The sequence below is a fragment of the Flavobacterium fryxellicola genome (assembly GCF_900143245.1).
In the GTDB taxonomy this organism is placed as follows: Bacteria; Bacteroidota; Bacteroidia; order Flavobacteriales; family Flavobacteriaceae; genus Flavobacterium; species Flavobacterium fryxellicola.
Window position 1 is genome coordinate 1 of record NZ_FRDK01000007.1, and the last position, 57,671, is coordinate 57,671.

Sequence of the window (57,671 nt, forward strand, 5' to 3'; positions counted from 1 at the left end):
CTCTTCTTGTTCTTGACATAATTCTGCTAATTTAAGGTTTTTAATCCTATCTTAATTTAAAGCAAAAAATTGTACGTTTTTTGGGGAGCAGCATAGAACATAATGCAGATAGCCTTTATAATTTCTAGAATAAATAAAAAAGATAACCAAGACTACTTTGAGCCTTCCCTACTCTGTCTTTAATTTTTTTAATATTAAATGGTAATTTTAATTAAACTACTGCATAAAAATTTAAACGCTACAAAAGCAGTCTCTATTAAGATCAATACAAATGTTGACGATAATGTATATCAAAGAAAAAACAGTTTTGCTAAGAAAGAAAGTCAACTTCCATTTTGCATTATAAGATTTTATTTGAGAAAAATTTTGTGTCTCTTTACTTGTTAAATAAATTTATTTTAAGTTTACTTTACTTTCTTTTGTTTTCCTTTTAGATACGCTTCAACTTTTCTTACATTTACAGCTCAACATAAGAATGCTAAATGAAGTTCAACGAAGATTCAAGAGTTAAAATCCCTGCTTTATTGCATTTAATGCGTTTAGGGTACCAATATATTCCGTTAAAGGAACAAACTCGGATAGAAGAAAACAACATATTTTCTTCTATTTTCGTTTCTAAAATTTGTGAAATCAATTCTATATCTGAGCACGAGGCCTTAAGAGTATTAGATGAAATTAATCTCGAATTGGATTATGAGGATCTAGGAAAAAAATTCTATGAACGGCTTACTGCAACCTCTGGAATTAAATTAATTGATTTTGAAAAATTTGAAAATAATAGTTTTCATGTAACTACTGAATTGACTTGTAAATCTGGGGATGAAGAGTTTCGACCTGATATTACGGTTTTAATCAACGGTATGCCTTTGGCTTTTATTGAAGTTAAAAAACCGCATAACAAGCAGGGTGTTATAGACGAACGTAACAGAATCAATACCCGATTCAAAAATAAACATTTCAGACGATTTGCAAATATTTCTCAGTTGTTAGTTTTCTCTAATAATATGGAATATGAAGACGGTATCGTAGAACCTATTTTTGGTGCTTTTTACGCTAGTCCATCTTATGGTCAGGTTTCATTCAATTATTTTAGAGAAGATGCCGATTATCCAGTAAAACAGTCATTGGTAAATCTAAGTGAAAGTATTGAAAATGCACTATTAAAAGATAATAATTTAATGGTTATCAAACATTCACCTGAATACATAACCAATAAACAAGACAATACACCGACCAATCGTATCCTGACTTCATTATTTAGTAAAGAGCGCTTAAAATTCATTTTAAAATATGCCATTGCGTATGTGGAAGAGGAAAACCTGGGTAAGATTTCTTATCAGAAACACATTATGCGCTACCCTCAATTGTTTGCAACGCAAGCAATAGCTACCAAATTAGATCAAGGACAGCATAAAGGGATTATCTGGCACACCCAAGGATCTGGAAAAACGGCTCTAGCCTATTACAACGTAAAGCATTTAACAAACTATTATTCCAAAAAGCAAATTATTCCTAAGTTTTACTTTATTGTAGATCGTATCGATTTATTAATTCAGGCTTCTAGTGAATTTACCAATAGAGGTTTGAAAGTGAAGCAAGTTAATTCGAAGCAAGATTTTATAAATGATCTAAAGGTTATTGGGGCAATTCACAATGATAGTGGAATACCGGAAATTACAGTAGTCAATATTCAAAAATTTTCTGAAGATGCTACTGCATTGATAAACGTAGCTTATGATATTAATATTCAACGTGTTTACTTTTTAGATGAAGCGCACCGAAGTTATAACCCAAAAGGTAATTACTTGGCTAACTTGATTAATTCAGATCGTTCTGCGGTAATCATTGCGTTGACTGGAACTCCATTATTAAAGGAAGTAGCCAAAGATTACGATTCAAAAATGTTGTTTGGCAATTATTTTCATAAATATTACTACAACATGTCTATAGCAGACGGTTATACTTTACGCTTGATTCGAGAGCAAATTGAAGGTAATTTCAAAATGCAGATGAAAGAGGTTATGGATAAAATTAAAGTCTTGAAGGGTGATGTCACCGCAAGAGCTATTTATGCTGATCCAAAATTTGCAGAGCCTTTATTGGATTATATTACAACAGACTTAATCAAGTTTAGAAAAGACAATCAAGATACTACCCTTGGTGGGATGGTTGTTTGTGATTCTGCCATTCAAGCCAAAGAACTATTCAATTTATTCCAAGAGAGATATGGCTTTCAAGAGACAGATGCCAGCATTTTGATGGCAGCAGAGCCTCCTGCTAAATACGGAAGCAAAGAAGAACCAAAATTAACCGCTGCATTAATTTTACATGATGAGAATGATACATCAATTCGAAAAGAATTAATTACTGCTTACAAAAAATCAAAAGTGGACATTTTGTTTGTTTACAATATGTTACTTACAGGTTTTGATGCCAAACGATTAAAAAAATTGTATTTGGCTCGTGTGATTCAAGATCATAATTTATTACAAACCTTAACTCGTGTCAACCGCCCGTATAAGAAATACCATTACGGCTATGTAGTCGATTTTGCCGATATTTCGAAAGCTTTTGACCGTACTAATAAAATGTATTTTGATGAGTTGCAAGAAGAGCTAGGTGATGAAATGGAAATGTATTCGTATTTATTCAAAACCGAAGAAGAAATCCAGCAGGAGATCAAAGAAATAAAAGAAACTTTATTTCATTATGATACCCAAAATAGAGAATTGTTTTCTCAACAAATCGAACAAATTACAGATAAATTTGAATTAATTCGATTAATAAAAGCGTTACGGACTGCCAAAGAATTAAAAAACATTATTGCCGTCAACGGTTATGATGCTTTGGATGGCATTGCTGATTTTGAAGTTTGGAATCGTTTATTATCAGAAGCGCAAAACCGTCTCAACAATCTAAATTTTGTTGATAGTATTGGTAATGAAGAGACTTCGAAAAACTTAATTAATGTTGCTCTTGAGGATATTATTTTTGAATTTATAAAAGTTGACGAGAGCGAATTAGTATTAGCAGATGAATTCAAAAACATATTACGCAAAACTAGAGAATCATTACAAAATAACTTTGATCAACACGATCCACAATTCGTAAGTTTGCGTGAAGAATTAGAACGCATTTTTAAAAAGAAGAATTTAAGCGAAGTTACTCAGGCGGATATGATTGAAAACATGCACTTGCTTCAAAAAATATACGATCAAGCCAAAGAACTCAACCGAAAAAATGCGTTATTGCGAGCCAAATATGAAAATGACGAAAAATACAGTCGTATTCATAAACGCCTGAGCGAAAAGGGAACGTTAAATGCCAAAGAAATTCAGCTGCACAATGCCCTAATGCAAGTAAAACAACAAGTAGATGATAAGCTCGAAGGACAAGAAGATATGATCAAGAACGAAGCTTATTTCAAACGCTATTTGCTACAACTTGTAGTGCAAGAGTTTAAAAAGAAAGAACAGATCGAAATGGATCAAGACATGAAAAATAAGGTGAGCAATTTGATCGCCAACGAATATTTACAACAATTTCAATACAGATAAGAGAACATGACGCAGGATATTAATTTTATGACCAAAACCAAATTACTCATTGACAACCTAAAAAGTGTTTGTGCTAATTATGGTTTGGGTAATGATGGAAACGAATTTAAAATTATAACACAAGTATTTTTATACAAATTCTTAAATGACAAATTTAGATATGCCGTAAAACAAGAATGCCCTGATTTAGTTAAATCAGAAGCATTTTCGGCTGTTTTGATGGAATTGTCAGATGATGATTACTCTGATCTTATTGATTCTCTTGACCCAAATATTCCGAGGTTACAACCGGAACATTTAATTTCGCATTTGTTTACGAAGCAAAACGACGATGATTTTGCTAAATTATTTGATGATACCTTGCGTCAAATTAGTATTGAAAATGCCGAGGTTTTCTCTGTAAAATCATTTACAGGAGCAAAAGACACCTTGTTTGATGAGTTAAGTCAGTATATCTCTGATTCTTCGCAACGAGATGCTTTCTGCAAAGCTTTAATCAATAAGTTGTTTGAGTTTTCTTTTGAAGAAATGTTCGAACAGAAATATGATTTCTTTGCTACTATTTTTGAATATTTAATTAAAGATTACAATACCGACTCTGGAGGAAAATATGCCGAGTATTACACCCCTCATGCAGTGGCACGTATCATGGCGCAAATATTGGTACCTGAACCTGTAAAAGGCGTAAAATGCTATGACCCAAGTGCAGGATCTGGAACGCTATTAATGAGTATTGCCCACCAAATTGGCGAAGAAAATTGCACGATATACTCGGAAGATATTTCTCAAAAATCGAGTAATATGTTGCGTTTGAATTTGGTTTTGAATAACTTAACACACTCGATCCCGAATATCATTAAAACCAATACGATTGCCTTACCTCATTACTTAGAGAATAAGTTTGATTACATCGTTTCGAACCCGCCATTTAAACTAGATTTTTCTGATTTTCATGCCAGTTTGGACAAAGACGCTTTCAAAAAAAGGTTTTTTGCAGGAATACCCAAAATTGCAAAAACCAAGAAAGAGTCTATGGCTATTTACCTATTGTTCATTCAGCATATCATCCACAGTTTGAGCGATACGGGTAAAGCTGCTATTGTAGTACCTACAGGATTTATTACCGCTCAATCAGGAATCGAAAAAAAGATACGTGAGCGATTAATAGAAAACAATTGGTTGAGGGGTGTAGTGAGTATGCCCTCTAATATTTTTGCGAGTACAGGTACCAATGTCTCGGTTTTATTTTTGGACAAAAATGCAGATAGTCATAATATTGTTTTGATGGATGCTTCTAAATTGGGGGAAACCATAAAAGAGGGCAAAAACCAACGTACGGTTTTAACGCAAACCGAAGAAAACAGAATTATTGAAACCTTTAATAATAAAACAGCTGTTGAAGATTTATCAGTAGTAGTTACCAAAGAAGAAATTGCAACTAAGAATTTTTCTTTCTCTGCAGGGCAATATTTTGAAGTTAAGATTGAATATACTGATATTACAGCAGATGAATTTGCTGAAAAAATGAATGCTTTTGAAGCCAATTTATCCAAATTTTTTAAGGAAGGAAATACTTTAGATCTTGAAATTCAGCAACACTTAAAAGGATTGAAGTATGAATAAATGGAAACAAACTTCAATAGGTGAATTTATAGATTTCAACCCGTCAGAATCAATTAAAAAGGATAAAATCGCAAGAAAAATTCCTATGGATAAATTAGGAACGTTCCAACGAAAAATTAATGGATCTGAACATTCAAAATATAGTGCAGGACCAAAATTTAGAAATGAAGATACACTTGTAGCTAAAATTACTCCCTGTTTAGAAAATGGGAAAACAGCTTATGTTGACATTCTTGAAGAGAATGAAGTTGCTTTTGGATCATCAGAATTCATAGTGTTACGAGAGAACCAAAATTCTGATTCTAAATTTATTTATTATTTAGCAAGAAGTCCTCTTTTTAGAGATAAAGCTATCAGCTGTATGGAAGGAACTTCTGGACGAAAGAGAGTAAATGAAGGAGCATTAAAACGTCAGGAGATTTTAGTACCTAAATTAAAATCAGACCAACAAAAAATCGCATCCGTTCTTTCTGCTTTAGATGATAAAATAGAACTCAACAATAAAATCAATATTGAGTTAGAGCAAATGGCAAAAACGCTTTATGATTATTGGTTTGTACAGTTTGATTATCCTAATACAAATGGTAAGCCTTATAAATCTTCGGATGGAGAAATGGTTTATAATACTGTTTTGAAAATGGAGATTCCTAAGAGGTGGGAAGTGAAAAAATTAAGAAAAATTTCATATATAATTAATGGGTATGCTTTTAAGAGCGAATGGTATAGTAAAGTAGGTAAGAAGATAATAAGAACAAAAAATTTTGATAATGGATACATTGTTCTTGACGATGTAGTTTATTTACCAGTATTAAAAGCAGAAGAATTTCGTAAATATGAATTAGAAAATTTTGATTTTTTAATGGTTATGGTAGGGGCTTCTACAGGTAAACATTGTATTGTAAACTCAAATGTTTTACCAGCTTTACAAAATCAAAATATGTGGAGATTTAAGTCACTTGAGGGAAATCAATTTTTTTTAAATATGTTGTTGAAAAATGTAATAATAGAACTTGAAAACACCACTAATGGAAGTGCAAGAGGTTTTTTTCAAAAAGACACCTTTTTAGAAAAAGATATTTTACATCCGTCCAAAAATGAACTTAAAAAATATAAAGAAATTGCATCTCCAATATTCTCAAAAATTGATGTAAACCTCAAACAAAACCAAGAACTCGCACAATTAAGGGATTGGCTTTTACCAATGTTAATGAATGGTCAGGTTACTGTGGGTGATGCGGAGGAAATGGTGAATGAGCAGTTGGATAGGGTTGCTGAGGGTGGTGTTGATTATAAAAAGGATTAAGAATGAAAAGTAGTTTGTTTACCAAAGAAGAAATTTTATATACCTATCGTAAAGTTAAACGAGAACTTTATAATGAAAAGGAATATATAATACTTGAAGATATTGTACAATTTGAAGAAAATCTATTTGAAAACATAGATTATCTATTTGATTTATTGAATGGGGGTTCTGATGAATTATTAAATATTTTTTTAGATAATATTAATCACATAGGTACTTCCAATTTTATATTTAAAAAGGTCAAGTTTGCTTCAACAGGTAATTTTAAGGTTAAGAAAACTATTGAAAATTTAAATAGAAAGCTTTTTAATTTTGATTCAAATGAAAAAGCGGACAGCATTGAATTTAGATATATTAGTCATATCTCTATTTTTTTTCAGATTATAGGTGGGTTATGGATTAACAGAATAGGGTATAAACTAGATAAGTGTTTTCCAGAGAATGTCTATGGCTGCAGACTGAAAAAGTTTGATGACGAGTTAGACTTACCATATTATAAACAAAACCATTCCCTGTATAAACCATACTTTAATGATTATAGAAAGTGGCAAAATGATTTATTCGATAAAATTGAATCTCTTGAAAATAAAGATATAGTAGTCATAACATCTGATTTAAAAAAATACTACCATTTAATTGAAATTGAATATTTACAAAAGAAAGTTGAAACTCTAATTGAGCTAAATATAAAAGACTTAACGAAGCAAGACAAATTTTTGAACGATTTGGTATTCACAATGCTAAAGAAATTCAATGAAGCTAATAATGCTGACTATAAGGATTTTTATGATGGCGAAAATATTAATTTTAAAAATTTTGGATTACCTCTTACTCTTAACGTATCAAGAGTTTTAGCTAATATTTATTTATTAGATTTTGATAAAGATGTAATACAAAACGTAAGACCAATTTATTACGGACGTTATGTTGATGATATGATCATTGCTGTTGAGTATAACAGTGAGAAAGATAATCTTGAATTTGAAAAAGTAATAAGTTCTTTAAAAGAATTTAAACTCGATAAAAAAGGCGAATTAAAAAATTTAAAAGGTAAAAGTTTTAAACTTTCTTTTAATTCAGATAAAGAGAATATTTTCCTGTTTAACAATACTAAAGATAAGGTAGAACTTAATAATTTAAGAAAATCGATTAACAAGAGTTCAAGTGAGTGGAAGTTCTTACCAGACACTTCTGAATATGATGAAAATAGTGATTTAGATCTGTTTCAAAGTATAAATAAACAATGTGATGAAGTAAATAGTTTAAGAAAATCTGAGGGTTTAATTTTAAAAAGAAATAAATTTATAAAAGAAATTTTAAGTTTTGAAAGTGATATTAAGAATTATGAAAAACCAGTTTGGCAAATTAGACTTAATAATTTTCTAAATATCACATATGATTTTATATACGATATTCAAAACTTTATTGATTTAAATAAATATGTACCTAGAATATTTGGGTTAATCATACATTCAAGTAATGATGAATTAATTAAAAAATATTTTGCTGAATTGAATCTTGTTTTTGGAGTTTTAGAAAAGAATACAAAAAAGGAGAACAATAATAAATTCAAAAAAGCAAAAGATTTTGTTTACCGGAAGATTTACGAGAATTTGATTTGTTCAAATTGTTTATATAAAGTTGATTCAAAATATGCATTAGAATTATTGAGTTATGAAATTCACTATAATGAAAATTTTGAATACAATGTAAAAAGGTATTTCAACACAGACTTACATAGTATACCATTTAAAAATTGCTATTTCAAGTATGAGGAATATGCTAAATACATATCAAGTAATTTACAAGAAGCAGGTTTTGAAGATTTAACAAATATATTTTTTAATGAAAATTTAAAGAATTTTATTAGTAGTAACATCCAATCTACGAATTGTGGTTGCGAAGAAGGAAATTGCGATGATTATTGTCATAAAATTTTTGAATCAACAGGTTTTTACTTCTTTACCAGAAGAATCACATTGTTGGAATTATCAGTTGCTTTTAAAAATAAAGTAATATTTGATCAGGATAATTTTTCAAGACTTGCAAAACAATATTACCACAGGTTTTTTATTAATACTAATCCTAAAGGTGATCAGTACAACCGTATTGATTTTATTGAAGCTAAAAGTCAAAACAATCCGAAAGTTTGTAATACTCATTTTTTGACGAGGAACGAGTCATTTGATGCGAGAATTCGTCAATTAATTGAACCGGATAAAAGTAGATTTGATAGACTCAAAAAAATTGTCAATAATTTAATTCGTAATAGTAACGACATTGATTATGTAGTTTTTCATGAATTAGCTCTTCCGAGACACTTATATGTCCAAATAGCTGAAAAGTTAGGTTTTGTTGGCATAAATTTAATCAGTGGACTTGAATATAAAATTAATGAAAGTAGAAAAGAAGTAGATAATCAATTAGTATATGTATTAAACACGGGCAATAAGACACGAGGTAGTATTGCCCTGTATCAGTCTAAAATGATTGGTGCAGTTCATGAAAACACTGAGATTTTTAATCTAGCTAATTTCAAAATTGAAAGTTTGTACAAAGAAAAACTAATTATTAAGCACAACGGTTTTATTTTCAGTGGTCTAGTTTGTAATGATTTACTGGATATAAACAATAGATGCTCTTTGAGAGGTAATATAGATGCATTATTTGTTATTGCATGGAATCAAGATTTAGAAACTTATCAGCACCTAGTGAAATCTGCTTCATTAGATATACATTGTTTTGTATCATTATGCAACAATAAAAGTTACGGAGATACTAGAATCCGTGCGCCCTACAAGGATGAGTGGAAGAGGGATATGCAAAAAATTCATGGCGGTATACTTGATAATTTTATGATTTCGGAGTTGCCAATTTATGAACTTAGAGATTATCAATCTAATAATGTTCCTCCCAATAAACCTTTTAAACCCTTCCCAACTGGATTTATAATTTCACTAGAAAGAAAGAGAAAGTAAGTTATGGAGGTATTATAATTGTTGAAATAAGTAATAAAAAATAATATAAAGAGAGTAAGTAAGTACAATATGACAATCGAAATTGCAGATATCTATTTGTATCAATCACTTATTCTCTAAAAAGAGAATTTTATAATTATAAAGCATAAACTACATGAATTATTTAAATGATTTTAAAATTTTCTATTTAAACATTGTGTTAACAAATACAACAAGTTATTTTGCGTCTTTTAATGAAGAAAATTTCGATAAAAATATAATTGAATTAATCGAAAATTTTGAAAAAAGTTATGGATTGAATCCCTTTGAAATAGATTCTCCTGTTGAAATTAAGGAATTGATTTCTCAGAAAAAAGAGCCGTTTTTTACTTATTCATTTCGTAAAGGTTCTGATGTACCACAATCAATTCTGAATAAACATTTTGCCTTATTTCTTGAATATAATAGATTAATTAAGTTTTCTAATTTACAAGAACTAGTAGATAATTTACATAAACTTCTTGGAAATAATTTTATAAATAAATTTCAAAGAGATAGAATAAATCTAAACGGAAATACAAAAATAGCTTCATCAACTCAGATTTTTGGGACAGTCCGTGATGATTATTGGACAATAAATAAAGGTAGTGAGCGTGAATTACAATACCATATATACAAAGGCAAAAATGAAATTGGTTATGGTTTAGGATTTAATGCACAAAAATCTCAAAACAATTTAACACCAATTGAAAATGTTAGTCCGTTTGTAAAATCATTTTTACTTAATAAAAATGAAATCGAAAAAAATTTACAGGATTATAGTTTTATTAATCAAACCATTGAAGGCTTAAAGAATATAAAGGAAGGAGATTTCATTATTTTTGGTAAAAAAAATAATATTGAAGTTGTTGATGATGGTTTTCAAATTAACGGTTTGTTTTTTTTAGAAATGCTATATAATCTTAAAAATAAACAATTTAAAATTTACAAATTAATTTATGAGAACTCAAAAAAAGCTAATATTAATTCATCTCAATTATTTAGTATGTTGGAATCAAAAAATATTTTAGATTATAAAAAACAAATAATCTTACAAGGTCCTCCTGGAACTGGAAAAACTAAACTCGCTAAAGACATAGCAGTGCAAATGCTAGGTTTAGGAAATGTACAAGATTTAAATGATAACGAGCAATTCAAACTGATACAATTTCATCCATCATATACCTACGAGGATTTCGTACGTGGAATAGTAGCGGTACCAAATGAAGATGGTAGTTCAATTGTTTATGAGGCTGAGAATAAAGTCTTAGGTAAATTTGCAAAGGAAGCGTTAGAAAATTACTTAAATAGTAAAAAAGATAACCAAACGATTTCAATAGAAATTCAGATCGAAAATTATTTTGAGGAATTTAAAGATTATATTTTTGATGAAATCGAAGAATCAAATGGGTTCTATGAATTAACCGAAAGCGTAGGTTTGATTTCGGTAAATGATGAACATGCATTCAGATACAAAGGTAAAAATGATGGCTGGTTAAAAAACGGTAACCGCATGCTTTTTAGAGATATTTTACAAGCCTATGCTGATAAGAACAAAGTACGTCAAGATATTAAAAAAAACACGAGACTTTCAGGTTTAGCAAGACAACACGCCAGTTATTTTATTCGGGTTTTAAATAAATTTCAAGAGTTCATAATCAATAAGAAATATACTTTTAACGAAACTAATATTACTACAGTACAACTGAAAAACTATGTTCTTATCGTTGATGAAATTAATCGTGCTAATTTATCCTCTGTTTTAGGTGAATTGATTTATGCACTTGAATACCGAGGGAAAACAGTAGATTCAATATACACGATTGGAGAAAGTAATGAGCTAATATTACCTTCTAATCTTTACATCATTGGAACAATGAATACTGCCGATCGATCAGTGGGTCATATTGATTATGCCATTAGAAGGCGTTTTGCTTTTGTTGATGTATTACCTAAAGATTTATCAAACGAAAAAGAGACAATATTTGATTCCACATTGTTTAATTCCGTGAAAAATTTATTCACGATCGATGATTACAAAACCCGATCTAGTTTTTTGTCAACAGATTTTGAACCCAAGGAGGTAGCATTAGGACATTCTTATTTTATTGATAAAACAGAAGACGGCGGTACTATGTCTGTACGACTGGAATATGAAATTAAACCAATTTTAAGAGAATATGTGAAAGACGGAATATTAAAAGAACTTGCAAAAGATGAAATAGAACTATTAAAAGCTACTATCTAATTCATGCTAAGAATATCTGAACATTTCGAATATTATAATAAAAGTCATTTTTCTACTTTTCAAGAAGTAGTCAATTTGGGGCATTATTATGATTCAACAATTCAAGCAGATCGCATTGATTTTTTTGATGAAGCAGAAGATACTTGTGTTAGTATTGGTTTACATAAGAATGATGAGGATAAGCTTATTTCTTGTAATATAAAGTCCTCATACTACATTGGATTAGATCAGTTTCCTAAACTAAAACTTAATGTATATGTAGAACCAAAACTTAATAATGGTACTCTGCAACTGGATTATATTACAATGCTTTTGGAAGCCTTAAAAGCTCCTGACAATTTTGATCATCTAGATGGACTGATTGAAACAAAATTAAATGAAGAATGGATAGAGATTAAAAGTGATCTAAAACCTATTTTGACGCCTTTTTTAATAGCACAGTTTCTTTCTGTTGTTCAAAACTTGGTGAAAAAAGGTTTGAAGAAATCGTACTATACCGTTCAAGAAAACTTGAATTCTAGAGTAAAGGGAAAAATACTAGTTGGTGATCAAATCAAACATAATCTATTAAAAAATAGACTAACGAAAACTATCTGTCAATTTCAAGAATTTGGTTTTGACACAGAGGTAAATCAATTTTTGAAATACGTTCTTTCAGTAATTCCAGAATTGTTAGCAGATTTTAATCAAGATAATCAGTTTAATCAATTACAAGAGGTCTTGAACTATTGTAAAGGAGGATTTTATCAGGTAAATAACAAGATCTTTAAAAAAATAAAACACCACGAAAATAATCCGTTTTATAGAAATTATAATCAGGCCGTACAACTTGGAAATCAAATTTTAGCATTACAAGATTATAATATTTCAAGTCAGAATCAACAAAAAACTACCAAACATCCAAGGTTTTGGATAGATATGAGTAAGTTATTTGAATTGTACGTTTTTCAACAACTTAAAGAAAAATATCCAAAAAATGGTGAAGTACAGTACCATAAAAAATTTAATAAACAAGAACCTGATTTTATCCTTAATATAAAAGACGGAATAAAAGCCGTAGTTGATGCTAAATACAAACCAAGGTATGCTAATGGGAATCCATCTATGGAGGATGCAAGACAATTATCTGGCTATACGAGATTAAATAGCGTTTATAGAGAATTAGGATTGATAGATGATAATCGTGTAATTCCTGCCTATTTTATTTATCCTGCTAATCTTTCTTTAATTAAAGAACAAGAGAATAATTTTGGAAACCCTTTTGAAGATGATTTCATACTATCTGAAAATGCTATTTTAAAAACGGATTGTCGAAAATCTACTTCTTATAAGGAAATGTATTTACAGGAAGTTAAATTGCCTTTTTTGGTTGCTATTACTGATAATAAGGTTCTTTCTGAAAAACAGGTTTAAGCTTTGTAAGGTTCCCAGGTAAAGAATATATGAAACCGATCTTACTACTTATTACATAGAACTTGTAAAATTCAATTTGTCACAAATTTTTACTATATTTGTGACAAAATAAATCCTATTATCAAATGCAAAGTATTGAATTACAAATAGAAAACGAGATTGAATCTCAAGCAAAGGGTACTTTGCTTTTCGGGGATAGTTTTACTAATTTCGGTTCATCAGAAGCGATACGTAAAGCATTGCAACGTTTGGAAGAAAAAGGATTTATTACACGTATAGCACAAGGAATCTATGTAAGACCAATCATAAGCAACTATATTGGCGAAGTATTACCTTCAGCAGAAGAAGTAGCTACGTGCATTGCCAAAAGAGATAGGGCAAAAATTGTACCTACTGGTGTTTATGCGTTGAATGCTTTGGGCTTGAGTACTCAAGTCCCTATGAATTTGGTCTATCTTACTGATGGCGCACCGAGAGTCATTAAAATAGGGAAACGAACTATTAATTTCAAAAGAACAACACCTAAAAACTTACTAGCTAAAGGAGACATTAGTAGTTTGGCAATCCAAGCATTAAGAGAAATTGGCAGCGACCAAATTACTGATGATGAAGAAAGTAAAATAATTGAACTTTTAAAAAAAGAAGATCGATCTAACTTACTACATGATATACAATTAGCCCCCGTTTGGATTAAAAAAATAATGCAAAAAGCACTGTAATGACAAAAATAAGTTTTCATACGCTACCTACCTCCGAAAAGGCAACTATACTGCAGGAAGTCAGTAATAAACAAGGATTAGCTCCATTTGCAGTAGAAAAAGACTGGTGGGTTGTACAAACTCTTAGTATTATTTTTGATTTAAATGTTGGAAATCATTTGGTTTTCAAAGGTGGAACGTCTTTGAGTAAAGCGTGGAATCTTATTGATCGCTTCTCTGAAGACGTAGATTTAGCCATAGACAGACAATTTCTAGGATTTGAAGGTCGAACTAGGTAAAAAACAAATTACCGCTTTAAGAAAGGCTGCAAACAATTATATATCAGAAACATTCTTTGTAGAGCTACAGAGCGCATTTGTCAAAAAGGGCTTTCAAGATTTAAAATGGGAAATCGTCAAAACAACTGCGTCTGATCAAGATCCAGTAATCATCAATCTTTATTACCCAAATAGTATTACTACTCCTGGTTATATTAAGCCAAGAGTTCAAATAGAAATAGGTTGCCGTTCACTAAGAGAGCCATTTAGCCCTCAAGAAATAGTTTCGTTAATAGATATTGAATTTCCAAATACAATTTTCGCACAACCCGTAAGCACAATACCTACAGTAAATCCTGAGCGGACTTTTTTGGAAAAAATATTTTTGCTCCATGAAGAATTTAGTAAACCTAAAGAAAAAATCAGGGTAAAACGTTTAAGCCGTCATTTGTACGACGTATATCAACTATCACAAACTAAATTTGCTAATGCTGCATTACAAAATAAAGAACTCTATGAGACGATTGTACAGCACCGTTTCAAATTCACAAAAGTCGGTGATATTGATTATAATTTACACCAACCACAAACAATAAATCCTATTCCTTCAGCTGATATCATCGAAGCTTGGAAAGCAGATTATAAAATAATGCTAGAGCAGATGATTTATGGAGATGCACCATCATTTGAAACCATTATTTTCACATTAAACGAACTAAAAACCAAAATGAACAGCTTGGATTGGCAAATTGAAATTAAAAAATAAGTGTAAAAGTTTATTTTTCTTTCCTTTAGTACTACTAAATTCACAAATAGTATACACCTAATGTACACCTCTCCCCTGCTAAAGCCTTATAAATAAAGGCAAATTACTTATTGTATTGGCAAATAATAGCACTCCGAAATAACGATCGTAGTATTTTAAAGCCATTAAGAGAATTAAGGTGCATTGCGTTAAATTAAATGTTTTAATAGTTGTGATAAATACCTTTTTTTTAGATTTGCTTATAAAAAAATGGTCAAGTTGCTCAGACTTTTATTTCAGACTGCTCTTAAAGCGTGCGGTTTTTAACAGCAAAATGTCATTAGTGAATAAATCCTCTCTGTTTGCGATTGTGGGTTTAATCTCTAACTTCCATTTCTGTATGTGGGTTTTCCATTATTATTATAAACCACTACAGGATTTAAAGATCAAAAAACTGCTCTTCCAAAACATATTTAAATACAAGAAAAAAGGCTATCTTTAAAATATGAAAAAGCATCATACCATAATTATTGCTGGAGCCGGCGGAATTGCAGAAGCTGTAGGTTTGTTATTAATCGAATGGAGTGACGTGGCTCCTACGCTATTTATTGGTGATAAAAATCACACCAAAGCAAAAAAAGTAGCGCATTGGATTCAAGAAGGAACAACGAAAAAGGAATCCATTCACGACTTTCATCTTGATGAAAAAGAACTTACGAATGAAATGAAGGCAATTTTTAGTCGAGGCGATATCATTCTCGACTGCCTTCCTGGTAGCCAAGCACCACGTATGGCGAAATTTGCCAAAGATTTTAACATGCATTACGCCAATCTCACAGAATATGTTACCGAAACTTCCCAAATAATAGCTTTGGCAAAAAATGCCAAAACGGGTTTTGTTCTTCAAACAGGATTGGCTCCAGGTTACATCGATTTACTAGCAAATGGACTTTTTCAACAATTCTGCATTGACTTTGAAGTGGATAAAGTAGATAAATTAGAATTTAAAGTTGGCGCCTTGACCAATCATGCCGTTGCTCCACATTACTACGGATTTACTTGGAGTCCAGTGGGTGTGGCTACGGAATATTTGAAAGATACGATAGTGCTCCGAGATTTCATAAAAACAACGCTCCCTCCATTGTCAGAAAGAGCCTCTATTATTATTGACGGTATACCCTATGAAGAAGATCTTACCTCCGGCGGAGCAGCAGATTTACCGGAAGCACTGTCTGGAAGAGTGCGTTCACTCGATTACAAAACCTTACGCCATCCCGGTCATTATGCATGGATTCAACAGCAACTCTCTACTTTGGAAAATACTGAGGAAGCTATAAAATTATTACAGCAAGTAATGGAGGCGGTAATTCCGCATGTCGAAGACGATCAAATTATCCTATATGCTGCAGTTGAAGGCAAAGATGCCTCTGGAATTTTGCGAAAACGTGAAATTGCAAAGCGCATTACACCACAAATAGTAGGAAAATATAAATTGAGAGCAATCCAAACAACCACTGCGGCGCCATTAGCCCAAGCAGCGCAATTGTTGCTAGAAACATCGTTAAACGGTGTTGTTCTTCAAAGCCAAATTGACCCCGAATCCTTTTTAAACGGAAATTATATCCTCCAGGTATATGGAAAAGTAACTTCTTAATCCAATTAATTACCCATTTATTTTATAATTTCGACAGGTAGCTATCTGTTTAAATACATTGCTAAAAAAAGCAAATTGTTTTGTACTTTTGAAACTTCAAAAATCAATCAACACGTAAATAAATAAGCAGCATAAAATGAATTCCTATTACGTACACAACGGCACTGAAAGTAGCGGTCCATTTAATTTAACTGAATTGAAAGCCAAATCAATTTTAAAGACAACGCCTGTTTGGTGTGAAGGAATGCAAGATTGGAAAACTGCAGGGGAAATAACCGAATTACAGTCTGTTTTTAGAGTGACGCCTCCCTCAATTAACACTATTCCACCCATTCCCAAAAAAAGTTCCGAAGAGGCAAATACTAAAATAATAGGGATCGAAAAATCTTTTTTTTACATGCTCTCCGGAATTTTAGTTTTAGTTGTTGGAACTCTTATTTTTAATTTTTTTGAAGAAGGCAGAAGTGCTGAACTACAACAGAAAAACAACATCACAGAAAGAAATAATCTGCAATTTCAATTACAGGAAAAAGAAATTGAAGAACAAAAGAATCGCATAATTGAGCAAGAAAAACAGGAATTTGAGAGAGTTTTAAAAGAGAGAAAACAAACACTAAACGATAGGCTTTTTGAAATTAAACAAAAACTTGCTGCTGATTTCAGTGATCTAGATCAGGCAAAAGATAAGCTAGCTAAAGCTACAGACTTTCAGTTTTTAAGAACAAACAGTGAGAGAAATGAGGACATCAGTTTAATTGAAAGTGAAATTGAAAATTTAAAGAATGAGATTGAAAATTTAAAGAATGAGATGGATCAGCTCTACTTAGAATTAGAAAAAATTAAAGCTTAAAAAATGAAGCTAAATGGCAATCGTAACGAGTTGCGATTCTCGATAGTTCCATTATTTGACTTCAAAAAAACATATTTTCCTTTTCTATTTTGTTTGTGAAAATACAATTAAAACAATCGCTACCAAAGCCATAAAAAGACCCGCGTAATTTGTTTTCGTGAGCTTTTCTTTGAAGACAAAAATACCTACAAGACTCCCTATTATGATGACACCCATGTTCATCCCAGCAAAAACTGTTGATGGATTTTTAGCAAATACTTGATGTGCCTTCAGATAAAAAAGAATGTTACCAAAATTAAAAATACCAACTAACCCACCAAAAATGATGTTTTTAGTCTCTATTCGAACCTTATTAGCTAGCAATTCATAACCTACAACTGCAAGCATGATTACCAGTGCAATGCTAAAAACTATAAATAGAGAGGTGGTATAAGGCAGCGTTGTAAACAGAGCGATTTGTTTAAAAAGGATGTCTATGATCCCAAAACCCAGCAAAACTACAGTAGGATAAATCCATTTGTTTTTGGTGTTTTTTGAAGGTTTAGACAGAATTAGTAGTAGCGCTGGAAACCCAACTACAAGTGCTGTAACTTTAAATACATTGAAATCCTCTTTGAAGATTAACCAAGCGGCCAAGATCGGAATGAATAATGAAAGTCGTTGAGCGGCATCCGTTTTTACAATTCCCATGTGCTTAATGGAAATAGCCAAAAATAGAAATACTGATGGCAATAAAATACCCAACGACATGTAGATACCCCATGGCGACGAAGTGTTCACTTCCTTCAAATTTGGACTGAAGAACAAATAGCATAAAATAAGAGCAAACAGATAATTAGCAGCAACAATTTGTGCATTATTAACGTTATAATTGCGAGAAAATTTAAATAGCACCCCCACAGTCACACTGCAAATAATACTCAAAACCAGAAATAGCATAGCAAATTTTTAGAGTGCAAAACTACCATTTATTGTCTCCCTATTTACTTTTTTCGAAAATTAAAAAACTCATAAAAAAAGTTCAAAAACGGACCGAAAAGAGCTAATTGAGAAAAATCCTTGTCCTAAAAGTGTTTTAAAAGACTTGTTGCAACACTAATTTTTACTATCCATCACTATTAAGAATCTGTAATTAAAGAACAAACATTTACACTAGTACTATCCAGATATTATTTGATTTCAGCTACTTTTGTGTCATGGATTCTTTTACTCAAATCGCTTTAGGAATTGCAATAGCTGAAGTATGCGCTGGCAAAAAATTAAAAAACAAGACTTTTTTGTATGGCGCTATTCTTGGCAGCATTCCCGATTTAGATGTTGTAGTTGGACTGTTTTTAAATCCTGTAGATGCCATTCTTATGCACCGCGGTATCAGCCATTCAATTTTTCTTTTTTTGATTTTATCCCCTATTTTAGGCTGGTTTATTTCAAAAATTGAAAGAGCGAAAATTAACTTTATACTGGCCACCAATATGGTTTTTTGGTGCCTTTTAACTCATGTAGTGTTAGACATGTTTACTTCATGGGGCACACAAATTTTGTGGCCGCTGGATCATCGCTTTGCATTCAAAACTATTTTTGTAGTTGATCCGTTGTACACCATTCCGCTGCTGATTGCATTGCTATGGGTATGGAGAACCAAAGATCCCTTGCTTCGTAAAAAGTACAATTTTAAAGGATTGTTTTTTAGTACTGCCTATCTGATTTTGTCCTGCTTTTTAAAATTGTATACCTTACACCAATTTGAAAAAGCATTAATAAACCAAGGAATTCATTATTCTGAAATTATCGTAAAGCCTACGCCTTTCAATCTGATTTTATGGAATGCCAATGTAGCGACGACCGATTCTTATTTATTGTCCGACTATTCTTTATTCGACACCCAACCGATTTCATTTGTGGCTTACAGCAAAAATAACGTTTTAGAATCAAAGCTTACAGGAAATACAGATTTTAAAAAACTAAAAAAGGCCAGCGAAGGTTGGTACATTGTTTCTCAAAAAAAAGAAACTTTATACTTTAATGATTTACGCTTTGGATTATTGAATGATAACCCTGCTCATCCGCAATTTGCTTTCAGTTATCAATTTATTGTCAATAATTCGAAATTAAATGCCATAGAAGTCCCTAAAAGCAAAAGGGATGGAAAAAGACTACTACAGAAAATATTTAATCGCCTAAAAGGAAATTAACACTCCCCTTATTTCCCACATTGATACCCAACAAAGAAACAGAGTAGAAAAGACGTGTGTCGATTATTATTTTTTAATTGATAAAACCCTTTCGATTAATGGCGATAAAAATAAAATTAAACTATTCATCAGTAGTTTAATAAAGCAAATCACTTAATGTAATAATTTAATTATATACGGAAGTAAATCCTACTCTTAAATTTTAACATCAATCGCTCTTCAACCAGCCCGTAATACTCATTCTGGTATTTTGAGTCACCAAAACTTCATGAACCAATTCGTCGCTTTTGAAGAAAACAGTTTTACCTTGTGTAGGTGAAATTTTCTGATTGTTATTTGCTTGATGAATCAGCAGTTCGCCACCGTCACTTTCTTGCCAATTACTATTGAGGTAAGTGATCATGGAGTATTTTCGGCTAGGATTGTTTTTGAATTGGTCTAAATGCTTGAGATAAAAATCACCCGATTCATAAAGTGAATAGTGGAATTCATAACCTGTTATTCCGGCATAACAACTTTGGTTCAAATAAACAATAAAGGCTTCTATTTGGGCAAAGAATTCATTTTCGAATGCATTATTGTGTTTTTTATCAAGCCAATAAATAGAATCGCTTCGAATCGCTCCGTCATAAGAAACCTTCTCTGAGTTCCCAACTCCTGCTTCCAACAATAAACTTTGCTTATTTAAAGCAATTAAGTTCTGCTTTAAATTATTGGCTAAAGTAGTACTCAAAAAATGTTCCGATATCCCTACTTTATTTTCAATATAGGAGGCAATTAAATCCTCAAAGCTATTTTCCATGTCTTTTATATTGACTGAATATACCGCCAACGGGCCAAGATAGACTAATAAAATTCGTTAGAGACTGAATCTGAAATAAATAAGATTATTTACTTATAATTCCTCTTTTTATTGCTATGACGGACATGTAATTTTTAATTTGGCTCCTCTTTAGAAAAAGAAAAACACTTTATTCTTAAAGTATAAAAGGTATAATTCAAGCTATTATTTTACACCAGTAAAACCTTAAAATAATAAAAAACTAAATTTAACCAATAAAATATAATAATTTACTTACAAATATATCATTTCATTTTCTAAAACATTGCAATAGAATCATCAATAACTATATAAGGCTATTTATAATCCTTGATGGTAATGGAAAAAAATATTATCCTGCTATAATTTTTTTCCACCAGTTTGTTTTTGAAATAGATTTCCCATACCCATAACTTTGTCCATAACCGTAGCCTCGTTTTAAATCAACCCCGTTAATTAGAATCGCCATATTAGGCAATCGCTTTTCATTGAACATCTTTTTTGGAATTTCTAAAAGCCTTTTGTCTAAATTATTAAATCTAATTATATACAAGCATAAATCAGCATGGTGACTTAACAACAACGCGTCTGTAACCATCTTTACAGGAGCTGTATCTACAACAACATAATCATAGTTATCTTTAGCGTAATCGAAAATTTCATCAAAACGACCATTCATTAGTAACTCAGATGGATTGGGTGGTACTGTCCCTGAATTTAAGATATCATAGTTTCCTTCTACAGATGGTTCAATTACATCCGAAACTTTTAAAGAATTATCCATTAAAAAATCGGACAATCCATTTCCTATATTTTGATTAATATATTCATTCCTATTTGATTTTCTAATATCTCCACCTATTAATAATACTTTTTTATTAGATAGGGCAATTACCGATGCGAGATTTAATGTGGTAAAGGTTTTACCTTCTCCAACTGTTGTAGACATAATAAATATTATTTTTGCCCGACCTTTTATTTTAGAAAGCATAAAATTAATATTTGTTCGCAACATCCTGAAAGATTCAGAGATTCCCTCATTATTATTGTCATGAATTCCAATTTTATTACCTGTGACCATTTTTGGAATTTCTCCAATAATAGGTGCTTTTATAACGCTTTCAATATCTTTAATAGATTGGACTTTATTATCGAAAAAAAATTTAATATACAAGGCTATGAATGGTAATAGTAAACCTAAAGATAGCGCTGTAATAATTACAAGAATTAATTTTGGACTTGCAGGTCTACTGCTTCCATCAGCAAAATCAATTATCTTTGCATTAGGTGTAGTAACTGCCAAGGAGATAGCATTTTCTTCCCGTTTTTGTAATAGAAACAAATATAATGTTTCAATGATTTGTTGTTGACGTTGAAATTCTTTAAATTGACGTTCTTGTTTTGGCGCTGAGTAAATTCTTGAAAACACTTTGTCTTCCTCCCTTTTAGTATTATTTAAAGCGATATTTAGAGATGCTTTTAAATTTTGTAAACCATGTGATATACTTGTTCTCAGTTGCTGCAGTTGCTCATCTAAATTAATAATAACTGGATTTTTTTTGCTTGAACTTTTTAAAATCCGGTTACGTTCCATTAATAATTCATTATATCTGGCACTATTTGTACTAACTGCATCATCTGATAAGCCTAAATTTGAAGGTATGATTTGCTCATTGTTTTTGTTTACATAATCCGTAACATATTCAGCAACTCTTACCTGAGTATTTAAATCAACAATTTTCTTTTCTAATTCTGCATTGCTCGCTAATATTAATGAAGATTCAGAATCAATGTCGGTCAATTGATTGTTCTTTTTGAAATTTTCGACTCCCTGATCTACATTTGATAATTCATTTTTAATAAGTTCCAAACGTTCATTGATAAATATATTATTTCTTTTACCGATAAATTCTTTATCCGCAACGACATCCTTATTATATTGCTGCACTAGATTATTTAAAATATCTTGTGACTTTACCTTAATGGGTGCTTTTAAAGTTAATTGAATTAAGCTAGACTTTTTATACAGTACCTTAACTTCAATATCTTTTCTTAAATCTTCAACAATATTTTCTAATGGAACCACCTTAACTACTATTTCTTCATCTTTTCTTACGTTTTTTAATACAGTGGGCGTTACAGTAATATTCCCAAAATCTGTTTGCACATTTTCACCAAACAAATATACTTTGCTGGCAGTACCCCTACCATTTTTTAAAACAAATTGTGTGGGAGATAAAGCCTGAATTGAAAAAATAGTGTCTTTACTGTACACTAAGGAATCCTTTAATGAAAAATTGATTTTAAATGGAACATCATTCTTGTACAGTTCTCTATTTACAAATATTCCCTTTTCATAAAAAGTAATGTTTGTTCCTAATTTTTTCACCACACTTTCCATCAAACTAAACGATTTTAGCATACCAATTTCATTATCGACAGTTGTTATGCCAAAAGTGGTCAATCCTAAATCTTCAGAAGCTGAAAGCACTGAAGGCAACCCTTTACTGTTTTCATCGTTAACTAAAATGGTAGTTGTAACAGTATATTGTTTAGGTATAAATTTTAAATATGCAGATGCGCCTATAGCAGAAATAATTATACCAATAAAAAACCATTTCCAATTATAGGCATATTTTTCAAATTTTTCACGATAATTAACGGCTTCATCGTCTTCAAACATATAATTGTATGGGTTCTCATTTTGCATAATCTTGATTTTAAAGTTTTAGCGATTAAGAATTAATATTATTGAAATTAATGATGAAATTGATGAAAGTATAATACCTGCATTAGCGCCAACAGCTGATGAATTGAGTTTTGTTTTATTAGGTTCTACATAGATTACATCATTTTGTGCCATATAAAAATAAGGAGAATTAAAGATTTTTTTATCAGTTAGATCGAGTGTAATAAAAGCTCTTTTTCCTCCCTGTTCTCGTATTAACATTACGGTTTTTCGCTTGCCGTGTATAGTTAGATCCCCTGCTAAACTAATGGCTTCTATTACACTAATTCGCTCGTTTGGTATAAGATAAGTGCCGGGAGTTTTTACTTCACCTAAAACAGCTACTTTAAAATTTACTAATCGAATATTTACAATAGGTTTTGCAAGATATTCTGCCAAAGTCTTAGTTAATTGCTGTTTTAATATTTTGGTGGTAATTCCTTCCACTTTAAGAATCCCAACAACCGGAAAAGTAATTTCACCATCATTATCCACAATATAAGTTATGGGTATGGGTTCCGTTGTACTAGTCGATTCATATAAATTAAAAGGAACTGCTGCTCCTTTATCAATTGCTGAAACATTAATGCTTAAAATATCTCCTTTTTGAATTTTTGGTTCATAAATCTCATAATCTTCATGAGAGAGATTATCCTGATTGCCTTGAAAATATACCATTTTTTCAGAAGAAACACAGCTGGTTAAAATTACAGTTAACCACACTATTAATAAATATTTAATGTTTTTATTTTTCATATAATTGTTGTTGTTTATAATTTAATTTAAACTGAGATACTAGCATTCATAATTCACTTTTTTCATTTTTCTTTAAAAGAAAATAATTGAATTTACTTGTAAAAATTCTACCTACATTAAACACTGTCAGTTCTTTTAATAAACTAAAGAAAAGTAACATTACAACATTTAAAAACATTAGAAAAAAAGACATTTGAAAACTATCGAGGAATGATGAAAGCCAGAGAGAAATTATAATAATTACATAATTTAGAAATCCTAAAGTCATTGCAACTTTAAAGTGTGAAAGTCCTGAATCGATTAAAATATGATGAATGTGATTTCTATCTGCTTTAAACGGACTTTTACCTGATACCAATCTTATCCCAATTACTCGACACATATCAAATAATGGCATGAACAGTATAGCAAAAATAATTATCAATTTATTTTCAGCTTTAAATGTGAAATTGCTTAGTAATGTTGCATCCATAGATAGGAATTTCAAAGTACAAAATCCTATAAAAAATCCTATAAGCAATGAGCCTGTATCTCCCATAAATATTTTTTGTCTTGTTGAAAAATTATAATAGAGATAGGCCAGCAGCATTGCTATGATACTCAAACTAACTAAAAAGTAAAAGTGTAAATCACAAGCATAAAAAATTAAAGAAAACACACTAAATATTACAATTGCTATTGTGGAAGCTAAACCATCTATTCCATCAATAAAATTAAATGCATTAATAATGGTTAATAAAATAAAAATAATTCCAAAATACTCTAATAATTCAGGTAATTTATATATTCCTAAAAATCCATTCAGCGTTGTGAAATTCATAGAATTAGAAACTAGCAAAAAAATGATAGCAATGGTTTCCATCGTTAATTTGGCTACTGGAGAGGTGACTACCAAATCATCTTTTAAACCTATTATAAATACAACTGTTATCGCAGCTATTAGATTTAGACCAATATTTTCTACATCAAAATTTTTTATAAAAAAAAGTGTCATTATAATCGTTATATAAAAGGCTACACCAGCCATAGTAGGTGTTGAACAAAAATGAGAACTTCGGTTATTAGGTTCATCACTTAAATTCCGAATTTTTATTATCCCATATATTTTTGGTATTATAGTGTATACTAACAGAAATGAAATTATCACTATCAGTAAACTTAATACTGTAAAATTAGACATGATTTCTTTGAGCATTTCTTCATTTTTTTAAAATTATAAAATATTTTTTTACAATAAAACAGTTGTTCTTACTGTAAGCTACGGCTAAATAATTCAAGTCTAACTTTAATCTTACAACCATTCTTTTTCGGGGATTAAAGAATATTAAAGTTGAAAAAGACTTTTTTTAATTTTATAAAATAAAAAAATACGGTAGGTAATTATTTTTTTATTAGCAGTTATAAATAAGGTTATATTTCCAGATTAAAATTAAATATAATTACCGGTCCTAAAAAAATTTAACTACCATTAACCAAAATATTCGTTTAAAGGTATAATTCTTTAAAATTTTGATTTAAAGCACGTTAAATTTTCATTAACGTTCTAAATATTATAAGGTCAATTTTGAATACTAGGTATAAAAGTAATTTTTGATTATAAAAAATGGAATTTATAAATAAATTAACAGTCATTATTTCACAAAAAAAAACACCTCAAAATTAAATTTTTAAGGTGTTTTGCAGAAAAAAGAGATCAGCTTAAATAAATTGTTAAAAAAATTAATTCTTTGTTACTAATCTAAAATTATTTTGAATTTAGGAGGAATAGATTAGCATAACCGGCTGAAACTACTTTCCAAGTGTATACATTATTTGCTACGTTTTTCATGTCTTTAGCAATCTCATTTAATTCTTCCTGCTTAATATTAGATACTATCTTTAGTAATTCATTTTTATTATTAAAGTACTTAGCTTTGTTTGCTGTAGTTTCCAAGTTATAATTTATACCATAAGTTATAATAGGCAACTCCAGATACATTGCTTCCACTAATGACGGATTAGTTCCTCCTGCACTATGGCCATGAACATAGAAATAACAATTACTTCTAATCTGGTTTAATATGTTTTGATCATAAATAGGGTCTAATAAATGGATGTTTTCAAAATTATTGAATTTCAATTTCATTTCTTTACCATAGTTACTATTATTCCAATTCCCTATAACAACAATATCTAAACTTGGATGTTCTGAAAAGGAATGCAGTATCAAATAAATGTTGTTTTCTGGTTCAATTCTACAAACTTTAAATGCGTATTTTTTAGCCAAGAAAGGATATTCAGATACAACACCGGAACTTAATGCTTCTTTCTTTGTGTGATCAGCACCATAAGCAATTAATTCACTATTGATATTATAAACATATTTCACATAATCTTGGATTACTTTATTGTCTGAAACAACACGGTCAGCATAAGTTACTGCTACTCTTTCGGAAAATTTTAAAAATATTTTAGCTGCTTTCCCCCATTTTGCACGTTTCCACTCTAACCCATCGATATTAACAATAATAACTTTATTAGATATCAATTTAATAAACGGTAAAACTACACAGCCCGAAACTCCCAGTATTAAAAGGACATCTGCATAAAATAACGCATTAAAAATGGAAATTATATCGTATAAAATGCTTTGCACACCATTTGCATTTAATGGGATATATTTTAACTGAGCATTGTTGTGACTTTTAAGCTTTTTAGGATAAAAAAAACTACTGCAATAAACCGTCACATCAAATGAATCAGTTAAGTGTTTCGTTAAATATTCAGTAAGAGTTTCAAAGCCACCATATTTAGCAGGAAGACCAACAGTGCCGATAATGGCTATTTTTTTTTGTATCATGCTAAAATTACTTTTTCAAGCATGATTCTTGCGCTTTCTTCCCACGAGTACTTCCCCTTAATTGTTGATTGTATTGCACTTAAATCTATATTTTTTACATTTTGTGCCATCTGATTAATTATTCTAACAAACTCCTCGTAATTATTCGGATCAAAAAAATAGGGATTAAAAAAATCAAAATCAGCCATAGCCGTAGTATTAGAGCATGCAACAGGTGTAGATAATGCCCCAGCTTCTAGTGGAGGGATGCCAAAACCCTCAGCTTTAGAAGGATATACAAAAAATTCTGCTGCATTTAAAAAATTCTTTAAATCTAAATCAGTAACTTTTTTAAACCAATAAATGGATTTTTTAACTTCTTTTTTTAAATCATTTATGTCATCAAAAAGACCACTATGCAATGTATTGTCTCCAATTAAAACGAGAGAAAATCCTTTTTCATACAGTTTTTCCTTTGCAAAAGCTTTAACTAATAAATTTTGATTTTTTCTCGGTTCTATGCGGCTTACATAAAGTATAAACTTTTGGACGGCATAGCGGTCACTAATATATTTTTTTGACACCTCTTTGGCTGTTTTAAATTGAAAATAATCATCTGAAACAGCATTGGGTGTTATTATTATTTCATTTGCTTTAATGTTAAATTGTTTGGCAATTTTTTGTTTGGAATAATCTGAGACGGTCAATAAATAATCACTCCTTTTAGCACTTAAAAAAAATAATATATTGCGTTGCAATCGATACAAAAAAGAAAAATCATTAGAAAAATCATTAAAAAGAATATCATGTATTGTAACAATATATTTGCAGTTTTTATTTTTAACAAAAGGAATAACATATTGAAAATGAGCATGTGTACAACCTAATCTATTGATTATTTGAGGTATTTCTATAAAAATTCTTTCGAAACTTCCTCTTGATGAATACTGAATGTATTTCACATTAGGTTGATTTACAAAATACTCCTTAATATTTTCAAGTTTATTTGCACCAAAATATAAGGTAATGTTCGGGTCTAGAAATAAAACCTTTAAATACAATTCTTTGACATACGTTACCGTACCTTGAAATTCACCGTCAAAAATATGTGCATCAACAAAAATTTTATAGTTTTTCATACTTAAATTGATTTAAAAAAATCACGATATGCATCGAGTTAACTCTTTTCACTCAAATATAATTTTATCTTACGGACAACAGAACTTTCAATTTTCCATACTTCGAACAACGATTTTAATAAAAAAATTCTTGAGCTACTGGAGTTAAGATATTCTTTATGATAGTACATTTTACTTTGAAAAGCATATTTATGCATGTTAATAAAACTCAAATTACTTGAAATTGTTTGCGAGCTTAAATGATCATAATTTAAGTTATATAAAAGGTAATTATTCAAGCCCAATCTTTTAACTTTAATACCTATAATAGATTCTTCCATATATAAAAAGGTGTTTTCGTCTAATAAACCTATATCAAAAAACACTTTTTTGACACCCATAAAAAAAGAACCCGCTAAACAATCAACTGGCTTAATTTCTGAAAGATGTTCCGTATTATAAATTTGCCTCCCTCTGTAGAAGTATTCATTACGAAAAATAAATTCTAATGCGATTAGTGAGCCTTTTAAATCATCTATAAATCTAGGGGTTTTCCACGCTGACATTTTTGATATCTTTCCATTATCACGCATTACAGGAGCGACAAAAGCCGGGTTTTTTAACTTTTTATACTCTTTAGTCATTTTAAATAATAATAATGTGTCGTTAATCGAAATATCATTATTACTGATTACAATAAAATCTATCTCCTTTTTCTTTAGATAATGTAAACCAAAATTATTACCGTAGGCATAACCTCCATTTCTTTCGCTAAGAATTACTTCAATATTTTTTATTTCTAAGAAAGTATCTTTTAATATATTATATGATTTATTAGGTGAGCAATTATCAACTATTAGGATATTTAAATCTATTTTTTCCTGTTTTTGTAAACAGTCGACGTATGTAATCGTGTCCTTATAGGATTGATAATTCAATATTATAACATAAATAGAGTCTAATTGATCTGCATTTTTCATTTAATACTGTTTTAAAATCACTTTAAATTAATTTAAAAAGCGCCTGTTATACAGAAATTTTAGCCTTAAAAAGTTATAATAGACAGAAGTTATATTTAGTAAAAAATATGTAAATTATTTAGATGCTAAACCCCTATGTGTTTTCGCTCTTTTTGCTTGAATACTTTGTCAGTCGAAGTATTTCTCTCATTTTCCTGCCCCAAATATCCCAATTTAATTCGTTTTCAAATTTCTTGCGGGCGTTTAAAGCTAGCGTACTTAGCTGTCCCCGATCATCCAGAAGAGATTGTATAATTGCCACATAGTCAGCTGGCGTGGCGGTCAACGGCAAAGTAAAACCGTTGATACCATTTTCAATAATTGAGGTTACACCGCCCGTATCTGTAGTGATAACCGGTATCCCAAAAGCATTAGCTTCACAGAACACTATAGGAGTACAATCAGCGCGGGTAGGAACAAACAAAAGATGTGTATTTAGTAAAATATTTACTAAAACATCACATTCTTCCCCTTTATTCTTATCAAGAAATGGCACTATTTTAATTTTATCGTCATTTGTCAATAAATTAGGAATACAGCCGCATATTGTTAAGGTTATATCATACCCTTTATTAATTAAAATACGGAATGTTTCTACTACAATTGCTCCGCCTTTTCTTTCCCAATCCACTCCTAAAAAAAGAAAATTTATCGTACTATTGAATTCTTTGTTTAAGTTTGCTCGTTGCGGTATAAAATCTAGATTAGCCCCAAATTTCACTGTAAAAACAGAACTTTTATCAACTTTATAATTATTAATTACATATTCAGCTGCCCAAGTGGAAGAATAAACATGAGTGACGGCCTTTTTTATTGCGTATTTTTCAATTAAATCACCCTCTTTAAAAGAAAAATCGGAAATATTTGAAAAATAGTCATAATAATTATTCAGTTGACCAAAAGAACTATCCGATAAATAACATATTGGTATTGACGATTCCAAATAAGCTATTTCTGTGGCTGCTACTGGAGCAAAAATTACATCAATTTTTTTATTTTCAAGTTTTTTTTTGATTTGAGAAGCATAAAATTTACTTAGTATCAAACTATGGGATCTATCATATCTTTTAAAAAAAAACAGCTGATTTATAACAGTGTTTACTAAAAGCATTGATTTAATCATTAAATTATACTTTATTGGCGCAATTAAATAAACTTCATCAACTTCTTTCATTAAGGATTCATACATCTTAAAATGAGTTCCGGACCAACTTCTTTTATCTTTTGGATTTTTTGCGGTAAGGTACCCAACTGTAAGTTTTTCTTTCATGTTTGAGCTAAAATTAATTTAACTTTATAATTTTTGCTTTCACTGATTTCATTTTAAGTGTAGCTCCAATTAAAATCAATAGTAGCACGGGCGTTGTTGTTGTAAAAATTCCATGAACTACAAAAGTTATAAGCATAACTGTAAACACAGCTGCCTGTAAGAGCATGGCTGCTAATTTTTCTAATTTACTGCACTCTTGAAAAGTGACTCTTGAGGCGACTTGTAAAAGTTTGAATAAAAAAAGAAAGAAAAAAATTATTCCAAGTAATCCGGTTTTTAGTAGTACCGTAATAAAACCATTATGGAACATAGGCAAAACATCTAAGGAATCCATTTCACCATTAAAAATCCAATTAGGAGTATAAACAACAGTACCGAAACCCTGACCTATTAACATCTCAATAAAATTCCCTTCACTGAATTTTGTAAGTCCTAAAAAAGCTTCATAACCGCGCCAATTCTGGCTTATTTCAAATGATGTTTCGTAATCTTGAACAAGGATTTCATTGAAAGAATGATTTATTTTTGATTGAAATGTGTCTTCCTCTATTGCGCTGGATTCAACTTTTATGAAAAACCCTCCAAAAATAATTAATAGTACCACAAATACGGTTGCCCAGTAGATTTTCAAAATAGTAATATATTTGTCAATAAAGGGAATTAAAATCATTACCAATAATAAAAAATAATCTGTTCTCGAAAATGATATCGCAACTGAGAACAGTGAAATCCCCATTATAAACCATTCCTGAAAATTTTCAAATAACTTGAATTTACATATTCTTGCATAAAACAATATTGTAAATGCTAACAATGCTGTTGGATTTGACAAGCTATACCCATATCTTGTCTCAAGACCTAGCTGGGTAAGTAATGCCGGATTTAAAACCAACTCTATCAAATTATAAATAGTTATTACAAGTGAACTTATTACAATAACTTTTATTAGCTCTCTAAAATCAATTATTTTTTTAGACATATAAAACCCGATAATAATAAATAGTGGAGCTTGAATAAAGTACATTATATCTCTTGTAAAATAATACAAATTAAAGTCTGCCAAACGGACTAGCCCCACAAAGAATCCTATAAAAACAATCATCTTCAAAAAAAAAATATTTTTTAACCCACGCGACGCTTTTACAGACCTATTTAGTTCAAGATGAATCAATAAAGGAATTGACAAAAAAACTACAGCTTGATCCCAGTCTGTTTGAGAAAGAACCAGTAACAGGGCAGTATACCAGAGAGCGGGGTCATTTTTATTTGATTTTAGTAATCTTTCCATGATTTATTTATAAAACGTAAATACTTTTATATTGTTTCTTTGAAGTACTATTGCTGCATAAATTGTTATAGTAAACTCACAAATTAATAAAGATATAGCTGCCCCAGTAGTTGATAGTTTGAATCCAAAAAGTAAAATTCCCAAGACAAGCAAATTTAAAATTGCGCCTGTCATATAGATTCTAGAAAAATATTTATCCATTTTAAAAGGTAACAATACAATATTAAATAATATTGAAGCAATAGGCAGTATTACTATTAAAGGAGATAAAATTCTAAATATTACTATTGAATGATTTACATTTTGACTAAACAACAAATGAAAAATTGGTTCGGCAAAAATGACTCCGATTATCCATATAAAAATTGAAATGAAAATTGTAAAATTTAAAATTCTTTGCAAAAAAACTACAGTTTCTTCAGATGATTTTCTGACTAATTGAATAATATGAGGATAAAGTGTTTGAGTAAAGGGTGAAAACATGGCTACAATTATTCGTAAAGCTTTTTCTGCAATTGCATAATAACCAACCATCATTGTATTAGTAACCAAACCTAAAACAACTGTGGTCGTAGTTGTGTAAAAACTAGTAGAGATTGTAGAAATGAAAATATAATACCCTTCTTGAACATGCCTCCATACATTTTTATAATTTTGAATTTTAAAAGGAACTTTAAAAGTTTTATTTATCAAAATCATTGAAATAATCCCTACAAAAATAGATCCTCCAGAATTTAATAATGGCACTAATAAATAATCATTTGGTGATTTTACAAATACAAAAATCGAAATTGTAAAAATAACTTTTGAAATTACAGATAAAATTGTGATGTATTTCATCTTTTCCATTCCTTGAAAAAACCAAGTTGGAAATAAAAATGTTCCAATGACACTACCGAAGGTAAAAAAATACAACTCCCAATGAATTGAAAATTTTTCAAAACTAAAAACTACAGCTGCCATTATAATTAAACACAAAATAACTAATACAAAACGAGCTGTCATAATTGAATTGTAAGTTGTCGTTAATTCTTCGATATTATTCTTTGTCAGTGATATTTCTCTAGTTCCGGAAAAATTAAATCCGTATTCAGCTATAACAGAAAAATAGCTAATAAATGCTTGTGCAAAAATAACAAGTCCGTAAATTTCTATTCCTAGTGTTCTTACCAAGTAGGGGAATGTTACTAATGGTAATAGTAAGTTAACTGCATGTAAAAATGATAATGATATAAGATTAGAAAATAACTTTTTGTTCTCCGCTCTTTTTAATTTTTCAATCATTAATTTTTTTTAGTAATTATAAATTCAACAAACGCTAAGGTTTCATTTTTTTAAATAAATAAAATGATTATTTAAAAACAAAATCGAGGTAATTTCAGTTTAATTCTATCGCATTGCTGCATTAAAAAGTAAATACTTCTAAATCTTAATCTAAGCAAACATTACAAATCCAGCCATAGCAATTAAAAAGAATGCTAAAATTATAATTGAGATAATACCTAAAATTTTTTTTGAAATATTCATTATGCTTTGCTTTGAAAAGATGGCTGAATAATTAAATGGGGAAAGATAATTTTACTAAAAAAATAATTCATAGAAAATTTCTTTTACGGCTTCGCAGTTGAAAGTCACATAAATGCTGTCAACTTTTTAATTAAAAAACTATGCTTCATTTTTTACACTCTATCAAATGTAAGTATTTATTTTTTTAAAAACATCTACAAACATAATTAAATGTACCTCAAAACACATGTTATCAACAACATAGCAAATCCAGATGTTTATTGGTCTATATGTTTAATAAACAAATAATAAAAGGAGATTTATAAATTTAAAGGAAATATGATGGAATTTGAAGCGTCCCAAAGTATAAAATAAAGGAAGAGAAACTATGTATAATTGTAAAAGCAAGATTTTAATTTTAAACAAATAAGTCATTTAAGAAACTACAAAATAGCAATTCCTTAAATGACTTATATGTTAAAAAACCGTAGGTTGTTTATAATTTACTGATGTAACTTCCGTAAATATCTTTAAACTGGTAGCCCTCAGAAAAACGGTCTTTGCTTAGTTTTTTGTATTCGACCAAAGCCCAAAGTATAAATTCCTTCATGAAAAATTTGTCTTCTTTGGCGAGTTGAGGTTGGTATTTCTTGATTAAAACTTCAAGAGGGACAATACTTCCCAAAATTCTTTCATATTCCTCATCGGAACAATCATCTAATAATTCGAAACCACTTTCGGCAAAAAACCATTCTATGATATCCGTGTAAGCTGTTTTTTCATCTTGCTTTTCCAGTTTTTCAATTTTTGGAAAATAAGCCGGAAAAAAGGTGTGAATTGCATCTCCTAATAAGTGCTGTGCTACAACGGCTGCACCCTCCTGCTCTCCTTCATAGACTAATTCTACTTTTCCGGTAATCGCAGGAATAATTCCCATAAAATCAGATAAACGTAAAGTAGTGTGCTCCGCTCCTGATTTCAATGCTCTGCGTTCCGCTGTGCTTAATAAATTCTCAAAAGCAGTAATACTCAATCTTGCACTTACGCCACTTTTATTGTCAATATATTCACTCTCTCGAGCTTCAAAACTAATTTGCTCCAATAAATCTCTCGCTAGTGAAGGCACATAAACCATCTCGTTCTGTACTTTATCTAATTTAGCTTCTTGCTCTGTAATTGTTCTTGCAATTTTGATCGTATCTGGATAATGTGTCAAAATTTGAGAGCCAATTCTGTCTTTCAACGGTGTCACAATACTACCGCGATTGGTATAATCCTCTGGATTAGCCGTAAAAACAAATTGCATGTCCAGTGGCATTCTTAATTTGAAACCACGAATTTGGATATCACCTTCTTGCAAAATATTAAACAAAGCAACTTGGATTCTTGCCTGCAAATCAGGTAATTCATTAATTACAAAAATACACCGATTCGCTCTTGGAATCATCCCAAAATGAATCACTCGATCATCAGCATAGGAAAGTTTCAAATTTGCGGCTTTTATAGGGTCTACATCACCTATTAAATCGGCAACGGTAACGTCTGGAGTAGCTAATTTCTCAAAGAAACGATCGCTTCTGTGTAGCCAAGAAATGGGAGTTTCATCTCCTTTTTCGGCAATTAAGTCTTTAGCAAAACGAGAAATTGGTTTCAAAGGATCATCATTAATTTCTGAACCCGTCACAAACGGAATGTATTCGTCTAACAACTCGATCATTTTACGTGCCAGTCTCGTTTTGGCTTGACCACGGAGTCCCAATAAATTGATGTTGTGGCGCGATAAAATAGCGCGCTCCAACTCTGGAATTACCGTATTTTCAAATCCATGAACGCCTTCAAATGTTGGTTTCCCTGATTTAATTTTTTCTCTCAGATTTAAACGCAATTCATCTTTTATGCTTTTGCTTTCGTATCCTGTTTTTTTTAATTCGCCTAGTGTTTTTATATTTTCTATTTTCATGTTTGAAATTTAACGATTGAAAGAATGACTACCTTAAAAATTGTATTCCTGCTCTCTCTCTATTATCTTGATTCAGTATCCTATTCTTTTTATTGTTTTTATTCTACAGCCGTTCTACCGCTTTATTTGATTCTCTTCTTTCTATTTGTTTCATAATCTTCAAAAATCATTTCGCCCAAACCTTTCAATCCAGTATAGAACGCTTTTCCTTGATTGGCTTCGGTAAACTTATTAACAAACTGCTGTAGATAAGGATCATTGGCGATCATAAAAGTAGTGATCGGGATGTGTAACTTTCGGGCTTGTTGTGCTTGACTGTAGCATTTATCTACAATATATTCATCCAGACCATTGCTGTTCATATAATACGAACCGTCCTTTTCCCGAACGCAACTTGGTTTCCCATCCGTAATCATGAATATTTGTTTATTGGTATTTCTTTTTCGACGAAGTAAGTCCATTGCCAGCTGTAAGCCTGCGACCGTGTTAGTGTGAAATGGTCCCACTTTTAGATAGGGCAAATCTTTGATAGCAATCGTCCAAGCATCATTTCCAAAAACTAAAATATCTAAAGTATCTTTCGGATAACGTGTTGTAATCAATTCAGCCAGAGCCATTGCCACTTTTTTAGCTGGTGTAATTCTGTCTTCCCCATACAAAATCATACTGTGGCTAATATCAATCATCAAGACGGTACTCATCTGAGATTTAAATTGTGTTTCTTCAACAACCAAATCATTTTCGGTCAGCATAAAACTGTCGACTCCATTATTGATTTGGGCATTACGCAAACTTTCAGTCAATGAGATTCGCTCTAGTCCATCACCAAAATGAAATTCGCGAAATTCACCAGTATGTTCGTCACCATTTCCGGAATGTTTGGTCTTGTGATTGCCACTGCCACTGCGCTTTAAATTGCCAAAAATAGTGTCTAGTGCCTGCTGACGGATGGCCCGCTCTGTTTTTGATGTAATTCCAATTCCTGAACTTCCGTCTTCTTTAAGTTCATCACGGATATAGCCCTTTTTCTTTAAATCTTCGATAAAATTATCAATGGTGTAATTTTCATCGGTCAACTTATATTCTTTATCTAACTCCCGCAACCAATCGATTGCTTCATCAAAATCTCCAGAGGTATGCGTGATTAATTCCTTGAAAATCCCAAAAAGTTTATCAAACGGAGATTGATTTGGCGCTTCGTATTGCTTGAAATAAAAACCTTTTCTATTGTCATTTTTCATATTGTTAAAATTACATTATTTTCAAATGACTCTTTACAAACGTTTATTAATTTTTAGTTAAAAGCGTTTTAATATGAATTATGTGGTAGAATTTTGGAACCAAGAATGCTTTTTGTAACGTGATCTCAAAAAATCAAATGAATTCTCCATCCACATAAAACCAATTTCCATTTTCAAGTTTAAAAGAGGAAAGTTCATGATGAATGTGCTGCTGGCGTTTAGTGTCCAAAAAGTATGCTTTGAACTCCACAGTATATTCGGTGACGTGTATAATTTCTAATTGAAGCCATTTATTACTGTTCGCCCAATTTAGAATTTCTGATTTAGAGTGGGGACTTCTTTGGGAAAAATGAGTTGTTGCCACCAAATAATCAGCCTGATGCGTCACATAAGCTGCATAGCGAGAACGCATTAAGAATTCAGCTGTTGTCGCTTTTTGAATGCCTTTGATAATGGGTTCACAACAATCCTGATAGGATTTACCCAAGCCGCAAAAACAAGTATTCTGGTTCCTATTTAGCATATAAATTTTTAAAGAGAACCTGTTCCCTGGCCATTGAGTCCTACTATTCTTTGGTGTAATTGATTTAACAAAACTTGATACCTACTTATTTCTATCAGGTCTTCATCCTCTTCGGCAAAGTCCAGCAATTCATCTAGTTCTTCGCTAACTGCAACTAATTTATTGTTGGCTCCTTTGGCATTTTTTTCAGCTATAAAATCAATTATTTCTTGAACACCACTTTTTACTTGGTCAAATTTATTTATTTCCATGATGTGTCTTTTTAGTTGTTCTCCGAAGCGTTATTTTCATTAAACTTCTTTACAATTTGCTTTAACTTTTCTTTGCGCACAATTTCCGCTTGCTTTACTTTATCTTGTGCTTTATGCAATTTGTCGTTGTGTTTTTTAATATTTCTTTCGTTATTTCTACTCATGGTCTTACGCTAAAAAATTATGAATTCAATTATTTGATTCAAAAATGTCCTGCAAAGTTCGGGTTATTTATTGAAATTCAAGTTGTTTTTAATTTGACAATTTGTTCTTTTAAATAGCATTAGCTATGATTGTCAATTTTCGTTCCCCAAATCAGAATGTGTATTCCTAATTTTTCAAGATGATTTTAAAGAAATTCGAATTCTAAAACTATTAAAAAGGTCATAATTATTGGCGTTGCAAGAAAAAATGATGTAAAACAATGAAAATTAAAGAGATAACTAAATATCAAAAAAGTTTCCTCCTGAACATTTTTTTTATATATTTATTTTTTTAATGATGCAGTGATCAAAAACATATTATTCCCTATATGAACTCTGAAAAAAAACACACTAAATTGACCAAATGGTTCTTTAAAAGGCCAAAAATAACGGGAGTAATTACGTTCTTATTTTTGAGTTTTATTGCCGGTTTTATCGTAGTACAGCAATATAAATTGATAAAAGAAGACGAGCAGAACGAAATGAACACGATTCTTCATGTCGTGCATCAAAACATTGAACAATCTCTTAAAAATTGTTACACCACCACCCTGACTTTAGCACTAACGATCAACAGCAGCGGGATTCCTGAAAATTTTGACAGTGTTGGCAAAACACTAATGGACTCAAATGCTATCATCAGTGCGGTTCAGTTAGTTCCCAACGGAATTATAAAATACGTTCATCCCATTAAAGGGAATGAAGCAGCTATGAATTTAAATATTCTAGCGGATCCTTATCTTAAAAAGGAAGCTTTAAAATCAATTGCAACTCAAAAAATGTATTTTGCAGGGCCTTTAAAATTAAAGCAGGGCGGAATGGGAATTGTAGGAAGGTTTCCAATTTTTAAGAACAATAAATTTTGGGGTTTTTCAGCCGTTATAATCAAATTAGAAACGCTTTTAAAATCATCGGGTATCAATAATATAGATGATTCAAAATATTATTTTCAATTTTCAAAATATGATCACGCAAAGCAGAAAGAAATTTTTTATTTACCTAATAAAAGTGATTTTGAAAATAAATATAACGTTTCAATAAAAATTCCAGATGGTAATTGGAAGTTACACATCATCTATAAAAATCAAAATTATCTGTATTCTCAAATTTTAATTCCTGGAATCATTGGAATCATTATCGCCGGACTTTTTGGTGTCTTAATATTTACGCTTTTAAAAATACCTAAAGAATTGCAATCATTAGTAAACATTCAGGCTACTAAACTGTTGAACTCTGAAATAAAATTTGGAGCTATTTTCGATCAAGCAGCGGTAGGAATTGCTCATATAGATTCCTTTACAGGAACTTTTATTGAAATCAACAACCAGTATTGCCAATTGTTAGGTTATTCACAGAAAGAAATGAAAGATCGTACCTTTCATTCCGTAACCCATCCTGAAGATTTAGAAGAAGATCTGATTAATCTTCATAAATTACGGAATGGAAAAATAAAAGCGTATGCACTCGAAAAACGCTACATTACAAAAGAGGGTGCTATTGTTTGGGTGAATCTTACAGTATCGCCACTCCTGAAAAAAAATAACAAAGTGACAAGTCATATCTCTATTGTTGAAGATATTACTCTAAAAAAAGAAGCTGAAAAACTAATTCAGAAAAGTGAAATACGCTTTAAAAGCTTATTCGAAGATTCGCCAATACCATTATGGGAAAAAGATTTCTCTGAGGTGAAAAATTATTTACAAGAACTAAATCTGATCAACAAAGCACCAGAAATAGTTTCTAACTACTTTAATAAACATCCTAAAGTTTTGGTGAAATGTATTTCTTTAGTTAAAATTATTGCTGTTAATAATTCGTGCCTAAAGCTATATCAGGTTGAAACCAAAGAGCAAATAGCCGCTAACTATCCAAAATTAATAAATTGCGACTTTGCAAAGGCTTTTGTAGAAATAGTAGTAGCGATTACGCAAGGCCAAAAACAAGTTTTTATTGATTCCATCGTACAAAATTCAAAAGGTGAAAATATAGATGTAAATTTAAGATGGAATACAATCCGTGGTTATGAAAAATCATTGGAGCGAATCATTGTTTCTACAGAAGATATTACAGAGCGCATTGCCAGCGAAAAAATTATCCTTGACACAAAACAAAGAGTAGAATCTTTAATTAATACCATTGACGGAATAGTTTGGGAATGCGATGCTAAAAGCTTTTCGTTTAATTTTATAAGCAGAAAGGTAGAAACTATATTAGGATATACGCCTGAGGAATGGCTTGCAGAACCTACATTTTGGCAGGATCATATCTACTCGGAAGACCTAGAAAGGGTTCGGAATTATTGCAAACTGAAAACAGAACAAAATTTAAACCATGATTTTGAATATCGAATGGTTGCCAAAGACTGTTCGATTGTTTGGCTCAGAGACATCGTAAACGTAGTAATAGAAAATGACAAAGCGGTTAGCTTACGTGGTATTATGATTGACATAACGAAAACTAAAGAAGCGGAAAAAGAGCTGAATACTTCCTTTACTATGGTCACCGAGCAAAATAAAAGATTACTGAATTTTTCCTATATTGTTTCCCATAATTTAAGATCACATACTAGCAATATTGCCTCTATCGTTTCTTTGATTGAATCCTCTACATCTGAAGAAGAAAGAGAACAAATGATGCAATTATTAAAAACTGTTTCCTGTTCTCTCAACGAAACCATGGTTCATTTAAATGAAGTAATAAATATCAGGAATAATATTGGACTAGTATCAGAATCTTTGAATCTAGGAAACTATATAACAACGGTTAAAAATGTGCTTTCTGAACAAATCACCATTAATAAAGTAACTATAAGTACTGATATACCTGAGGATACCTTCATTAATTATAACCCAGCTTATCTGGAAAGTATACTTTATAACATCATTTCAAACTCAATTCGGTACAGGCATCCTTCTCGTAAACCCTGCATAAACATTTCTTTAGCAGTTGATAACGGGAGGAAAGTCCTTCAAATTTCAGATAATGGCATAGGTATTGATCTTGTGAGAAATGCGGACAAAATTTTTGGGATGTACAAAACTTTCACGAACAATTCTGATTCCAAAGGAATTGGATTATTTATCACCAAAAATCAAATTGATGCTATGGGAGGAAATATTACCGTAGAAAGCGAACCGAATGTTGGAACTACATTTAAAATTTATATTCAATGACAAAAAAAGCAATCTGGATAGTTGACGATGATGCCATTTACCAAATTATAGTGAACAAAATAATTCAAAGGTCAGAAATGTTTTCGGCGATTTCCTCTTTCAAAAATGGAAAAGACGCTATTAACAACTTGCAACGAGCTGCAGCAACTAATGACGAACTTCCAGACATTGTTTTATTAGATATCAATATGCCTATAATGGATGGATGGGAATTTATGGAAGCAATGGCACTTATAAAACCTAAATTGAATAAAGAAATCGTCGTCTATATTGTCAGTTCCTCAATTGCCGTTGAAGATAAAAACAAATCAAAGTCGTACGAAAATATTTTAGGATACATCTCCAAGCCTATTACTGTCAATGATTTGGTATTAATTGCTTCAAATGATTAAAAAAAGAACACAATGAAGCCTCACAAAAAATATTAAGTGATAGTGTAAGAAATAACATCAGTGAAATTCTTTTTTTATTTCTTCTAATGTTTTAGTGGTATAGACGAGTTCATTGATGATTTGTTGTCTCAAAAGGGCAATATCATCACAATCAAAATATCGGGCCCATGAAGTTAAAGTAAGTAAATTTCGAACTTGTTTGATGCGCTTAGTAGTCTCAAAACCAGTTCTCAAAATTGCTTTTTTATCATAATCTGGATTATTTTTATGCTGATAATTAACGGTTTTATTTGAGAAATTTACTTGTAAATAGTAGAGTTCTTCCAAAGCATTATCTGGATAAAAGTGGTCCCAAGGGGCGAAACCTAATTTAATTTTAGAAAGAGTTGTTGGATTTAATGGTTCAAGACGCCATTTGCTGTTTGCTAATCGTCCCCAATGATTGGACAGGCGAAACATTCCTGTTTTAGTGTAATAATACTTACTTCCCGATTTGCTGTCATACTGAATTTTCAATCCGCTAATAGCATCAACGGACACTTCATCAAAAACGCAGAAAGTATTTTTGAAGGAATTAGGGTTTGGCCGAAAAATTTTTTCCATGTGGCAAAGATAATCAGAAAGTCCAAATCGTAGAAAGACAAACTATATTTGATTAACTTTGCCCACTAGAATTACTAAAATAAACGGATTATGACTAAAGCTTCTGAAGAAAGAATGTTACAAAAAGGTATTTACACCGGAATTATGGAAAAAGATGAAAATAACAACTTTTTTTGTGGTGTGTATCTTTTAGATTATAAAATGGCACAAAAACATGCTGTTGGAGATTATATCACTATAAAATCAATCATTGAAAATCCAAGTGATATCAGTTACAACAAATATCCAAAAAAATCAAAAAACTTCGATAAAGCAAATAACAAGCCACAGCAATAGTTGATTTTAGCTTTTAAATTTTTTAAACAGGAACGGTAAAAAGTACTTTTTTTTTAAAATTTATTGGTGTGAAACCAAAAAAATAAAAAAAAGTGTACCTTTGCAAAAAATTTGTCGATTTTGAAATCAAATTATATTGATTTTATAGTAAAAGACAAGTAGTTACCTTATTTATGAAAAAAATAGTTGAATACCGCAAACTGCTGAATGTAGACAAAACTGCAGAGCTAAAAGATTTGAAAACGATTTATCGTAATGCGATGAAGGAAGCGCATCCCGACAAATTTTCGGGTGATGAAGCTGGATTAAAAGCTGCTGAAGAAAATAGTAAAAAAATTATTGAAGCGTATCACTTTTTGGTAAGTATCAATCCTGAGACTATAAAAGCAAACTTACCAGAATATACTGAAACCATTTCTACATCAACAATCTCAGACTATAAGTTTGTTGAAGGAAGATTAATCATCAATTTCTCAAACGGTAGTGTTTATGAATACATTAGTGTCCCTAAAGCAACTTACGTAAAAATGGTCAACGCGGATTCTCCTGGAAGATTTGCAAAAAGACACATTCTGAATTCGTTTACTTGGAGAAAAACAATCAATCAAGATTAATTTTTTACCACATAAAATTTTAAAGCATCCTTAACAAGGGTGCTTTTTTGGTTTCAAAACACTTCTTTTCTTCTATTATCACATTTTAAAGGATTTATACTTCAAATCATAGTACGACAAGATTTTAAAATATTTCCGTATCACTATTTTTGAACCTCATAAAAAAAATATTTTTTTTTACCGACTTAACAATGGTTAAATCACACCAAAACAGATTCATTTTTCATTTTTAAATGTTTTTTATTGCTGCGTTAAAAAACGTAACTGCTACCATTGGCATCCGCTGTAAAGGTTACAGCTAACAACTATTAGCGCCTAAAACGGCCTAATCAATTCATTTCAAACAATACATAATTAATTGTAAATTATAACAAAAATTTAGGTTCTAAAATGAATTATATTTTATATTTTTTAAATACTTTTGCAGACTTAACTCAATTAACTAATTAATAATGAAAAAAATAATTCTATTACTTTCGGCAACTGTTGTTTTAATTTCTTGTAGCAAAGTTGGCAAAGACGAGTACATCATTTCGGGAACTGCAACAGGAATTGAAAATGGTAAAACAATTATCTTAGAAACACAAGATGCAACTGGAATGATCTTACCAAAAGATACTGTAAAAGTTGAAAATGGGAAATTTGAAATGAAAGGAACAATTACTGAACCTTCATTTTACACCATTCAATTAGAGGGAGCACAAGCTAAAATACCTTTTATATTAGAAAATGGCGAAGTAACTATTGCTATTAATAAAGATAGTATTCAAAAATCGAAAGTATCAGGAACGTATAATAATGATGAGTATGTAACTTTCAATGAGGAAATCACTAAAGTTCAAAAGAAACTGATGGATTTTCAAAATAAAAACATGGAAGCTATGAATGCTGCACAACAAACTAAAGATACTGTTGTTATCAATGGTTTGATGAAAGAATTTGCAAAGATTCAAGAAGAAGTTGGTGTAGCTTCAAAAGCAAAATATGTTACTTACGCTGAAACACATCCAAAATCATTCATTTCTGCTTTGATTATTCAAGGAATGTTAAATGACCCAACGGCTGATGTTGCAAAATCTGAAAAATTATACAACGGATTAGAGGAGTCATTGAAAAAGACTAAACCAGGCTTAGCCATCAAAACCAAACTAGCTGAAATCAAAGCACCTGCGGCTGTTGGAGCAACTGCCCCAACAACGGACGGTAAATGAAGAGCAGATTTTTCCGCTCCTAATCCAGAAGGGAAAATAATTTCTTTAAAAGAAAGTTTAGGTAAGGTAACAATAATTGATTTCTGGGCATCTTGGTGTGGTCCTTGTCGTCAAGAAAATCCAAATGTTGTAGCGCTTTACAAAGAATTACACAGTAAAGGGCTGAACATTATAGGCGTATCTTTAGATAAAGATGCCAAAGCTTGGAAAGAAGCAATTGCAAAAGATAAATTAACTTGGAATCAAGTTTCAAATTTAAAGTTTTGGGATGAACCCATCGCAGCACAATACAAAGTGGAATCTATTCCTGCTACTTTTATTTTAGATGCTTCAGGACATGTAGTCGCAAAAGATTTGAGAGGCGATGCTCTTAGAGCTAAAATAGTAGAACTTTTAGCAAAATAAACGGCTTCTTTAGTAGAAATGAAAAAAATCTCCCTAGTGGAGATTTTTTTATTTTATTCAATACCAATACATTAAAAATAATACTGAAATTAAGTGCAAATTTAGTTTGGAAACTTCAAAACTGTTTCTATATTTGCACCCGGTTAGCACAATAAGCAATGCTTATTGAGTCTTGGGGAGATACTCAAGCGGCCAACGAGGGCAGACTGTAAATCTGCTGTGTAAACTTCGTAGGTTCGAATCCTACTCTCCCCACTAAAACGCTGTAAGCAATTGCAGCGTTTTTTTTATAGCACTAATTAATCAAAATTGGCCCCAGACTGCTATTGTCTAACCTACTTATCCGTACACGTTTTAATATTGAATTATCCGCTACTACTAAACCATTATGGAATCTCAAATTTCGAATTTACTTTTTACTGCTATGGCAAAAAAAATAAATTCAGTTTAAGTAGTTCTATTAGTTTTCACCCGTAGTAGAGAATTTAAGGGATGTGACATAAAAAAATCCAAATCAGTTATAAATGATAGGGTTTTGATACTACATAACTAATTTCTATTACAAGGTCGCCATATCAATCACAAAGCGATACCGTACATCCCCTTTTATCATACGATTGTAAGCATCATTAATATTTTTGATATCAATCATTTCAATTTCTGAAACAATTCCGTTCTCAGCGCAGTAATCAAGCATTTCCTGAGTTTCAGGCAAACCGCCAATCAAAGAGCCTGCTAGACTTTTTCTACCACCAATTAAGCTAAAAGCATGAATCTCATAAGGTGTTGGCGGTACGCCCACACAAATATGTACGCCATTTACTCTTAATAAGGACAAATATAAATTCAAATCATGCGGTGCAGAAACGGTATCAAGAATAAAATCAAAATATCCAGTAGCACTTTTTAGTTGTTCTTCATCTGTGGTTACAATGAACTTATGGGCCCCGAGTTTTTTTGCGTCTGCTTCTTTTTCTGGAGACGTACTCAAAACGGTAACTTCAGCACCGAATGCAACACCAAATTTAACTGCCATGTGTCCTAAGCCTCCTAATCCTAAAACAGCCAGTTTATGACCTTTTCCTACCTTCCAATGCTTCAGTGGGGAATAGGTTGTTATCCCAGCACAAAGCAACGGTGCTACAGCGGCTAAATCTAATTTTTCAGAAACGCATAATACAAAATCCTCATGTACCACGATCGTGTTAGAATAGCCGCCATAAGTAGGTGTTTTTCCATCTTGTCCTATAGCATTATAGGTTGCCGTACTACCATTTAAACAAAACTGCTCTAATCCCTCCTGACAGTTTTCGCATGTTCTACATGAGTCTACCAAGCAACCCGTACCTGCTAAATCTCCAATTTGAAACTTTTTGACATGGCTGCCTACTTTTATCACTTTCCCTACAATTTCATGACCAGGAACCATCGGGTAAATAGCTCCTCCCCAATCGTCTTTTATTTGGTGAAGATCACTATGACAGACACCACAAAACTGAATGTCAAATTGAACATCGTGCGGTCCTACCTCACGTCTTTCAAAGTTCCAAGGAGCTAAATCTGCTTTAGAATCTTTTACTGCGTATCCTTTCGTTGGTATCATATTTATTGTTTTTTATAAAATTATGAATTTTATTTCGGCTCCAGTTTTAAACATTTTATATAATTCCCACTTCTTCCTGCTTTTTAAAATGCGAAATGAGTTCCTAAAAACACAACATTCTGGTTTACTAGTCATGTTTATTACCGTTCCTTAAAATTCCACCACTAGCCTCTTTAATGTATTGAATAAACATAAATGCATGGGGATCTAGTTTACTAATTTCCTCCTTGATTCGCAAAAGCTCGAGTCGGGTAACTACGGTAACAATGATATCACAATCTTTTTTGACCTCGAAATTATCTGGTAAATAGCCTCTTTCCCCCTTGATAATAGTAATTCCTTTTCCTAGCTTTTGTACGATTAACGATTTAATTAATTCACTTTTGGAAGAGATGATATGCAATGAAGTGTACTGCTCTAATCCGTGAGAAATATAGTCTAGAGACTTTACAGCTGAAAAATAAGTTACGATAGAATACAATGCCGTAGAAATACCAAAAGACCATGCAGCTGCGAGAAACAATAACGTATTCATGGCGAAAATAACCTCTGATACATTGAGACCAATTTTTTTAGTTGTCAATAATGCTATTATTTCTACGCCATCAGCTGTCGAACCACTACGAATACACAATCCCATGCCAACACCAATAAGACAACCACCAAATAAAGCAATCAATAGTGGATCTGACGTGACAGGAGCAACATTAAAAAAAGTCATACTAAAAGCAATTAATAAAAAAGTAAGCAAACTTTGTATAGCAAAAGTTTTACCCAACATTTGCTTGCCGATAAACAAAAAAGGAATATTAAATACTAATACTAAAATCCCAAAAGGCCACTTGGTAATTTCATGAACTAAAATTGCAATACCAATTATACCGCCATCTAAAAATTTATTAGGTATCATAAACCCCTTTAATGCTAGAGTTATCAAGGCTACTCCTACTAAATTTAAAATAATATTTTTAAAATAAAAAATTTTTTTCCAGTTGATTGAATTGTGATCAGTAATCATAAGGATTTATTTTAATTATAATCCATTCGCTTTACTAAAGTAACAAAATAAGCTTAATTAATTGGTTAATAAAGAGTTGTAATTAATATTTTTTTAATTATTTGCGTTTTTTTAACTCCTCTAAATACCGGTATTACTTTTGAATCCATTCAATTCTGATTCTTCCTGTGAGAATTCCATTCTTATTTTTTTACAGTATAATAATTCAACTACAATTCATAATAAGATAATGTGATTAAAATCTGCAAAAAATAAACTAAATTTGATAGAACAAGTAGACCAAAATACTAAAAATCAATACCTTATCTACGCTGCCCCATTCTAAATTGGTCTATTTAAATTAATATTATTAACTATTAAATATATTAATTATGGGCAAAAAAGTAGTAATTGCATTGACTGTTCAAGCGAATAGTCTTTACACAATGAATAACCCTTCTCCGGCTGATATTAATGCTAAATGTTCGCTATCGGATGATAACTCCGGACGTTCTGCAAATGGCACTTTAGAGGACTTTAAATCTAATGTGTATATCAACCAAGACGTGAAATGGATAGGTTTGACAACCGATGCAGGATTTTCTGTGTCCATTGACAGCATTGTTTACGAACCAAATTTTAGTGATGTCAATTTTTTTGATTCATCAACTATTAAAGGGACCGGCGGCAGGTCCGGGAATAGTACAGCTAAGGTTAAAGATGATTCTAATTTGCTAAAAAAAATAGATAAATACAGTATTTATTTTAGTATTTACGCCAATGCAAATAACTTTAAATCTTTCCAAATCGATCCAAAATTAGCGGCAAACCCATGATACTTGCAAAAGACCTTACAATTTTTGTCAGAATCTCATTTCTGGTTGTTATTTCACTTTTTCTGAACTTAATTATGCAGGCTCAGAATCAAAAGGTGGCTGATAGCCTTTTGAAAATTTATCAAACAAATGAACTTGGAAATACGGAAAAATTAGAATTACTTCGGAATTTATCATTTAATGAAGTGAATAATTTAAAATTATCAATCCACTATGCAGATGAATTAATTGCATTATCAAAAGTAGAGAAAAACAACTTATATCTGTATCGAGGATATTATCAAAAAGGCACAAAAAATAGACTAAAAGGAAATTTAAACGAGGCTTTAAACGATTTTTTCAATGGGGGAAAAGCAGCAATCAAAGCGAAGTCCAAGAATGGAGAAGGAATATCATACATGGCAATAGCGGATGTGTATTCAGTTATGGGAAACTCCAATAATGCCGAAATTTACTATAATAAGTCAATACAATTGCTACGAAAATCCAATGATTCCATATCTCTGGCTAGCGTACTATTAAACGCTGGAGATGAATATTCCAAGAACAAAAAATTTGCTTTAGCTTTAACTAATTTTGAAGAGGCTGGTGTTATTTTTAAGAAGATTAATTATTCGAGTGGCACGGCATACACTTTGGGAAATATTGGAATGGTATATGCCAAAATAGGCAAAAGTGATCTTGCTAAGTCCTACATTAGAGAGGCCATGAATATCCTAGAAGAATTAGAAGACTATTATGCCATTTCAGACTATTTGTTATACATGTCCGACATCTACTTAATGCAGAATAATTGGCCTGCAGCACTTCGTTATGCGAAGCGCAGTCTGCAGCTGGCAGAAAAATATGGATTAAAGGAACAAATTAGTAATTCGAATCTTAAAATTTATGAACTCTATCAGAAAGCTGGAAATCCAAAAGAATCCCTTAAATTCTATAAAAATCACATTGCATATCGAGATAGTGTCACTAACCTAAAATCCGTTCAGCAAATGGCTGACATAAGGACAAATTATGAGGTTTCCCAAAAGCAAATTGAAGTGGACCTACTCGAGAAAGATTCAGAAATTCAGAAATTAAAAGAGAAAAAACAACAAAATATCATTTATGCTACTGCAATCTCTTTAGTGCTAATCTTAATTATTACCATAGGTTTTTATAGACGTTATAAATTTATCAAGAAGACAAATGGTATTATTGAAGAAGAGAAAAATCGTTCTAATCAATTACTCTTGAATATTCTCCCTGAGGAAACTGCCCTTGAACTAAAACGAAGCGGAAAAGTTCAAGCTAAAAAGTTTGACTCTGTTACTGTTTTATTTTCTGATTTTGAAGGATTTACAAAGTATTCTGAAAATTTATCTCCTGAGAAATTGGTAGAAAGTATTGATTTTTATTTTTCAAAATTTGACACAATAATGGATAAATACAATTTGGAAAAGATTAAAACCGTTGGTGATGCCTATATGTGCGCCGGCGGTTTGCCCTTCCCCACTAAAGATCATGCTCATAAAATAGTACTTGCAGCGCTGGAAATTGCCCAATTTGTAGCAGCTTCAAAAAATGTGAATTCAGAAAATCAAACTCGTTTTGAAATTCGAATCGGAATCAATACAGGTCCACTAGTAGCGGGAGTGGTTGGAATAAAAAAATTCTCCTATGACATTTGGGGAGATACAGTGAATATCGCCTCCCGAATGGAATCTAACTCAGAAGCAGGAAAGATAAATATATCCGATTTTACATATAATATTATTAAAAATGATTTTGATTGCGAATACAGAGGGGAAGTTGAAGTGAAAAATAAAGGAATGATGAAAATGTACTTTGTAAATAACCCTTTGGATTCTCTCAAAAACAATACTTTCACAAATGAACTTATCCTTACTGAGCCTGACGAATTTTAGTTTAAAATCATTAAAGTTTATAAAAATAAGTAGTTTTGAGTATCTTTAAAAAAAAATAAAATGGAAATTCAATCCTTTAAAAATCATATTAAGTATTATCCACCTCATCATTTTGTCTATTATCCAATAGTTATGACTTTATTGGCTTTCAGTATGTACTTTACCTTTACCACTGAGGATCAACTCATTTGGACTTTTATCAGCATTATATTTGTAGTGCTTTTTTGCCTTGCTTTTATGTTACGCCAACATTACGCACTCACGCTGCAAAATCGAATCGTACGTTTAGAAATGAGGTACCGTTATTTTTCTATAACAGGCAAAAGATTAGAGGATTTTGAATATCGACTCAATGATGATCAATTATTTGCTTTACGATTTGCGCCTGACACTGAGCTTACAGCACTTATACAAAGAGCACTGAATGAAAATCTTTCAGGAAAAGCAATCAAAAAAGCGATTCAACATTGGGAAGGAGACTATGAAAGAGTTTAATATTCTAAAAATAATACTGCTAATTTATCCAGATTGACGATTTAGAATTTTGTTACTTTGTTGCGAACTCACTCCTTTAAAACCCGAATTTAAAACTCCTAAATGCCAGCATATTTTCTAGATATTGAATACAGTAAAATTACTTATAACGAAGAAGAAGTCAATTGCAAGGAATTTGAGTGCTGTACGTTTACCAATTGTAATTTCTCCAACTGTGTTTTTGTAGCAGTAACTTTTATTGACTGCACCTTTAATGATTGTGTTTTTAACGACGCAAAAATTAATTACGTAGCGTTTAGAACCGTTACTTTCAATCGTTGTCAAATCAAGGAAGTGAATTTTTCAATGTGTGATAAATTAATTTTCGAAATCGCCTTTAACAAGTGTACTTTGGATTTCTCCAAATTTTATACTTTAAAACTAAAAGGAACCTCTTTTACTAATTGTAGTCTTGTTGCAGTAGATTTTATGGGTTCGGATTTGACCGAAGCACTTTTTGAAAACTGTGATTTACACCGTTCCGAATTTGCAAAAGCAATTGCCAACAAAGCTGATTTTAAAACTAGCTATAATTATACAATTGATCCCAAAACAACAAAATTAAAGAAAGCCATTTTTTCTATGGAAGGGCTGAAAGGATTGCTGTACAAACATGATATTATAGTTGAATAAATCTTTTTAAGAAATTATTTTCCCATCTTCCATGGTAATAATCCTTGAGGTCCTATTAGCAAAATCAGTATCATGGGTAACTACTAATAAAGTCTGATTTTCTTCTTGGGTAAGCCTATTGAAAATATCAAAAACCAAGTCACTATTTTTCTTGTCTAAATTCCCGGTGGGCTCATCGCCCATTATTATCAAAGGATCATTGATCAGTGCGCGAGCAATTGCCACCCGCTGCTTTTGACCACCGCTTAACTGATTGGGCATTTTCAGTGCTTGATCTTCCATATCGAGCGTTTTTAAATGCTTCATCGCACGATTTTCTAATTCTTGATCGGAATATTTGCCTAATTTCATCCCTGGAAGCATGACATTTTTTAGTACGTTATATTCTGCCAATAAATAATGAAACTGAAATACAAAACCTATTTTTTCATTTCGAATCAAAGCTAATTCTCTATCTGTCTTTCCTGTTACAAGTTCGTTGTGAATGTAAATTTGACCGTCGTACGCTGTATCCATTGTGGAGAGCAAGTACAATAAAGTCGATTTTCCACAGCCCGATTTGCCTACTATTGACACAAATTCACCATAATTAATGCGCATTTCAATTTCTTTCAAGACCTGAAATTTTACGGGATCGTAAAAATATTTACTCAAGCCTTTTGTCTCTAAAATAACATTATTTTCCATCTCTATTTTCCCCTGATAATTTCAACTGGATCTATTTTACTGGCTTTTAGCGCAGGGAAAAGTCCAGCAATAGTTGTTGTGAATAAAGCAAAAGTAATCCCAATTCCATAATACAGTGGATTGTAATTAATAGGATATGTTTTCACGGTAGGCAGCGAAGCGGTTTCAAATGGAATACTATCTATAATCGAAGAGAAAATATAGCCAAACAATAAACCAAACAAGCCCCCCGCAAGTCCAATAATTATCGAAAGTGAAATAAATATCCATTGCACATCATTACCAGAAAATCCTGTAGCTTTTAAAATGGCAATACTATCCATTTTTTCATAAATCATCATGTTCAGAATATTATAAATTCCAAAACCGGCAACAATAAGTAAAACTACTCCAACCGCATAGGAAATAATGCTTCGCACCGTGCTACCAGTTTCAAACTGAGAATTGGCAGTTTGATAATCGATTGCATCAAGATTAAAGGTATTCCTAAACTCATTTGCAACAGCAGGCGCCGTGGTCATATCGTATAAATTTATCTGAATATCCGTGATGTAATTAGTAGCTTCTCCCACTATTTTTTGAGCGGTCGCCAATGAAGTATAACTCATCACATTATCAATCTCTGCAATTCCAATTTCAGAAATTCCAACGATTTTTAGCGAAGCTAGCTTTCCTTTAGAAGTGGTGATTTTAATTATATCACCCCTGGAAAGTAACATTTTATCGGACAAACCCTTTCCGATAATAATACTATTGTTTTGAAGCAAATCAGTCACAGTACCGTCTACTATATAATCACTTATTTTAAATAATTTTTCCTCAGATAGCACATCAATGCCGTTAATTACTCCGCTGATTTCAATTGTTCCAGAATTAAAAAAAACAGGGGAAGTCACTTTTGGAGCAACATCTATAACCCGGGTATCTTTTTTTAAAACAGATATAATTGTTTTGCTGTTGTAAATGGACTTACCAATATCTTTTGGTTTTATAGAACGGATAAAATTGGTATTGTTCTTGAATTCTTCCGACAAAAAAATAGGTTGATTTTCAGAAGGTTTTATTTCATTATACAGCAGCACATGTGGTGTTCTGTTGAGCATCAATCCATCTAATAAATCATTGAGTCCATTCATAAAACTTACTAAAGCAATAAACATGGCAATGCTAAAAGTTACACCAACTGCCGCAACAATGGTTTGCTTTAAGCGCGCTTGAAGCAAATGAAATGCAATATTTAAAATAAGTTTAAAGTTCATTATTGAGGTTTATAAATCATTTCGTTCGCCTTTAATCCCGCTACTATTTCTACTTTCTGATAATCGCTTAAGCCCGTTTTTACTGCTCTTTTTTCATCTTTATTTACTAAAACATATTTACCTTCAATTAAGAACAGTTTTGGTATGGTGATGGTATTTTTTTTCGTTTGAATAATAATATTAGCTTCTGCTGTAAGATTTGGATAGAGTTTTGGCGGTGGTTTCATAAAATGGGCTTCGATTTTAAAAGTACGGGAACGCTCCTCCATGATGGGATAAATTTTATCGACAATTGCATCAAAAACTTTTCCTTTGTAACTGTCCATCGTTACAAGTACTTTCTGACCCGTTTTTACGCGAACCATATCATTTTCGTCAACTTCTAACGCTAACAAAAAAGAATTGGCTTGACCTATTATCGCTAAGGCAATTTGAGGTGTAATCAAAGACCCTTCTTTTACCAGAACATCAAATAACTGTCCAGAGAACGCACTCTTAATACTAAAATCATTTTGAGATTTTTGATTGAGTTGTAAATTAATCGCATTTTTACTTTGTTCATTTTTCAATTGAGCTCTAAGTTGCGTCAATTGTTTTTTAGTAGATTCAAAATTAATTTTCGAACTTTTATATGCTAATTCGATTCTTTCAAAATCAACTTCTGAAATTCCACCTTGGTTTATGACATTTTTGTTTCGGCGGTAAATGGATTCGTCTACCGTTAATTTATCTCTAGCAGACTGAACTTTCATTTCCATTTCAGCCATTTTATCTTGAATATAGCGGCTGCTTTCTAAGCTTAATTGGTAAGCCAGTCGTGCATTTTCAGTGTTCAGTTCCGCTTTTTCGCTTTCCAACTCAAATAGTCGTTGTCCTTTGCTAATAGATTGACCCGCAATAACATTTACTTTTAATAATGTTCCGTTTACAGTGGAATAAACAGTATACTGGCCATCCGCTTTGATAACGCCAGATGCATAGACACTTTCGGTCACTTCTCCAATGGTTGGCTTAATTTTTTCCGTTTCTTCTTTAGCACAAGAAACAAAACTAAAAGCTAGTAGGTAAAATAGTAGTCGTATAGTAAAACTCATTTTGTTTCTTATTTAACTTTGTAGTTTATGATCTATTATTTCTATAAATATACGACATTATCCATTTTTAAGTGGATATCCTAGGTACATAATTACATACTGAAAATAATTTCACAGGAATAAGAAAACGTTAACCTACAGAACTTTTTCCATTTTGTAGTCTTCCATTTTATAACCGCCATACCCTAACTCAATATCTTCCTCGGCGACGATTTCAAAACCTATTTTTTTGTAAAAAGAGAGTGCTTTGTTAAATTTATTGACATTCAAAGAAATAGCAACCGAATGATTTTGTCTTGCTAAATTTTCAATTGTATCAATCAAGAACTTCCCTGCTCCTTTTCCTTGAGCTTCCGGAAGCAAGTAAATTTTATGGAGCCTTGTTACTTCTTGGTTTAAATAACGGTGTTCATAAGAAGCAAATCCAAGACAAACTCCATCTTCCTCTACCAATAGAAAAAGATGTCCTTTTTGGTTTAAATTTTCGAGTAAAGCTTTTTCGGAATAGAACAAATTAAGCATATAATGAATCTGTTCCTTTGACAAAATACCACCGTAGGTAACAGGCCAAGTTTTATTTGCTATGTATTGGATCGTTTTAAAATCAGTGGAAGTAGCTTCAGATAGTGATAACATTGTAATTTATTTAGGTCAATTATTGTACTCAAAGAAAGATTTCTTGTTGGATAAAAATATATAATTTTGCTCTAAAATTTGGATTTCCTTTCTCTCTTATAAAACTATTGTGTTTGTCACAATTCGACTAGGATTGCCAATCTTAAAATTGGTGCTGAATACTTGGAAATTTTTAAAATCTTAAAATTTTTACTTTTTTTTTAGATTTACAAACTATAAAAAAAGGTTTCTTTGTTTAAACCTGAAGACTGATACTGCCAGTCCATATTTACTACGTCTTTAATTACCTTTTTAAGTTTAGAAAAATCATTCGGCTTTTTTATGTAAATATTAGCGCCTTGTACAAAACTATCTTCAATATCTTTTTCTGACGAGGAGGTTGAATATATTGCAATGGAAACATCTATGAACCGCGAATTTGATCTTATTTCTTTAAGACATTCATGTCCTGTTTTACAAGGCATGTTCAAATCCAAGAATAAAATATGAGGCAACTTATTTTCCAGATTTTCCAGATAATCAATTAAAACTTTACCATCTTTAAACGAGGTCAGTTTATAGTCCATTTTTAGTTCGGCTAAAGCTTCATTAAAAAGTTGCAAATCCTCTTCGTCATCATCTGCAATCAAAATATGAATTCTATCTATTTTATTAATCATAAAAATAAGGGTATGGATTGTTCTATTTATTCTTTTTCTTTGATAAAAGTCTTTTTTTATCCACTATTCTTTTAAACATGGAAGGTGTTAATCCTGTTACTTTTTTGAATTGCGTTGATAAATAGGCGACGCTACTATAATTCAATTCATAAGAAATCTCAGTCAGACTTAATTCTTCAGCTAAAATTAATTTTTTAGCTCTTTCAATTTTTTGAATAATGATAAAGTTTTCAATCGATGTATACGTGTATTCAGAAAAAAGAGTAGTAATGTATCCATATCTAAATTTTAACTTTTCTGATAAATACTGCGAAATTGTGCTACTTGGAAATTTATCTTTGTCATAAATAATTTCGATAATTGCATCTTTAATTGCTTGTATCAGTTGGATTTTTGGATTATTAATAATGTGTATTGCATATCTTTCAAGTTCTAATTGGAGTTTTTCGAAACTTTCTAACGATAAATCATCATTAATTTCAATTTGACCTAAACCTAAAATTTGGTATTCTATCTTTAATTTGTCTAATTGGTCTTCTAATATCCGCTTACAAGCAATATTTCCATCATAATTATAATTGAGCTTCATCGAATAAATAAATTATTAAACATTAGTTTGACGCCATAAAAGTATACCAAAAATTACCAATCGATAGCAAATAATAAATTTATTAAAAATATATAATTTAAGGTCTACAAATATATTTAACTACATAAATATAAATGTTTGATCTTGATTAATTAAAACTTCATTGCTTAAACTTACCCATGAATCGTTTCATTTTTACCATAATTTGCAATAACAGACTCTTCAAATTCCAGCCACTCTCTCCAGCGTTTTTCTACATTAATTCCTACTCCATACTTGCGTGCGTAAGTAATAAAAGTGGTGTAATGTCCTGCTTCACTTTCCATTAAATCTCTATAGAATACAGCTAATTCCTCATCCTGAATGTTTTCTGAAAGCACTTTGAATCGTTCACAACTTCTGGCCTCTATCATAGCCGAAAACAATAACCGTTCCACTAAAGCTGACACTCTACTTCCCGTCCCACTTTTCTTCATGTACAAATACAATTCATTCACGTAATCGTCTTTGCGCTCGCGTCCTAATTTCAATCCACGTTTAATTATAATAGTATGGACTTGTTCAAAATGGTCGATTTCTTCTTTGGCCAAAGCCAATAAATCCTGCACTAAATCTTGATGCTCTGAATTGTTTGTTATAATCGTAATGGCATTTGTAGCGGCTTTTTGTTCACACCAAGCGTGATCTGTTAAGATCTCTTCGATATTTTTTTCTACAATATTGACCCATCTTGGATCCGTTGGTAATTTTAATCGTAATACAGACATAATTTTAGTCTTAAAGTTAGAAAGTCATAACGTCAAAAGTCGAAAGCCAAAAGGTCAGACAGAATATTAAATTCTATTCAAAGACTTTCGACTTTCGACTTTAAAACATTAAGATGTATTTATTTAGTATACGAAAATAGCTCTTTCGCTCATCATTTCGTTTACTTCGTTTGCTACCGCTTCGATAACCTCCTCGTTAGTGTGATCCACTAATACTCTATCGATAAGAGCAACAATAGTTTCCATATCCTCTTCAACTAAACCTCGAGTGGTAATTGCTGCTGTTCCTACACGAATTCCTGAAGTCACAAATGGAGATTTATCATCAAAGGGAACCATGTTTTTATTAACTGTTATTTCTGCTCTTACTAATGCGTTTTCAGCTTCTTTTCCAGAAATATTTTTATTTCTTAAATCAATCAACATCATGTGATTATCCGTTCCACCAGAAATGATTTCGTAACCTCTTTTTACAAAAGCATCTGCCATCGCATTAGCATTTTTTTGTAGTTGTAAAGCATACGTAAAAAATTCGTCTTTTAATGCTTCACCAAAAGCTACCGCTTTTGCAGCAATAATGTGCATCAATGGACCCCCTTGATTTCCAGGGAAAACAGCTAAATCCAACAAAGAGGACATCATTCTGATTTCGCCTTTTGGGGTGGTTAAACCAAATGGATTTTCAAAATCTTTACCCATTAAAATTAATCCTCCACGAGGACCACGCAACGTTTTGTGCGTTGTAGTTGTAACAATATGGCAATGAGGCAATGGATCATTCATCAAACCTTTGGCAATTAGTCCCGCTGGATGTGAAATATCAGCCAATAAAATGGCTCCTACACTATCAGCAATTACTCTGAAGCGCTCAAAATCCATATCACGAGAGTATGCCGAAGCACCTGCAATGATCAATTTTGGTTGTTCTCTTGTTGCTATTTCTTGAATTTTATCATAATTTAATCTTCCAGTTTCCTTGTCCACGCCATAAAAAGAAGGAGTGTACAAACGACCGGAAAAATTCACTGGAGAACCGTGAGTCAAGTGTCCACCATGAGACAAATCAAAACCTAAAATTTTGTCTCCAGGTTTAATACACGCGTGGTAAACCGCTGTATTAGCTTGAGAACCAGAGTGAGGTTGCACATTAGCATAAGCCGCTCCAAATAATTCTTTGGCTCTGTCAATTGCAATTTGCTCCACAACGTCAACTACTTCGCAACCGCCGTAGTATCTTTTGCCAGGATACCCTTCCGCATATTTGTTGGTTAAAACGGAACCAGCAGCTTCCATTACCTCGTCACTTACGAAGTTTTCTGAGGCAATAAGTTCTAATCCGTGAATTTGTCTTTCTTGTTCTTCCAGAATAAGGTCAAAAATTTGTTCGTCGCGTTGCATTTTTTTGATTTTCGTTAATTTGATGCAAAAATACAAAAAAACGTTTGGTTAATAGTTAGATTATAATATATTTGATGAGTAATTTTTTAACAAATTAATTAACAAAATATGCCGATAACAGCTAACGATACCAATAGAAAATCATGGCTAGAAGTAGATGCAAACAGTGATTTTCCCATTCAAAACATTCCGTTTGGTGTTTTTCTTACAAAAGAGAACGTCGTAACCGTAGGAACTAGAATAGGAGATTTCGCCATTGATTTAGGCGCTTTGCAACAAT

The 57,671-nt window shown here is 31.3% G+C and carries 49 protein-coding genes, 1 tRNA gene and 1 pseudogene (1 of these 51 running past the window's edge); 24 read left to right on the forward strand and 27 right to left on the reverse strand.

Translation table 11 applies throughout. The features are described 5' to 3' along the window. Nucleotides 1–482: 482 nt before the first annotated feature. The 11 genes from BUA03_RS10905 (at nt 483) to BUA03_RS10950 (ending at nt 17,365) form a co-directional block, all read left to right on the forward strand. Entirely contained in the window at nt 483–3,557 is a 3,075-nt protein-coding gene (locus tag BUA03_RS10905) for a type I restriction endonuclease (protein WP_066076734.1), read from the forward strand. Between the two features lie 27 nt (nt 3,558–3,584). Then, nucleotides 3,585–5,180 (forward strand): HsdM family class I SAM-dependent methyltransferase, encoded by a 1,596-nt coding sequence (locus BUA03_RS10910; protein ID WP_245792622.1) that lies wholly within the window; start codon nt 3,585–3,587, stop codon nt 5,178–5,180. After that, on the forward strand, nt 5,173–6,483 hold the full coding sequence (locus tag BUA03_RS10915) for a restriction endonuclease subunit S (protein WP_066076739.1): 1,311 nt from the start codon (nt 5,173–5,175) through the stop codon (nt 6,481–6,483). The genes BUA03_RS10910 and BUA03_RS10915 overlap by 8 nt, the downstream gene beginning before the upstream one ends. A 2-nt stretch (nt 6,484–6,485) precedes the next feature. Further along, nucleotides 6,486–9,461, forward strand: a complete 2,976-nt coding sequence (locus BUA03_RS10920) for an RNA-directed DNA polymerase (protein ID WP_066076742.1) — start codon at nt 6,486–6,488, stop codon at nt 9,459–9,461. 154 nt (nt 9,462–9,615) lie between these two features. Continuing rightward, nucleotides 9,616–11,727, forward strand: a complete 2,112-nt coding sequence (locus BUA03_RS10925) for an AAA family ATPase (protein WP_082854273.1) — start codon at nt 9,616–9,618, stop codon at nt 11,725–11,727. A gap of 3 nt (nt 11,728–11,730) precedes the next feature. Next, the gene (locus tag BUA03_RS10930) at nt 11,731–13,140 is read left to right on the forward strand and encodes a 5-methylcytosine restriction system specificity protein McrC (RefSeq protein ID WP_066076745.1); all 1,410 of its coding nucleotides are present in this window, start codon (nt 11,731–11,733) and stop codon (nt 13,138–13,140) included. A 125-nt stretch (nt 13,141–13,265) separates the two neighbouring features. Further along, nucleotides 13,266–13,859, forward strand: coding sequence for a DUF6088 family protein (locus tag BUA03_RS10935; protein ID WP_066076748.1), 594 nt, complete (start codon nt 13,266–13,268; stop codon nt 13,857–13,859). Then, nucleotides 13,859–14,137 carry a nucleotidyl transferase AbiEii/AbiGii toxin family protein gene (locus BUA03_RS17090; protein WP_262489219.1) on the forward strand — a complete coding sequence of 93 codons (279 nt, stop codon included), beginning with the start codon at nt 13,859–13,861 and terminating at the stop codon, nt 14,135–14,137. Before BUA03_RS10935 ends, BUA03_RS17090 begins: the two co-directional genes overlap by 1 nt. Beyond that, on the forward strand, nt 14,118–14,882 hold the full coding sequence (locus tag BUA03_RS10940) for a nucleotidyl transferase AbiEii/AbiGii toxin family protein (protein ID WP_262489220.1): 765 nt from the start codon (nt 14,118–14,120) through the stop codon (nt 14,880–14,882). The genes BUA03_RS17090 and BUA03_RS10940 overlap by 20 nt, the downstream gene beginning before the upstream one ends. Before the next feature lie 484 nt (nt 14,883–15,366). After that, nucleotides 15,367–16,515: a saccharopine dehydrogenase family protein gene (locus BUA03_RS10945; protein WP_066076750.1), complete on the forward strand. Its 1,149-nt coding sequence runs from the start codon at nt 15,367–15,369 to the stop codon at nt 16,513–16,515. A 136-nt stretch (nt 16,516–16,651) separates the two neighbouring features. Further along, nucleotides 16,652–17,365: a GYF domain-containing protein gene (locus BUA03_RS10950; protein WP_066076753.1), complete on the forward strand. Its 714-nt coding sequence runs from the start codon at nt 16,652–16,654 to the stop codon at nt 17,363–17,365. 84 nt (nt 17,366–17,449) lie between these two features. On the opposite strand, the gene BUA03_RS10955 is transcribed toward BUA03_RS10950, so the two are convergent. Beyond that, a complete protein-coding gene (locus tag BUA03_RS10955) occupies nt 17,450–18,304 on the reverse strand; it encodes an EamA family transporter (protein ID WP_066076756.1) in 855 nt (284 codons plus the stop codon). Nucleotides 18,305–18,561: 257 nt separating this feature from the next. Between BUA03_RS10955 and BUA03_RS10960 the strand changes: the two genes are divergently transcribed. Then, nucleotides 18,562–19,557, forward strand: coding sequence for a metal-dependent hydrolase (locus tag BUA03_RS10960; RefSeq protein ID WP_066076759.1), 996 nt, complete (start codon nt 18,562–18,564; stop codon nt 19,555–19,557). Between the two features lie 208 nt (nt 19,558–19,765). Here BUA03_RS10960 and BUA03_RS10965 read toward each other — a convergent pair whose 3' ends face one another. The 15 genes from BUA03_RS10965 to BUA03_RS16525 form a co-directional block, all read right to left on the reverse strand. Further along, on the reverse strand, nt 19,766–20,359 hold the full coding sequence (locus BUA03_RS10965; protein WP_066076762.1) for a 2OG-Fe(II) oxygenase: 594 nt from the start codon (nt 20,357–20,359) through the stop codon (nt 19,766–19,768). 370 nt (nt 20,360–20,729) lie between these two features. Then, nucleotides 20,730–23,087 (reverse strand): GumC family protein, encoded by a 2,358-nt coding sequence (locus BUA03_RS10970; RefSeq protein WP_066076766.1) that lies wholly within the window; start codon nt 23,085–23,087, stop codon nt 20,730–20,732. Between the two features lie 18 nt (nt 23,088–23,105). Next, nucleotides 23,106–23,861, reverse strand: coding sequence for a polysaccharide biosynthesis/export family protein (locus tag BUA03_RS10975; protein ID WP_066076768.1), 756 nt, complete (start codon nt 23,859–23,861; stop codon nt 23,106–23,108). Between the two features lie 46 nt (nt 23,862–23,907). Beyond that, nucleotides 23,908–25,056, reverse strand: coding sequence for a glycosyltransferase family 4 protein (locus BUA03_RS10980; RefSeq protein ID WP_066076771.1), 1,149 nt, complete (start codon nt 25,054–25,056; stop codon nt 23,908–23,910). A 549-nt stretch (nt 25,057–25,605) separates the two neighbouring features. After that, complete coding sequence (locus BUA03_RS10985; RefSeq protein ID WP_066076773.1) at nt 25,606–26,700, reverse strand: DUF1972 domain-containing protein; 1,095 nt, start codon at nt 26,698–26,700, stop codon at nt 25,606–25,608. Then, entirely contained in the window at nt 26,697–27,818 is a 1,122-nt protein-coding gene (locus BUA03_RS10990; RefSeq protein WP_082854274.1) for a glycosyltransferase family 4 protein, read from the reverse strand. The genes BUA03_RS10985 and BUA03_RS10990 overlap by 4 nt, the downstream gene beginning before the upstream one ends. 38 nt (nt 27,819–27,856) lie before the next feature. Further along, on the reverse strand, nt 27,857–28,777 hold the full coding sequence (locus BUA03_RS10995; RefSeq protein ID WP_066076779.1) for a glycosyltransferase: 921 nt from the start codon (nt 28,775–28,777) through the stop codon (nt 27,857–27,859). 133 nt (nt 28,778–28,910) lie between these two features. Further along, nucleotides 28,911–30,086, reverse strand: coding sequence for a glycosyltransferase family 4 protein (locus tag BUA03_RS11000; RefSeq protein WP_066076782.1), 1,176 nt, complete (start codon nt 30,084–30,086; stop codon nt 28,911–28,913). Between the two features lie 13 nt (nt 30,087–30,099). Next, nucleotides 30,100–31,374: an O-antigen ligase family protein gene (locus BUA03_RS11005; protein ID WP_066076785.1), complete on the reverse strand. Its 1,275-nt coding sequence runs from the start codon at nt 31,372–31,374 to the stop codon at nt 30,100–30,102. 3 nt (nt 31,375–31,377) lie between these two features. Further along, on the reverse strand, nt 31,378–32,658 hold the full coding sequence (locus BUA03_RS11010; RefSeq protein WP_066076790.1) for an oligosaccharide flippase family protein: 1,281 nt from the start codon (nt 32,656–32,658) through the stop codon (nt 31,378–31,380). Between the two features lie 718 nt (nt 32,659–33,376). Beyond that, nucleotides 33,377–34,840, reverse strand: a complete 1,464-nt coding sequence (locus BUA03_RS11015) for an AAA family ATPase (RefSeq protein ID WP_066076793.1) — start codon at nt 34,838–34,840, stop codon at nt 33,377–33,379. Nucleotides 34,841–34,962: 122 nt separating this feature from the next. After that, entirely contained in the window at nt 34,963–36,081 is a 1,119-nt protein-coding gene (locus tag BUA03_RS11020; protein ID WP_066076796.1) for a vWA domain-containing protein, read from the reverse strand. Nucleotides 36,082–36,214: 133 nt separating this feature from the next. Beyond that, nucleotides 36,215–36,604 carry a YchJ family protein gene (locus BUA03_RS11025; RefSeq protein WP_066076798.1) on the reverse strand — a complete coding sequence of 130 codons (390 nt, stop codon included), beginning with the start codon at nt 36,602–36,604 and terminating at the stop codon, nt 36,215–36,217. An 8-nt stretch (nt 36,605–36,612) separates the two neighbouring features. Continuing rightward, nucleotides 36,613–36,855: a hypothetical protein gene (locus BUA03_RS11030; RefSeq protein ID WP_066076801.1), complete on the reverse strand. Its 243-nt coding sequence runs from the start codon at nt 36,853–36,855 to the stop codon at nt 36,613–36,615. A gap of 11 nt (nt 36,856–36,866) precedes the next feature. After that, nucleotides 36,867–37,019 (reverse strand): hypothetical protein, encoded by a 153-nt coding sequence (locus BUA03_RS16525; RefSeq protein ID WP_139255648.1) that lies wholly within the window; start codon nt 37,017–37,019, stop codon nt 36,867–36,869. A gap of 368 nt (nt 37,020–37,387) precedes the next feature. Between BUA03_RS16525 and BUA03_RS11035 the strand changes: the two genes are divergently transcribed. Beyond that, nucleotides 37,388–40,231: a PAS domain S-box protein gene (locus BUA03_RS11035; RefSeq protein ID WP_066076802.1), complete on the forward strand. Its 2,844-nt coding sequence runs from the start codon at nt 37,388–37,390 to the stop codon at nt 40,229–40,231. Further along, entirely contained in the window at nt 40,228–40,623 is a 396-nt protein-coding gene (locus BUA03_RS11040; protein WP_066076805.1) for a response regulator, read from the forward strand. Before BUA03_RS11035 ends, BUA03_RS11040 begins: the two co-directional genes overlap by 4 nt. 57 nt (nt 40,624–40,680) lie before the next feature. Here BUA03_RS11040 and BUA03_RS11045 read toward each other — a convergent pair whose 3' ends face one another. Further along, a complete protein-coding gene (locus tag BUA03_RS11045) occupies nt 40,681–41,226 on the reverse strand; it encodes a hypothetical protein (RefSeq protein WP_066076808.1) in 546 nt (181 codons plus the stop codon). Between the two features lie 90 nt (nt 41,227–41,316). On the opposite strand from BUA03_RS11045, the gene BUA03_RS11050 reads away from it, so the two are divergent. The 5 genes and pseudogenes from BUA03_RS11050 to BUA03_RS11070 all read left to right on the forward strand — a co-directional run bounded on the left by BUA03_RS11050 (nt 41,317) and on the right by BUA03_RS11070 (nt 44,047). Further along, nucleotides 41,317–41,562, forward strand: a complete 246-nt coding sequence (locus tag BUA03_RS11050) for a hypothetical protein (RefSeq protein WP_066076810.1) — start codon at nt 41,317–41,319, stop codon at nt 41,560–41,562. Between the two features lie 173 nt (nt 41,563–41,735). Then, nucleotides 41,736–42,176: a KTSC domain-containing protein gene (locus BUA03_RS11055; RefSeq protein ID WP_066076813.1), complete on the forward strand. Its 441-nt coding sequence runs from the start codon at nt 41,736–41,738 to the stop codon at nt 42,174–42,176. A gap of 452 nt (nt 42,177–42,628) precedes the next feature. Further along, nucleotides 42,629–43,387: a DUF4369 domain-containing protein gene (locus BUA03_RS11060; protein ID WP_066076816.1), complete on the forward strand. Its 759-nt coding sequence runs from the start codon at nt 42,629–42,631 to the stop codon at nt 43,385–43,387. An 18-nt stretch (nt 43,388–43,405) separates the two neighbouring features. Continuing rightward, nucleotides 43,406–43,792 (forward strand): annotated as a pseudogene (locus BUA03_RS11065) (TlpA family protein disulfide reductase); the annotation flags it as partial. 174 nt (nt 43,793–43,966) lie between these two features. Next, nucleotides 43,967–44,047, forward strand: a tRNA-Tyr gene (locus BUA03_RS11070). Nucleotides 44,048–44,351: 304 nt separating this feature from the next. Here BUA03_RS11070 and BUA03_RS11075 read toward each other — a convergent pair. Together BUA03_RS11075 and BUA03_RS11080 are read right to left on the reverse strand one after the other, a co-directional pair. Further along, complete coding sequence (locus BUA03_RS11075) at nt 44,352–45,395, reverse strand: NAD(P)-dependent alcohol dehydrogenase (RefSeq protein WP_066076822.1); 1,044 nt, start codon at nt 45,393–45,395, stop codon at nt 44,352–44,354. Nucleotides 45,396–45,522: 127 nt separating this feature from the next. Beyond that, entirely contained in the window at nt 45,523–46,413 is an 891-nt protein-coding gene (locus BUA03_RS11080) for a YitT family protein (RefSeq protein WP_066076825.1), read from the reverse strand. A gap of 371 nt (nt 46,414–46,784) precedes the next feature. Between BUA03_RS11080 and BUA03_RS11085 the strand changes: the two genes are divergently transcribed. The 4 genes from BUA03_RS11085 (at nt 46,785) to BUA03_RS11100 (ending at nt 50,302) form a co-directional block, all read left to right on the forward strand. Beyond that, complete coding sequence (locus BUA03_RS11085; RefSeq protein ID WP_066076828.1) at nt 46,785–47,228, forward strand: hypothetical protein; 444 nt, start codon at nt 46,785–46,787, stop codon at nt 47,226–47,228. Beyond that, a complete protein-coding gene (locus BUA03_RS11090) occupies nt 47,225–49,135 on the forward strand; it encodes an adenylate/guanylate cyclase domain-containing protein (protein ID WP_066076831.1) in 1,911 nt (636 codons plus the stop codon). Before BUA03_RS11085 ends, BUA03_RS11090 begins: the two co-directional genes overlap by 4 nt. A gap of 60 nt (nt 49,136–49,195) precedes the next feature. Beyond that, nucleotides 49,196–49,630, forward strand: coding sequence for a DUF6526 family protein (locus BUA03_RS11095; RefSeq protein ID WP_066076833.1), 435 nt, complete (start codon nt 49,196–49,198; stop codon nt 49,628–49,630). A gap of 102 nt (nt 49,631–49,732) precedes the next feature. After that, a complete protein-coding gene (locus tag BUA03_RS11100; protein ID WP_066076836.1) occupies nt 49,733–50,302 on the forward strand; it encodes a pentapeptide repeat-containing protein in 570 nt (189 codons plus the stop codon). Between the two features lie 6 nt (nt 50,303–50,308). On the opposite strand, the gene BUA03_RS11105 is transcribed toward BUA03_RS11100, so the two are convergent. The 8 genes from BUA03_RS11105 to glyA all read right to left on the reverse strand — a co-directional run bounded on the left by BUA03_RS11105 (nt 50,309) and on the right by glyA (nt 57,391). After that, on the reverse strand, nt 50,309–50,989 hold the full coding sequence (locus BUA03_RS11105; protein ID WP_066076840.1) for an ABC transporter ATP-binding protein: 681 nt from the start codon (nt 50,987–50,989) through the stop codon (nt 50,309–50,311). Between the two features lie 2 nt (nt 50,990–50,991). Continuing rightward, nucleotides 50,992–52,248 carry an ABC transporter permease gene (locus BUA03_RS11110; RefSeq protein ID WP_066076843.1) on the reverse strand — a complete coding sequence of 419 codons (1,257 nt, stop codon included), beginning with the start codon at nt 52,246–52,248 and terminating at the stop codon, nt 50,992–50,994. Next, the gene (locus tag BUA03_RS11115) at nt 52,248–53,342 is read right to left on the reverse strand and encodes an efflux RND transporter periplasmic adaptor subunit (protein ID WP_066076846.1); all 1,095 of its coding nucleotides are present in this window, start codon (nt 53,340–53,342) and stop codon (nt 52,248–52,250) included. The genes BUA03_RS11110 and BUA03_RS11115 overlap by 1 nt, the downstream gene beginning before the upstream one ends. 135 nt (nt 53,343–53,477) lie before the next feature. After that, on the reverse strand, nt 53,478–53,978 hold the full coding sequence (locus BUA03_RS11120; protein WP_066076849.1) for a GNAT family N-acetyltransferase: 501 nt from the start codon (nt 53,976–53,978) through the stop codon (nt 53,478–53,480). A 206-nt stretch (nt 53,979–54,184) separates the two neighbouring features. Beyond that, nucleotides 54,185–54,637, reverse strand: a complete 453-nt coding sequence (locus BUA03_RS11125; RefSeq protein ID WP_175542105.1) for a response regulator — start codon at nt 54,635–54,637, stop codon at nt 54,185–54,187. 22 nt (nt 54,638–54,659) lie between these two features. Next, complete coding sequence (locus BUA03_RS11130; RefSeq protein ID WP_066076852.1) at nt 54,660–55,226, reverse strand: helix-turn-helix domain-containing protein; 567 nt, start codon at nt 55,224–55,226, stop codon at nt 54,660–54,662. A gap of 173 nt (nt 55,227–55,399) precedes the next feature. Next, the gene (miaE, locus tag BUA03_RS11135) at nt 55,400–55,993 is read right to left on the reverse strand and encodes a MiaE family protein (RefSeq protein WP_066076855.1); all 594 of its coding nucleotides are present in this window, start codon (nt 55,991–55,993) and stop codon (nt 55,400–55,402) included. 123 nt (nt 55,994–56,116) lie between these two features. Further along, nucleotides 56,117–57,391: a serine hydroxymethyltransferase gene (gene glyA / locus BUA03_RS11140; RefSeq protein ID WP_066076858.1), complete on the reverse strand. Its 1,275-nt coding sequence runs from the start codon at nt 57,389–57,391 to the stop codon at nt 56,117–56,119. Between the two features lie 108 nt (nt 57,392–57,499). Here glyA and fahA point away from each other — a divergent pair, with 108 nt between their 5' ends. Beyond that, nucleotides 57,500–57,671 carry the beginning of a fumarylacetoacetase gene (gene fahA / locus BUA03_RS11145; RefSeq protein WP_066076862.1) on the forward strand. Its footprint extends 1,112 nt past the window's final position, so only the first 172 of its 1,284 coding nucleotides appear in the window; it begins with the start codon at nt 57,500–57,502; the stop codon falls past the right edge of the window.

What these genes read in the sequence shown, in the direction of transcription:
- BUA03_RS11090 (WP_066076831.1), top strand. Translation starts at nt 47,225, where the DNA reads ATGATACTTGCAAAAGACCTTACAATTTTTGTCAGAATCTCATTTCTG.
- BUA03_RS11060 (WP_066076816.1), top strand. Translation starts at nt 42,629, where the DNA reads ATGAAAAAAATAATTCTATTACTTTCGGCAACTGTTGTTTTAATTTCT.
- BUA03_RS11100 (WP_066076836.1), top strand. Translation starts at nt 49,733, where the DNA reads ATGCCAGCATATTTTCTAGATATTGAATACAGTAAAATTACTTATAAC.
- BUA03_RS16525 (WP_139255648.1), bottom strand. Translation starts at nt 37,019, where the DNA reads ATGAGTAGAAATAACGAAAGAAATATTAAAAAACACAACGACAAATTG.
- BUA03_RS11055 (WP_066076813.1), top strand. Translation starts at nt 41,736, where the DNA reads ATGAAAAAAATAGTTGAATACCGCAAACTGCTGAATGTAGACAAAACT.
- BUA03_RS11050 (WP_066076810.1), top strand. Translation starts at nt 41,317, where the DNA reads ATGACTAAAGCTTCTGAAGAAAGAATGTTACAAAAAGGTATTTACACC.
- BUA03_RS11120 (WP_066076849.1), bottom strand. Translation starts at nt 53,978, where the DNA reads ATGTTATCACTATCTGAAGCTACTTCCACTGATTTTAAAACGATCCAA.
- BUA03_RS10915 (WP_066076739.1), top strand. Translation starts at nt 5,173, where the DNA reads ATGAATAAATGGAAACAAACTTCAATAGGTGAATTTATAGATTTCAAC.
- BUA03_RS11010 (WP_066076790.1), bottom strand. Translation starts at nt 32,658, where the DNA reads ATGATTGAAAAATTAAAAAGAGCGGAGAACAAAAAGTTATTTTCTAAT.
- BUA03_RS10905 (WP_066076734.1), top strand. Translation starts at nt 483, where the DNA reads ATGAAGTTCAACGAAGATTCAAGAGTTAAAATCCCTGCTTTATTGCAT.
- BUA03_RS10980 (WP_066076771.1), bottom strand. Translation starts at nt 25,056, where the DNA reads ATGCTCAAAGAAATCATGTCTAATTTTACAGTATTAAGTTTACTGATA.
- BUA03_RS11105 (WP_066076840.1), bottom strand. Translation starts at nt 50,989, where the DNA reads ATGGAAAATAATGTTATTTTAGAGACAAAAGGCTTGAGTAAATATTTT.
- BUA03_RS10945 (WP_066076750.1), top strand. Translation starts at nt 15,367, where the DNA reads ATGAAAAAGCATCATACCATAATTATTGCTGGAGCCGGCGGAATTGCA.
- BUA03_RS11115 (WP_066076846.1), bottom strand. Translation starts at nt 53,342, where the DNA reads ATGAGTTTTACTATACGACTACTATTTTACCTACTAGCTTTTAGTTTT.
- BUA03_RS11015 (WP_066076793.1), bottom strand. Translation starts at nt 34,840, where the DNA reads ATGAAAATAGAAAATATAAAAACACTAGGCGAATTAAAAAAAACAGGA.
- BUA03_RS11045 (WP_066076808.1), bottom strand. Translation starts at nt 41,226, where the DNA reads ATGGAAAAAATTTTTCGGCCAAACCCTAATTCCTTCAAAAATACTTTC.
- BUA03_RS10965 (WP_066076762.1), bottom strand. Translation starts at nt 20,359, where the DNA reads ATGGAAAATAGCTTTGAGGATTTAATTGCCTCCTATATTGAAAATAAA.
- BUA03_RS11080 (WP_066076825.1), bottom strand. Translation starts at nt 46,413, where the DNA reads ATGATTACTGATCACAATTCAATCAACTGGAAAAAAATTTTTTATTTT.
- BUA03_RS10995 (WP_066076779.1), bottom strand. Translation starts at nt 28,777, where the DNA reads ATGAAAAATGCAGATCAATTAGACTCTATTTATGTTATAATATTGAAT.
- BUA03_RS10935 (WP_066076748.1), top strand. Translation starts at nt 13,266, where the DNA reads ATGCAAAGTATTGAATTACAAATAGAAAACGAGATTGAATCTCAAGCA.
- glyA (WP_066076858.1), bottom strand. Translation starts at nt 57,391, where the DNA reads ATGCAACGCGACGAACAAATTTTTGACCTTATTCTGGAAGAACAAGAA.
- BUA03_RS11110 (WP_066076843.1), bottom strand. Translation starts at nt 52,248, where the DNA reads ATGAACTTTAAACTTATTTTAAATATTGCATTTCATTTGCTTCAAGCG.
- BUA03_RS11035 (WP_066076802.1), top strand. Translation starts at nt 37,388, where the DNA reads ATGAACTCTGAAAAAAAACACACTAAATTGACCAAATGGTTCTTTAAA.
- BUA03_RS11075 (WP_066076822.1), bottom strand. Translation starts at nt 45,395, where the DNA reads ATGATACCAACGAAAGGATACGCAGTAAAAGATTCTAAAGCAGATTTA.
- miaE (WP_066076855.1), bottom strand. Translation starts at nt 55,993, where the DNA reads ATGTCTGTATTACGATTAAAATTACCAACGGATCCAAGATGGGTCAAT.
- BUA03_RS10990 (WP_082854274.1), bottom strand. Translation starts at nt 27,818, where the DNA reads ATGAAAAACTATAAAATTTTTGTTGATGCACATATTTTTGACGGTGAA.
- BUA03_RS11025 (WP_066076798.1), bottom strand. Translation starts at nt 36,604, where the DNA reads ATGCTAAATAGGAACCAGAATACTTGTTTTTGCGGCTTGGGTAAATCC.
- BUA03_RS11130 (WP_066076852.1), bottom strand. Translation starts at nt 55,226, where the DNA reads ATGAAGCTCAATTATAATTATGATGGAAATATTGCTTGTAAGCGGATA.
- BUA03_RS11030 (WP_066076801.1), bottom strand. Translation starts at nt 36,855, where the DNA reads ATGGAAATAAATAAATTTGACCAAGTAAAAAGTGGTGTTCAAGAAATA.
- BUA03_RS10910 (WP_245792622.1), top strand. Translation starts at nt 3,585, where the DNA reads ATGACCAAAACCAAATTACTCATTGACAACCTAAAAAGTGTTTGTGCT.
- BUA03_RS10930 (WP_066076745.1), top strand. Translation starts at nt 11,731, where the DNA reads ATGCTAAGAATATCTGAACATTTCGAATATTATAATAAAAGTCATTTT.
- BUA03_RS10925 (WP_082854273.1), top strand. Translation starts at nt 9,616, where the DNA reads ATGAATTATTTAAATGATTTTAAAATTTTCTATTTAAACATTGTGTTA.
- BUA03_RS11125 (WP_175542105.1), bottom strand. Translation starts at nt 54,637, where the DNA reads ATGATTAATAAAATAGATAGAATTCATATTTTGATTGCAGATGATGAC.
- BUA03_RS10960 (WP_066076759.1), top strand. Translation starts at nt 18,562, where the DNA reads ATGGATTCTTTTACTCAAATCGCTTTAGGAATTGCAATAGCTGAAGTA.
- BUA03_RS10970 (WP_066076766.1), bottom strand. Translation starts at nt 23,087, where the DNA reads ATGCAAAATGAGAACCCATACAATTATATGTTTGAAGACGATGAAGCC.
- BUA03_RS11000 (WP_066076782.1), bottom strand. Translation starts at nt 30,086, where the DNA reads ATGAAAGAAAAACTTACAGTTGGGTACCTTACCGCAAAAAATCCAAAA.
- BUA03_RS10920 (WP_066076742.1), top strand. Translation starts at nt 6,486, where the DNA reads ATGAAAAGTAGTTTGTTTACCAAAGAAGAAATTTTATATACCTATCGT.
- BUA03_RS17090 (WP_262489219.1), top strand. Translation starts at nt 13,859, where the DNA reads ATGACAAAAATAAGTTTTCATACGCTACCTACCTCCGAAAAGGCAACT.
- BUA03_RS11040 (WP_066076805.1), top strand. Translation starts at nt 40,228, where the DNA reads ATGACAAAAAAAGCAATCTGGATAGTTGACGATGATGCCATTTACCAA.
- BUA03_RS10975 (WP_066076768.1), bottom strand. Translation starts at nt 23,861, where the DNA reads ATGAAAAATAAAAACATTAAATATTTATTAATAGTGTGGTTAACTGTA.
- BUA03_RS11095 (WP_066076833.1), top strand. Translation starts at nt 49,196, where the DNA reads ATGGAAATTCAATCCTTTAAAAATCATATTAAGTATTATCCACCTCAT.
- BUA03_RS11020 (WP_066076796.1), bottom strand. Translation starts at nt 36,081, where the DNA reads ATGAAAAATGACAATAGAAAAGGTTTTTATTTCAAGCAATACGAAGCG.
- BUA03_RS10955 (WP_066076756.1), bottom strand. Translation starts at nt 18,304, where the DNA reads ATGCTATTTCTGGTTTTGAGTATTATTTGCAGTGTGACTGTGGGGGTG.
- BUA03_RS10985 (WP_066076773.1), bottom strand. Translation starts at nt 26,700, where the DNA reads ATGATACAAAAAAAAATAGCCATTATCGGCACTGTTGGTCTTCCTGCT.
- BUA03_RS11085 (WP_066076828.1), top strand. Translation starts at nt 46,785, where the DNA reads ATGGGCAAAAAAGTAGTAATTGCATTGACTGTTCAAGCGAATAGTCTT.
- BUA03_RS11005 (WP_066076785.1), bottom strand. Translation starts at nt 31,374, where the DNA reads ATGGAAAGATTACTAAAATCAAATAAAAATGACCCCGCTCTCTGGTAT.
- BUA03_RS10950 (WP_066076753.1), top strand. Translation starts at nt 16,652, where the DNA reads ATGAATTCCTATTACGTACACAACGGCACTGAAAGTAGCGGTCCATTT.